This is a genomic window from Myxococcales bacterium (assembly GCA_016720545.1).
Classification (GTDB): Bacteria; Myxococcota_A; Polyangia; order Polyangiales; family Polyangiaceae; genus JAAFHV01.
This window is the reverse complement of record JADKKK010000003.1, coordinates 1-57,671: the sequence shown is the minus strand read 5'-3', so window position 1 is coordinate 57,671 and position 57,671 is coordinate 1. Positions and strand designations below refer to the sequence as shown.

General features: G+C 69.9%; 37 protein-coding genes, 1 tRNA gene and 2 pseudogenes (1 of these 40 running past the window's edge). 19 read left to right on the top strand and 21 right to left on the bottom strand.

Annotated elements, in window-relative coordinates:
* The 3 genes from IPQ09_07325 to IPQ09_07315 all read left to right on the top strand — a co-directional run.
* On the top strand, positions 1-894 hold the 3' portion of the coding sequence (locus IPQ09_07325) for a glutamate synthase subunit beta (protein MBL0194023.1). The gene continues 495 nt to the left of window position 1, outside the view; 894 of the gene's 1,389 nt are visible here — the last part of the coding sequence; the start codon falls outside the window, past its left edge; the stop codon is at positions 892-894.
* A 44-nt stretch (positions 895-938) separates the two neighbouring features.
* On the top strand, positions 939-1,499 hold the full coding sequence (gene lepB / locus IPQ09_07320; GenBank protein MBL0194022.1) for a signal peptidase I: 561 nt from the start codon (positions 939-941) through the stop codon (positions 1,497-1,499).
* A gap of 63 nt (positions 1,500-1,562) precedes the next feature.
* Positions 1,563-2,552: a ketopantoate reductase gene (locus tag IPQ09_07315; GenBank protein ID MBL0194021.1), complete on the top strand. Its 990-nt coding sequence runs from the start codon at positions 1,563-1,565 to the stop codon at positions 2,550-2,552.
* Positions 2,553-2,630: 78 nt separating this feature from the next.
* Here the strand turns inward: IPQ09_07315 and IPQ09_07310 are convergent, their stop codons facing one another.
* Entirely contained in the window at positions 2,631-14,666 is a 12,036-nt protein-coding gene (locus IPQ09_07310) for a hypothetical protein (protein MBL0194020.1), read from the bottom strand.
* Positions 14,667-14,872: 206 nt separating this feature from the next.
* Between IPQ09_07310 and cyoE the strand changes: the two genes are divergently transcribed.
* Positions 14,873-15,817 (top strand): protoheme IX farnesyltransferase, encoded by a 945-nt coding sequence (cyoE, locus tag IPQ09_07305; GenBank protein ID MBL0194019.1) that lies wholly within the window; start codon positions 14,873-14,875, stop codon positions 15,815-15,817.
* A gap of 211 nt (positions 15,818-16,028) precedes the next feature.
* On the opposite strand, the gene IPQ09_07300 is transcribed toward cyoE, so the two are convergent.
* From IPQ09_07300 to IPQ09_07280, 5 genes and pseudogenes are all read right to left on the bottom strand, one after another.
* Positions 16,029-16,373, bottom strand: a complete 345-nt coding sequence (locus IPQ09_07300) for a hypothetical protein (protein ID MBL0194018.1) — start codon at positions 16,371-16,373, stop codon at positions 16,029-16,031.
* Positions 16,374-16,503: 130 nt separating this feature from the next.
* A complete protein-coding gene (locus IPQ09_07295; GenBank protein ID MBL0194017.1) occupies positions 16,504-16,773 on the bottom strand; it encodes a hypothetical protein in 270 nt (89 codons plus the stop codon).
* A 326-nt stretch (positions 16,774-17,099) separates the two neighbouring features.
* Positions 17,100-17,186, bottom strand: a tRNA-Ser gene (locus tag IPQ09_07290).
* Positions 17,187-17,258: 72 nt separating this feature from the next.
* Positions 17,259-19,568, bottom strand: a complete 2,310-nt coding sequence (locus IPQ09_07285) for a sulfatase-like hydrolase/transferase (GenBank protein ID MBL0194016.1) — start codon at positions 19,566-19,568, stop codon at positions 17,259-17,261.
* Between the two features lie 1,696 nt (positions 19,569-21,264).
* Positions 21,265-21,918: pseudogene (locus IPQ09_07280) on the bottom strand (response regulator).
* 750 nt (positions 21,919-22,668) lie between these two features.
* Between IPQ09_07280 and IPQ09_07275 the strand changes: the two are divergent.
* The 3 genes from IPQ09_07275 to IPQ09_07265 all read left to right on the top strand — a co-directional run bounded on the left by IPQ09_07275 (position 22,669) and on the right by IPQ09_07265 (position 25,458).
* Positions 22,669-23,469, top strand: a complete 801-nt coding sequence (locus IPQ09_07275) for a hypothetical protein (protein ID MBL0194015.1) — start codon at positions 22,669-22,671, stop codon at positions 23,467-23,469.
* A 64-nt stretch (positions 23,470-23,533) separates the two neighbouring features.
* On the top strand, positions 23,534-24,343 hold the full coding sequence (locus IPQ09_07270; protein ID MBL0194014.1) for a hypothetical protein: 810 nt from the start codon (positions 23,534-23,536) through the stop codon (positions 24,341-24,343).
* Entirely contained in the window at positions 24,340-25,458 is a 1,119-nt protein-coding gene (locus tag IPQ09_07265; protein MBL0194013.1) for a hypothetical protein, read from the top strand. Before IPQ09_07270 ends, IPQ09_07265 begins: the two co-directional genes overlap by 4 nt.
* A 27-nt stretch (positions 25,459-25,485) precedes the next feature.
* On the opposite strand, the gene IPQ09_07260 is transcribed toward IPQ09_07265, so the two are convergent.
* The 5 genes from IPQ09_07260 to IPQ09_07240 form a co-directional block, all read right to left on the bottom strand.
* Entirely contained in the window at positions 25,486-25,632 is a 147-nt protein-coding gene (locus IPQ09_07260) for a hypothetical protein (GenBank protein ID MBL0194012.1), read from the bottom strand.
* Positions 25,622-26,521, bottom strand: a complete 900-nt coding sequence (locus IPQ09_07255; GenBank protein ID MBL0194011.1) for an Rpn family recombination-promoting nuclease/putative transposase — start codon at positions 26,519-26,521, stop codon at positions 25,622-25,624. The genes IPQ09_07260 and IPQ09_07255 overlap by 11 nt, the downstream gene beginning before the upstream one ends.
* A 329-nt stretch (positions 26,522-26,850) precedes the next feature.
* Positions 26,851-27,231 (bottom strand): hypothetical protein, encoded by a 381-nt coding sequence (locus tag IPQ09_07250; protein MBL0194010.1) that lies wholly within the window; start codon positions 27,229-27,231, stop codon positions 26,851-26,853.
* A 40-nt stretch (positions 27,232-27,271) separates the two neighbouring features.
* Positions 27,272-27,811 carry a hypothetical protein gene (locus IPQ09_07245; protein ID MBL0194009.1) on the bottom strand — a complete coding sequence of 180 codons (540 nt, stop codon included), beginning with the start codon at positions 27,809-27,811 and terminating at the stop codon, positions 27,272-27,274.
* A 453-nt stretch (positions 27,812-28,264) separates the two neighbouring features.
* Positions 28,265-29,092, bottom strand: coding sequence for an Rpn family recombination-promoting nuclease/putative transposase (locus IPQ09_07240; GenBank protein ID MBL0194008.1), 828 nt, complete (start codon positions 29,090-29,092; stop codon positions 28,265-28,267).
* A gap of 182 nt (positions 29,093-29,274) precedes the next feature.
* Here IPQ09_07240 and IPQ09_07235 point away from each other — a divergent pair, with 182 nt between their 5' ends.
* The gene (locus IPQ09_07235; GenBank protein ID MBL0194007.1) at positions 29,275-30,303 is read left to right on the top strand and encodes an Rpn family recombination-promoting nuclease/putative transposase; all 1,029 of its coding nucleotides are present in this window, start codon (positions 29,275-29,277) and stop codon (positions 30,301-30,303) included.
* Positions 30,304-30,588: 285 nt separating this feature from the next.
* On the opposite strand, the gene IPQ09_07230 is transcribed toward IPQ09_07235, so the two are convergent.
* A complete protein-coding gene (locus tag IPQ09_07230; protein MBL0194006.1) occupies positions 30,589-31,392 on the bottom strand; it encodes a hypothetical protein in 804 nt (267 codons plus the stop codon).
* A 674-nt stretch (positions 31,393-32,066) separates the two neighbouring features.
* Here IPQ09_07230 and IPQ09_07225 point away from each other — a divergent pair.
* Positions 32,067-33,044, top strand: coding sequence for a hypothetical protein (locus IPQ09_07225; GenBank protein MBL0194005.1), 978 nt, complete (start codon positions 32,067-32,069; stop codon positions 33,042-33,044).
* Positions 33,045-33,068: 24 nt separating this feature from the next.
* Here the strand turns inward: IPQ09_07225 and IPQ09_07220 are convergent, their stop codons facing one another.
* The 9 genes from IPQ09_07220 to IPQ09_07180 form a co-directional block, all read right to left on the bottom strand.
* The gene (locus IPQ09_07220) at positions 33,069-33,728 is read right to left on the bottom strand and encodes an ankyrin repeat domain-containing protein (protein MBL0194004.1); all 660 of its coding nucleotides are present in this window, start codon (positions 33,726-33,728) and stop codon (positions 33,069-33,071) included.
* A 37-nt stretch (positions 33,729-33,765) separates the two neighbouring features.
* On the bottom strand, positions 33,766-33,990 hold the full coding sequence (locus tag IPQ09_07215) for a hypothetical protein (GenBank protein MBL0194003.1): 225 nt from the start codon (positions 33,988-33,990) through the stop codon (positions 33,766-33,768).
* 84 nt (positions 33,991-34,074) lie between these two features.
* Positions 34,075-34,680, bottom strand: coding sequence for a hypothetical protein (locus IPQ09_07210; protein MBL0194002.1), 606 nt, complete (start codon positions 34,678-34,680; stop codon positions 34,075-34,077).
* A 23-nt stretch (positions 34,681-34,703) separates the two neighbouring features.
* Positions 34,704-35,159 (bottom strand): SIR2 family protein, encoded by a 456-nt coding sequence (locus IPQ09_07205; GenBank protein MBL0194001.1) that lies wholly within the window; start codon positions 35,157-35,159, stop codon positions 34,704-34,706.
* Positions 35,160-35,532: 373 nt separating this feature from the next.
* Positions 35,533-36,516, bottom strand: a complete 984-nt coding sequence (locus IPQ09_07200; protein ID MBL0194000.1) for a metallophosphoesterase — start codon at positions 36,514-36,516, stop codon at positions 35,533-35,535.
* Between the two features lie 196 nt (positions 36,517-36,712).
* A complete protein-coding gene (locus IPQ09_07195) occupies positions 36,713-36,880 on the bottom strand; it encodes a hypothetical protein (protein MBL0193999.1) in 168 nt (55 codons plus the stop codon).
* A 190-nt stretch (positions 36,881-37,070) separates the two neighbouring features.
* A complete protein-coding gene (locus tag IPQ09_07190) occupies positions 37,071-37,448 on the bottom strand; it encodes a hypothetical protein (GenBank protein MBL0193998.1) in 378 nt (125 codons plus the stop codon).
* A 45-nt stretch (positions 37,449-37,493) separates the two neighbouring features.
* Positions 37,494-37,754 (bottom strand): hypothetical protein, encoded by a 261-nt coding sequence (locus tag IPQ09_07185; protein MBL0193997.1) that lies wholly within the window; start codon positions 37,752-37,754, stop codon positions 37,494-37,496.
* A complete protein-coding gene (locus IPQ09_07180; protein MBL0193996.1) occupies positions 37,727-39,169 on the bottom strand; it encodes a hypothetical protein in 1,443 nt (480 codons plus the stop codon). The genes IPQ09_07185 and IPQ09_07180 overlap by 28 nt, the downstream gene beginning before the upstream one ends.
* Positions 39,170-39,295: 126 nt before the next feature.
* Between IPQ09_07180 and IPQ09_07175 the strand changes: the two are divergent.
* The 10 genes and pseudogenes from IPQ09_07175 to IPQ09_07130 all read left to right on the top strand — a co-directional run.
* Positions 39,296-40,815 (top strand): annotated as a pseudogene (locus IPQ09_07175) (sigma 54-interacting transcriptional regulator).
* Positions 40,816-40,867: 52 nt separating this feature from the next.
* The gene (locus IPQ09_07170) at positions 40,868-44,287 is read left to right on the top strand and encodes a DEAD/DEAH box helicase family protein (protein ID MBL0193995.1); all 3,420 of its coding nucleotides are present in this window, start codon (positions 40,868-40,870) and stop codon (positions 44,285-44,287) included.
* Positions 44,284-45,798: an SAM-dependent DNA methyltransferase gene (locus IPQ09_07165; protein ID MBL0193994.1), complete on the top strand. Its 1,515-nt coding sequence runs from the start codon at positions 44,284-44,286 to the stop codon at positions 45,796-45,798. The genes IPQ09_07170 and IPQ09_07165 overlap by 4 nt, the downstream gene beginning before the upstream one ends.
* On the top strand, positions 45,795-47,021 hold the full coding sequence (locus IPQ09_07160; GenBank protein MBL0193993.1) for a restriction endonuclease subunit S: 1,227 nt from the start codon (positions 45,795-45,797) through the stop codon (positions 47,019-47,021). The genes IPQ09_07165 and IPQ09_07160 overlap by 4 nt, the downstream gene beginning before the upstream one ends.
* Positions 47,018-50,689, top strand: coding sequence for a hypothetical protein (locus IPQ09_07155; GenBank protein ID MBL0193992.1), 3,672 nt, complete (start codon positions 47,018-47,020; stop codon positions 50,687-50,689). The genes IPQ09_07160 and IPQ09_07155 overlap by 4 nt, the downstream gene beginning before the upstream one ends.
* Positions 50,690-51,178: 489 nt before the next feature.
* Positions 51,179-51,505, top strand: coding sequence for a DUF4258 domain-containing protein (locus tag IPQ09_07150; protein ID MBL0193991.1), 327 nt, complete (start codon positions 51,179-51,181; stop codon positions 51,503-51,505).
* Between the two features lie 219 nt (positions 51,506-51,724).
* The gene (locus IPQ09_07145; GenBank protein ID MBL0193990.1) at positions 51,725-52,309 is read left to right on the top strand and encodes a VWA domain-containing protein; all 585 of its coding nucleotides are present in this window, start codon (positions 51,725-51,727) and stop codon (positions 52,307-52,309) included.
* A gap of 16 nt (positions 52,310-52,325) precedes the next feature.
* Positions 52,326-53,048 (top strand): protein phosphatase 2C domain-containing protein, encoded by a 723-nt coding sequence (locus IPQ09_07140; protein MBL0193989.1) that lies wholly within the window; start codon positions 52,326-52,328, stop codon positions 53,046-53,048.
* Complete coding sequence (locus tag IPQ09_07135) at positions 53,045-54,445, top strand: serine/threonine protein kinase (GenBank protein MBL0193988.1); 1,401 nt, start codon at positions 53,045-53,047, stop codon at positions 54,443-54,445. Before IPQ09_07140 ends, IPQ09_07135 begins: the two co-directional genes overlap by 4 nt.
* Positions 54,442-57,671: AAA family ATPase (locus IPQ09_07130; GenBank protein MBL0193987.1), on the top strand; the 3,230-nt coding region annotated here is incomplete at its 3' end. The genes IPQ09_07135 and IPQ09_07130, both read left to right, overlap by 4 nt.

Sequence of the window (57,671 nt, the reverse complement as noted above, 5' to 3'; positions counted from 1 at the left end):
CACGACGTGGTGGTCTTCGAGCGCGACGACCGGGTGGGCGGCCTGCTTCGCTACGGCATCCCCGATTTCAAGCTCGAGAAGGGCACGATCGATCTCCGCGTCGCGCAGCTCGTGGCCGAGGGCGTCGAGCTCCGGGTGAGCACGCCGGTGGACGCGCAGTCGGCCGGCACGCTGCTCGCGCCGTTCGACGCCACGGTCCTCGCCCTCGGCGCGCGCGCGCCGCGTGATCTTCCGATTCCGGGCCGCGAGCTCCGCGGGGTGCACTTCGCGATGGAGCTCCTCGAGCTCCAGAACCGCGTCGTGGCGGGCGATCCCTGCGCGCCGCTCGCGACCGCTGGCCTCGACGTGGTCGTGATCGGCGGCGGCGACACCGGGTCCGACTGCGTGGGCACCTCGAACCGCTGCGGCGCCAAGAGCGTCACGCAGCTCGAGCTCGAGCCGCCGCCGCCGCTCGCGCGCCGCCCGGAGAACCCGTGGCCGGAGTGGCCGCTCGTGATGCGCACCTCGTCGTCCCACGAAGAGGGCTGCGAGCGAGACTTCGGCGTGCTCACGAAGGCCTTCCTCGGCGACGAAGCGGGCGCCCTCCGCGCGCTCCTCTGCGAGCGCGTCGAGCGGCGCGGGGGCACGTTCGAGGCCAAGGGCGCGCCCTTCGAGCTCCCCGCCCAGCGCGTGTTCCTCGCGATGGGCTTCGTGGGGCCGGAGCCGGAGCTCCTCGAGGCCCTCGGGCTCGCGAGAGATCGCCGCGGCAACGCCGTGACCGACGTGGCCGGCCGCACGTCCCGCGCGGGGGTCTTCGCCGCGGGCGACGTCTCGCGCGGTCAGTCGCTCGTGGTGTGGGCCATCGCCGACGGCCGCCGCGTGGCGCGCGGCGTCGACGCGTTCCTCCGCGGGTGAGCCCACGTCGGGAATAAAGGCTGGCGCTTGTGTGTCGCCCGCGCATGGCCAAGACAGCGCGGGCTCGCGCACGCTCGTTCCTCACCCTCGGCGTGGCGATGACAGGGCTCTTCGTCGCGCGCGCGTCGCTCGCCGACCACTACCACGTGCCCTCGGGGTCGATGGAACCCACAGTCCAGGTGGCCGAGCACGTGGTGGTCTTGAAGGCGGCGTACGGCCTGCGCGTCCCGCTCACCGAGACGTACCTGCTCGGCCCCCGCACGCCCGCCCGCAGCGACGTTGTGGTGCTCACGTCGCCCGAGAGCGACACGGTGCTCCTGAAGCGCGTGGTGGCGGTCGGCGGCGACGTGGTGGAGGTGCGCGACGGGCGCGTGCGGCTCACGCGCGGTGGTCGCTCCGTCGCCGAGGAAGACGACGCGCGGTCGCTTCAGGCGGGGCCAGGGCCGAGCCTCGCTCCGACCTTGGTGCCCGACGGGAAGGTGCTCGTCCTCGGCGACAACCGCGGCAACAGCCACGACGGGCGCTCGTTCGGCTGGGTGAGCGAGCGCGCCCTCCTCGGGCGGGCGGTCGCGGTCGTGGGCGCGGGCGGCGCGCGCGGGCTGTAGTGAGCGGTCGGCCTGCGCTCGTCTGCCTTGTCCTCGACGCCGCGGTCTGCTGCCATGCACACCATGAAGCCTCGTCTCTCCGTGCTCGTCGTTGGTGCGGGCGCCGTGGGGCAGGTGTACGCGAAGCACCTCGCGCAAGGTGGGGCGGCGGTCACGCTCTACGTGCGCGAGCGCTACCGTGAAGAGGCGACGCGTGGGTTCGACCTCGTGCGCGTGCGAGGGCTCGGGCCCGCGCCGGGCCCCGACCGCCGCGAGGCGCTCCGCCTCGAGGGGTGCGACGTGGTGTGCTCGGCCGAGGAGGTCGCGGCGCGGCGCTTCGACCAAGTCTATCTCACAGTGTCGTCCGCGGGGCTGCAGGGCCCGTGGCTCGCCGCCCTCGTGGCCGCCGTCGGCGACGCGACCGTCGTGGGCCTCACCCCGAGCCCGGGCGATCGCGCGCTCCTCTTCGCCGCCGGCGTAGAGCCCGCGCGCCTCGTGGACGGGCTCATCTCGCTCGTGAGCTACCACAGCCCGCTCGAGGGCGAGCCCGAGGGCACGCCGGCAGGGATGACCTACTGGTTTCCCCCCGCCTCACCCTGCCTCCTCTCCGGCTCCGCGCGCGTCGACGCCGTGGTGGCCGCGCTGGAACGTGGCGGGATGCCCGCGCGTCGGCACCCCGACGTGCCCCGCATGTCGGCCTTCCCGAACGCCGCGTTCATGGTCTACCTCACGGCGCTCGAGGCCGCGGGGTGGTCGCTCGCGGCGCTGCTCCGGGGCGAGGCGCTCGCCCGCGCCGTGCGAGGGGCGCGCGAGGCGCTGGCGGTCGCGGCGGTGTCCGCCGGGAGGGCCCCGCTGGCCCTCTCGCTGCTCGTCACGCGGGGCTGGCTCCTTCGCGTCGGCCTGTGGTTCGCGCGGCGCCTCGCGCCCTTCCCGATCGAGACCTACCTCCGGGCGCACTTCACCAAGGTGGGCGCGCAGACCCGGCTCATCCTCGACTCGCTCATCGAGCGCGGCGCCGCCGCGGGGCTCCCGGTGGGCACGCTGCGCGCGCTCCGCGCCGACGTCCCACGCTGAGCCTGCGGTCGCGCGCGGCCCGCGGGCCGCGCAGCGATCGCATGCAGTGTGCACTAGTTCTGGGGAGCGCGCCCGCCGTCAGGAGAGCTGATCGAGCAGCTCGCGCGCGGTCTCCAGGCTCGGGTCCTCGTCGAGGGCGCGCTTCAGGAAGCCCACGGCGCGTCGCGCGTCGCCCTGGGCCTGAGCGATCTCGCCGAGGTGCTGGTACGCGAGCGAGCGCGGGAGCGGCGCCGCGGTCTTCAGCATGGTCACCGCGCGCAGCGCGCGGGACGCGGTGTCCCATTCGCCGAGCTCCATGGCGAGGTAGGCGAGCTCCGACGCCACGTGGCCGCTCTGCGGATCGATGTCGAGCGCCGTGGTGAGGTGCTGGAGCTCGGCGCCGCGATCGTCCGTCGCCTGCGCCACCCGCGCGAGGCGGTGGTAGAGCGTCGAGAGCTCGCGGCTCCGCCGCCCCTTGTGCGCCGTGACCGCCGCGCCTAGCACGTCGCTGGCCTCGGCGTAGCGACCGCCGGCCGTGTAAGCGTCGGCCAGCAAGGCCACGCAGTCGAGATCGTTCGGCCGGAGCGAGCGCGCCTCCTCGAGGGGCTCGATCGCGACCTCGGGGTCTTGGCCGTGCTGGATGAGGAGCGAGCCTGCGCGGATGAGGTGCGAGAAGCGACCCGCCACGTCCATCGCGGCGCGCGCGTCCTCGAGGTAGAGCTCGGCCAGCTCGCGGAGCGCGAGCGTCTCGTTGTAAATGCGCTCGAGCACGTCGCGGAGCGCCTGGTTCTGAGGCTCGGCTACGCGCGCGCGCTCGACGCCGCCGCGCGCGTCCGAGAGGCGCCCCGCGCGCTCGCACGCGTTCGCGAGGCGCAGCGCCACGTCGACGATGCCGTCCTTCTCCTCGAGGGCGACGAGGCGGCGGTACGAGGCGCTGGCGGCGTCCCACCGCTCGAGCTGCTCCTCGAGGCGCGCGAGGGCCCGGATGGTCTCGCGGTCGCGTCCGTCGGCCTTCAAGAGCTCGGTGAGGATGGCGCGGGACTCGTCGGTCTGCCCCGCCTCGTGGCGCAGCTCCGCGAGGCGCAGGCGGCACTTGCGGAACGCCTTCGTGTCGCCCGCGTGGCTCGCCTTCGTCGCGACGCGCCCGAGGTGTGCGCAGAGCGGCTCGAGCACCATCCGGTCGCCGGCGAGGAGGGCGTCCTCCCAGTCGTCCGTGGCTTCTTCGTCGCGCCCGAGCTGCGCGCTCAGGACCGCCCGCTCCGAGAGCAGGCTGGCGCGCTCGGGGTTGTCCGCGGGGAGCTCCGCGAGCGCGTGGCCCAGCTCCTCGGCGGCTGCCTCCAGCTCGCCCGAGGCCATGAGGAGGAACGTGAGCTCCCGCAGCACGTTGAGGTCGTCCGGCACCGTCGCGCGGGCGATCCGCATGACGCGGGCGCCCTCGCCGTTCTGGCGGAGCTCGTCGCGGTAGACCGCGGCGGCGAGCCGAAGAGTGGCGACCTTGCGCGCGGCGTTCGTGAGCGCGCCGGCCTCGAGCTCGTACATGGCCGCGAGCTCCGCCCAGGCGCCGTCCTCGCGGTAGCAGCCCTCGAGCTCGGCCCGGAGGCGGGCGCTCTGCGGGTAGGCCGCGAACCCTCGCTCGAACGCCGCACGGGCCCGCGCCGGCTCCTCGTGCGACCGGAACAGCGCGCCGAGCTCGAGCGCCAGCCCTTCGGCGCCTTCGCCGGTAGTGATCGCGAGCAGGCGCTCGAGGGCGTCTGCTCGCTCGCGAGGGTCGCCGCACTCGCCCGAGAGTCGGGCGAGGCGCGCGAGGGCGTCGGCGTCCTCGCCCTTCACGTCGAGCATCCGCCGGTAGACGTCGCGCGCTTGGTCTGGCGCGCGGGTCTCGAGCAAGGCGCCGAGCCGTCGAGAGAGCGAGACGATCGAGGGCGTGTCGCTGCGGTCGAGGGCGGCGTAGAGCTGGTTCGTGAGCAGCTCGACGAGCTCTTCCTCGCGGCCGTTGCGCTCGAGGATGCCGCCGAGCAGGATCGCCGCGTCGGCCTGGCTCGGGTCCTCGTCGAGGATCTCCTTGAGCTGCGAGGCGGCTTCGTCACCAAGGCCAAGCTTGTCGATGCCGAGCTCGACGCGCCGGAGCCGGAGCCGCGAGCGCTCGGCTGGATCGTCAACGACATCGGCTACTTGGCCGAGCAACTGCGCGACCTTCTCGTGCTCGTTCATGCGCTCGTAGACCGCGAACAGCGGCTCCCAGGCGGCGCGGTCCTCCGGGTTGTCGAGCCTCAGGTCTTCGTAGGTCTGCGCGGCCAAGTGCAGATCTCCGAGAGCGTTGGCGGCGAGATCGGCGACCTCGAAGTAGAGCGCGCGCGCGTCTTCTCCCTCGGCGGTCTCCGCGGCCTCGCGCTTCAGCAAGATGGCCTCGGCGAAGTCCTGCTTCTCCACGCGCAGGGTGGCGAGCTCGACGAGCGCCCAGAGGCGATCTTCGGTCGCGTGGCCGTCGCGCTCCAGGAATCGACGGAGCCAGAACTCCGCGAGATCGGCGTCGGGCAGGCCTCGCGCGGTCTCGACGGCCTCGCGCAGCACGTAGGCCTCGGCGAGCCCCGCCGCCCAGCGTCGAGTGAGCGCGTCGACGAGCGCGCGCGGGTACCCTTGCCGCCCCACGCGCTCATACAGCGCGAGCACGCGCTCCTCGCCCGGGTGGGCCTCGGCCGCGTGGCGGAGGATGGGCTCGGCACGCTCGAGGAGCGGCTCGCTCTCGAGGGCGTCCTCGAGGGCGTCGCATGCGTCGTCGACCGTCACCTTCGACTTGAACTGGAGCTGCGCGAGGCGGTAGAGCGCGTCGCTGGACTCCTTCCCGAGGGCGATGCGCGCGGCGAGAGTGCGGGCCTGACCGGCCTCGTCGCCCAACGCCTCGTACATGCGATCGAGCGCCTCGAGCGTCGCGTGCGAGCTCGGATCCAGCTCGTGGGCTCGCTCGTACGCGGCGACCGCGGCCTGCGGGTCGTGCACGCCGGTCTCGTAGACGCGCCCGAGGCGCTGGTGCAGCTCCGCGGCCATCGACGCGGGCTTCTCGGTGACCCGCGCGAGCTCTCGCAGCTCTCCGGCGTAGCGTGCCACGAGCCCGAGCCGCTCGGCGAGCTCGAGGGACTGCTCGTGCGCGAGCTGCGACCCTGGGCGGATCGTGATCGCTTCGAGCCACGCGTCCAGCGAGGCCTCGGGGCTCTGCAGGTGTTCGTCGAGTACGCGGGCGAGCTCGGCCGTGCCGTCGAAATCGCGAGCGTCGCGCGCCTCGGCGCGGCCCTTCGCGAGGCGCTGCGCGAGGGCGCGCACGAGGCCGTGGAAGTTCTCGCGCTCTCGCAGCGAGCGCTCCAGGCGTCGACCCTCGGCGTCGTTGTTTACGGCGACCTCCAGCGCGGACTCGAAGAGCTCGGCCGCGCGATCGTGCTGCTCTTGGCGCTGGGCGATCTCGGCGAGCTCCACGAGCACTTCGCTGCGGGAGATCCCCGCGGCGCCCTGGAGCCCGTCGTGGCGCCGCAGCACCGTGAGGAGGGCCCGGTACGAGCGCTCGGCGCGATCGAGCTGCCCGTCGTCGCGTGAGAGCTCGGCCAGCGTGCGCAGGATCTCGGGGTTCGCGGGGTCGATGCGGGTCGCCGCGTCGAGCTCCACGAGCGCGCGGGGGCGATCGCCGACGACCAGATCGAGTCGCGCGAGGTGGTAGTGCACCGGCGCGCGCTCCTTCGGACGTCGCCCCGCGAAGTCGTCGATGATGGCGCGGAGCATCACGCGGGCCTCGTCGATGCGGCCGCTGAGGCCGAGCGCGTCGGACAGCGCGAGCCGCACTGCGCGCTCCTCGGGCGCCAGATCGCGGGCCATCTCGAGCAGCGGGATCGCCCTCTCTGGCTCACGCACTTCGGTGCAGTAGAGCTCGGCGGCCTCGCGCAGCCGCGAGAGCCGGGTCGCCTTGTCCGGCGCGTACTGCGCGCCCGCCGTGAGGGTGCGAGCGAGGTTGGCGAAGTCGTCGCGCTCTCGGTAGGTAGCGAGTAGGCGCGCGCGGAGGGGCTCGGCCTCGGGTGTGCGCGCGAGCTCCTCCTCGAGCCGCTCGATCGCCAAGACCAGCCTATCGGCCTTGAGGAGCGCGGAGATCATGCGGAGCACGACGTCGACGCGCTCCTTGCCGCGGCTCACCTGGCGGAGCTGATCGAGGTACTCGGCTGCGTCGCCATGCTCCGCGGCGTCGGTTGCCAGCTTCGCGAGGGCCGCGAGCGCCGTGGGGCGGGGCTCGAGGGCGATGACTCGCCGGTAGTGTTGGGCGGCTAGCGAGGGCTGGGCGAGCCGCGCTGACGCGACCTCTGCGGCGCGCTCGAACCACTCGGCGGCTTCGGCGGGCTCCACGTCCGCCTCGGCGCGCTCCGCCTGCGTGGCGTAGAGCGCGGCGAGCTCCGTGAAGCTGCGCTCTCGCTCGAGGAGCGTCACGAGCTCGGTGACGGTCTCGCCGTGTCGAGGGCTCTCGTCGAGGTTGGCGCGGAGGGTGGCCATGGCCTGCGCGGAGTCCCCGAGCTGCGCCTCGATGCGGGCCGTCTCGATGCGGAGCACGAGCCGCGCGCTGCGGCCCTCGCACACCTCCACGCGGCGCCGCGCGAGCGCGAGCAGCTCACGCGGTCGGCCCTCGCGCGTGAGGATGGCCCCGAGCGCGCGGACGGCCTGCTCGTCGCTCGGATCTTCCTCGAACAGACGCTCGTAGAGAGTGATCGCGCGGTCCGACGCGTCGAGCTCGCTGGCGAAGAGCCCAGCCGCCTCGAACCGCAGGGCGCGAGACTCACCGCGCGGGAAGGGCAGAAGTGAGGTCTCGAGCAAGAGGCCGGTGACGCGCTCGAGGTCCCCTTCGGCTTTTTGGATGTCCACGAGCTCCCGCACGCCCTGTCGGATGTACCCCGCGGGCTCTGCGGGCATGCCGGACGACACCGCGGTGTCGGCGTCTTCGCCGACCCAGCGATCGGTCGCGAGCTTCACCAGCCGCGTGAGGATCGACTTGGCGAGGGCGCGATCGGCGACGTGGTCGCGCGCCGTGTCGGCCGCCTCGCGGAGCAGGTCGAGGTCGCCGCCCGTGGTGTTGGAGAGGCGGAGGAGGCTGTCGATCAGGGGGCGCCCACGCGAGCGCCGCTGGAGCTGCGCGAGCTCGGCGAGGAGCTCTGGCACGTCGCGCCCGTGCGCGAGCGCGCGGGAGAACGCGGCCTCCGCGCTGTCGGGGTCACTCCTTCGATCGCGGTGCCACCGCGCGAGCTGGGTCTCGAGCTCCCTCGCGAGGTCGGACGACTCGGCACGATCGGACACGACGGCGGCCAGCGCGAAGGTCGCGGCGTCCCACGCGGTCGCCGCGGTCGCGGCCTCCTCGAAGGTCGCGACCAGCGCCGGCGGGAGGGAGCTCGCCGCGAACGCCGACTCGACGAGGGCACGCGACGCCGCGTCCCAGCGCATGACTCGCCCCGCGTTGCGGATGGTGGCGCGCGCGGCCTCGAGGTTGTTCGCGTCGTCGGCCGCGACACGCGCGAAGGCGACCAGCGCCGCGCGAGGATCGTCGAGGCGGGTCTCGAGGACCTCGCCCATGCGCGTGCGCAGTCCGGGCAGCCACGGGGGCTCGGCCTCGATGCTCTCCTTCGCCTCGATGGCCTCGCGTTGGGCGTCGGCCACCGAGCGCCACTGCCGGGTGGCCTCTGCGAGGCGGAAGAGCTCGGTCGCCGTGTCGGCGCGGCCCGGGTCGAGGAGGAACGCGCGGCGGATCAGCGAGAACGCGGTCTCGCGATCGTCGCCGCGTCGCTCCGAGAGCTGCGCGGCTTCGTGGAACACGGCGATGCGCGCTGGGCCGTCCTTGGCCGTGGCGATCCGGTGCTCTGTGAGCTCGAGCGTGCTCCGCCACTCGTCGGTCGCGGAGAACGCGAAGAGCAGCACGCGCACGGCCTCGGCGCGCACCTCGGGGCGACGGAGAAGGGCCCGGAGCCCGGCGCGCGCGCCCTCGTTTCGAGGGTCTTTCTGGAGCGCGGACTCGTAGCTCGCGACGGCGGTGGGGCCCGTCTCCAGATACTCGCGCGCTACGTCGCCGAGCTCGCACAAGAACGACGCTTGCACGTCCGGGGAGGCCTGGCGGTGCGCTGCGCGCTCGAGGAGCGCCGCGAGCTTCTCCCACTGGCGCGACGCGCGATACAGCGAGAGGCGCGCGCGAATGTTCTCGTCGGACTCGCCGAACTCCTGCTCCTCCGCGTCCCAGGCGCGGATGGCCTCCTCGACCTCGCCGAGGGTCTCGCCGAGCAGGTTCGCGATGCGCACGTAGTCGGCCCGCCGCGCGGCGGTAGAGCGTGCGGGGAGGCGGCACCTCACGCCGAGCACCGCCGCGAGCTCCTTGCTCTGCCCGGTGCGGTCGAAGAGTCCCACGAGGCCGTCGAGCGAGGCCGCGTCGCCGGGCACGAGCTCGAGGCACGCCTCCCACGCCCAGGTCGCGCGCTCGAGCTCCTGGGCGTCGGTGGCGAGCCGAGCGGCCTTCGCGAACACCGCGTACCGCACCTCGGGCTCGGGCTCGAGGGCCCCCTGCCGCTCGAGCACGTCGAGGTGCTCGAGGCTCCGATGCGCCGCGGCGAGCAGCGGCTCGGTCGCCCGACACGCGGCGAGGAGCGCCTCATCGGACGCCTGCGGGCTCGCGAGCACTCGCCCGAACAGCTCGATCGCCTGATCGGCGTCGCCCAGGCGCTCGGTGACCACCAAGCCCGCGTGCAGGGTCAGCTCGACGCGGAGGGTCTCGTCGTCGCAGCGGTCGGCGACCTCCACGAGGACCTCGACGAGCCGAGGGAAGTCGTTGACGCGGCTCGCCAGCTGCTCCAGGTGATCGCGGTGGCTCTTGACGGTCGGCTCGAGCAGGACGAGCTGCACCACGTGGTCCAGCGCGTCGCGCGGATCGCCCAGCGTCTCGTGGAGCACGGCGATCTGCTCGTGGCGTCGCGCGCGCTCTTTGGCGCCCTTCACGGCCTCGAGCTCGACCTCCAGGATGCGCACGAGGTCGCCCTCTTGCTGGCTGGCGGCGTAACGCTCCTTCAGGATCGCCGCCGCGCGCTGCCGGGCTCCGGCGCGCTTTCCGGACGGGCGCGTCGACTTCGCGTCGTCACGGCCCGCGTCGGCGCTCGGGCTCGTGGACGCGAGGATCCGCTCGAGGATCGCCTCGACGTCTCTTCGTGGCCCGAGGTCCTGCTCCCGCGCGACGAGGTCCTCGACGATCGCGAGCGCCGCGGCGACGTCCTTCAGCTCGTCCACCCAGATCTGCGCGATGCGCGCGCGGATGTCCTGACCTTCGCGCTCCGCGAGGTTCGGGATTTGGCTCGTGTAGAGCGCGATGAGCTCGCGGAATCGCCCGGTGCGCTCGTAGAGGCGCTCGAGCGCGGCGTCGACCCTCGCCACGTTCGGCGTGAGCGCGCGGAGCTGCTCGAGGTAGTCAATGGCCTTTATCGGATCGCTCGCGAAGTCCTTCGCGACTTGCGCCGCCTCTTCCAGCAGCTCCGTACGCGTGTCGGTGGGCGCCGCCACGATCGCCCGGTCGAAGAGCCCGAACAAATCCGTCCAGCGCTCCTCGGCGTCGAACAAAAGCTTGAGACGATCGAAGGCCCACGGCTCGTTGGGGTCGGTCTCGAGGATACGCTCGAGCACGCGGGCGCTCCGGTTCGAGTCGTCGAACCACTCCTCGAAGAACGACACCGCCCGCTTGCCGAGCTCCACCGCGTCTTCGCGCGACAGCGATCCGTCGAGCGTGGACTCGTAGAGCTCGGCGACCGGCGACGGCGTCTCGAGCTCGCGGCACAGCGCCTCGGCGCGGTCCCACAGCGCGGCGCTGGTCGGGATCCGTGCCGCCGCGTGGAGCACGGCCTCGAGCGCCTCGGACCTGTGGCCTCGGCTGGTCTGGAGGTCGACCACCTCTTCGTACCAGCGGAAGAGCGCGTCGGGGGTCTCGCCCGCCTCCTCCGCGCTCGCGATGAGGTCGCGCAGAATGGCCACCTTCGCGTCGAGGTCTTCGGCGAGCTCGAGCGCGCGATCGAACGTCTCGACCGCGCGAGTGCGCACGGCGGGGGCCCGCAACAGCCGCGATCCGAGCGCCAGCGCGCGCGGATCGTGCGGCGTCGACTCGAGCACCGCCGCGACGCTGGCGAGGGCCTCGGAGAGGCGCGTCGTGCGCGACAGCAGGATCTCCGCGATGTCGAGGTCGAGCAGGTTGCGCGCCTCGCCGTTCATCCTCTCGCGGCGCGCTTGGAGCGCCGCGACGGTGCCCTCGACGTCGCCCGCGGCGAGCGACAGGCGGGCTACTCCGTCGAGCGCGTCGGTCTGCTCGGGGTCGAGCTCGACGACGCGCCGGTAGAGGAGCAGCGCGCGCTCGGCGTCGCCCAGCACGCGCTCCTCCGCCTCGGCCCAGCGGGAGAGCAGCGTCGCGCGCTCGGCGTCGTCGGCCCTCTCGACGCGAAAGTTCCACACCCAGCGCAGGTCCCCGTGCCGCGAGCCGCCGCCGTCGATCGAGCCGTCCGCCAGCGTGAGCGGGGCCGCGTCCGACAGCGCGAGCTCCTCGAGCTCGACGAGCGCGCTCGCCGTGCGCGCGTGGTCGAGCACGTTCCCACGGAGCACGCTGCGGTAAGCGAGCGCCGCCTCCTCGTAGCGCTCCGGATCGCGGCCGAGCAGGCGCGCCTTCGCGAGCACGAGATCCGCGTGGAGGGCCTTGTCGCGGCCGTCAGCGTTGGCCGTGAGCTTCGCGTCGAGCGCGTCACAGAACAGATCCGTGTCGCCCGTGCGCACCGCGAGATCTCCGAACATCGACAGGACCGCGCGGTCCTCGGGCGACACGTCGAACGCTGCAGCGGCCGTCGCGAGGGCGGCCCGGTGGTCGCCGAGGGACTGCGACAACACCTTGATCTTCTTCAGCATCAGGGCGACCCGCGCCCGCGGTTCGTCCTCCGAGGCCAGCAGGATGTCGAGCAGCGCCGGCAGCCGGTCGAACGCGCCGCGCTCCTCGGAGAGGCTCACGAGCTCGGTCGCCGCTCCCACGTCGAAGGGCGCCACCCGCAGGAGGGTCTCGTAGAGCCTCACCGCCGCGTCCTGCTCTCCGAGCGCGAGCGCGAGGTCTGCGGCGGCGCGGAACCGCTCCTTCGCGCGGTCCGGGTCGTCCTTGCCTTCGAGGGCGAGGGTGCCGAGCCGCTCGAGCAGGTCCACGTGCTCGCGCACGTCTGGGGTCTCGCGCAGGCGCCGCTCGAGGACGGCTTCCGCGAGGTCGGCGTCCTTCAATGTCGTCGCGACGCGCTCGACGACGGTGAGCTCGACCCCCGCGAGGGCCGCGTCGGCGAGCAGCACGGCGAGGTGGTGCCGTGCGCGATCGGGCTGCCCGTGCGCCGCGGCGACGTCCGCGAGCTGCGCGCGCAGCCGGCGCGACTCCTCCGGCGACACGGTCTCGAGGCTGCCCTCGAGCACGTCGCACAGCTCCGCGTACCGCTCGGTCTCGGCGAAGAGGGCCGCGAGCGCGGCAAACGCCTCGCGATCGTTCGGGTCGTCTGCCAGCGCGCGCTGGTAGGCATCGATCGCCGCGTGAGGGCTCAAGAGCTCATAGCGCTCGATCGACCCGATGCCGTGGAGGAGCTGCCGGCGCCGCTCGCGCTCGGGGCCCTGCTCCAGGGCGGACCGGTAGAGGGCGACGCGCTCCTCCGCGTTGCCCTGCTCCTTCAGCAGCTCGTCGACCCGCGACATGAGCTCCTCGGACGACGGCTCGAACGCGAGCGCGCGCCGGTACACACCGAGGGCGCTGGCCACGTCGCCGGCGAGCGACAGCGCGTCGCCCGCGCGCCGCGCGAGCGCGAGGAGCCCCGGGGAGTCGACTTCGAGCTCGCCGAGGGCCGCAGAGAACAGCGCCGACCGCCGCTTCGCGTCGAGCCCCAGCGAGAGGCGCTCCGCGCGCTCGAGCCATGGCAGCACATGATCGCGGCCGTGAGCGGCGTCGCGGAGACCGAGCGCGGCGAGCTCGACGGCGCGCTCCGGCATGGTCTCCTCGGCCACGCGTGACGCTTCGAGCAGCGCCCCGAGGCGCGCGGGCAGGCCGTCGGCCTCCTCGACGCACACCTCCAGCACTCGCAAGAGGCCGGCGGTGTTGCGCTCGGTGCGGTACACGGGCTCGAGCACCTCCGCGGCGCGAGCGCGGAGCGGCTTATTCGAGAGGAGCTTCTCGAGCGTGCCGCGGGTCGTGGGCTCTTGCGGATCGAACTCGAGCACCCGCGAGAAGATCTCGAAGGCCTCGGCCTCGTCGGCGAGCCGCGTGAGGTGCACGTGGCCGAGGCGGGCCAGGATCGCGGCGCGCTCGGCCTCGGGCGCGATGTCCGCGTCGGCCGCGAGCACCTCCGCAAGCGCGGGCCAATCGCGCTGCGCCTCGAGCAGCGGTATCCATGCAAGATGCACGTTGCGCGTGGCGCCGTAGCGTTCGGCGATCCCGCGCCACGCCGCCGCAGCCTTCTCGACGTCGTCCCCCTGCTGCGTGAGGATCTCGGCGGCGCGGAACGCCAGCTGGCGCGCCTCCGCGCGCGAGCCCGCCTCCTTCTCGCGCTCGAGGAGCACCTGGGCCAGCTCGGCGTAGTTCTGGCACCGCTCGTGCAAGACCTCGAGCTCGGCGAGCGCGTGCGCGCGGCTCGGGCTCTCGATGAGCCGGGTGAAGGCGACGATGGCCCGCGCGTCGTCGCCCCGGGACGCGGCGAGCTCGGCGAGCTGCTCGTTCGCCGATCGCCGCAGCTCGGGGTCGGGCTCGAGCTCCCCGACTTTGTCGAGCACGTCGGCGAGGGCGCGCGTGTCGCCCTCGGTCGTGTACACGTCGACCAGCTCGTGGGCGGCGCGCAGAATCGCCGTGGGATCGGCCTCGGGCATGCCCAGAATGCTGACGAACGTCGCGCGCGCCCGGCGCAGGTCTCCCCCGATGCGGAGCAGCACGCCGGCCTCCGCGGCGATCCGCGAGCGCACGGGGAGCTCCTTCGCGGCGGTCGCCACGCGCGTGAGGCTGCGGGCCGCGTCGAGCGCGGTGCCGAGCGCGACGGCGAGCTCGACGTAGCGCGCGCGCAGGTCGTCGTCCGTGGGGTCGATGGCGAGCGCCGCGTCGAAAGCTTCGAACGCCGCGGCGTTCTGCTGGAGGGAGTCCTGCCGGAGCGTGCCGAGGCGCTTCAGCACGCCGAAGCGCTTCGCGCCCCGAGTGTGCTCGAGCTCGATGACGAGGAAGCGTTCCATCTCGACCACGCTGCCGGTGACGAACGCTGCGCGGGAGAGCGCCGCGGCCGCCCGCCCTGCGTTGGCCTTGTTGACGAGGAGGCGCTCCGCGACGCGACGCGCCTCTTCGTGAGACGCGTCGGCCGCGAGCACGAGCTCGGCGTGCGGGAGCGCGCGTTCGGGCTCTTGAAGGTGGTTCGAGTAGAGGTCGATGAGGCGCTGCCGGATCGTGGAGGCCTCCTCCTCCGTCGGCTCGGGCGTCGTCGTGAGAGCGCCCTCGAGCAGCTTCGCCACGTCGCGGTGGCGGTTCTGCTTGATGTAACGGCCCTCGAGCGCGACGCGCGCCTCGACGTCGTCCGGCACCAGCTTGAGGAGCATCTGGAGAACGTCGACCCCGCGGTCCTCCTGGGCGCTGAGCGGCTCGTAGAGCGCCGCGGCCCGGCGGAGCAGGGCGATCTTCTCGCCCACGTCGTGACGGTGGGTGACCGTGGAGAAGCAGAGGTCCGCGAGCTTCTTGTGCTCGCCGGCCTGCGTGAGCGCGCGGTCGAGGCCCTCGAAGGCCGGGAGGTAGCTGGGCGAGAGGGCGATCGCGCGCTCGAGGTAACTGATGGCGCCGAAGTCGTCTCCGAGCGCCTGGAGGAAGAACGCCGACGCGTTCACCAGGAACTCGGCGCCGGTCTGGCTGGACACGCTCTTCAGGCGCTTGCCCTGCATCACCAGCTCGAAGGCGAAGGCGAGCTCCGAAACGCGATCGTCGCGGAGCGCGGCCGCCGTGAGCGCCTCCCAGGAGCCGGGGGGCAGCTCGCCGCGCGTGAGCGCGAGCAGCATGTGGTCGAGCAGCGCCTCCTCGTTGTCGAGGGGGGCCTCGAGGGCCGCCAGGATGTCGGTCGCCATGCGGTGGGTGTGCTCCCTCCCGGGGCTCGCCGTGAGCCCGCGGGCCCCCAAGGTTACCCGCTCCGGCCCCTCCTGGCGGAAAACGGACATGGGCTGCCGTCGCGGCGCGAGCCACCCCCGTTTTCCTTGACCTTAGGCACCACGCTACCTATACGGCCCCTGGCCTCGCGCCTCCGGCACCGCGCCGCTCGCCGAGCCTCCCCGCCATGCCCGCACCCGTCGAACCCTCGCTCGAATCCGAAAAAAGCGAGTCTCGTCGTGCGGTTGCGTCCACAGCGCTGGCCGACTACGTGGCCCTCGCGAAGCCGCGGATCACCACGATGGTCGTCGTCACCACGGCAGGCGGCCTGTGGCTCGCGCACCGCGCCTCGCTCACCGCCACGGGGGCCAGCGCGCTCACCTGGCCCGTCGTGCTGAGCACCCTCCTCGGCACGGCCCTCATCGTGGCGGGCGCCAACGCGCTCAACATGTACATCGAGCGCGATTTCGACCGGAAGATGGAGCGCACGAAGAACCGGCCGCTCCCCACCGGGCGAATGGCCCCGCGCGCCGCGCTCTGGTTCGGGGTCGTGGCGTCCTCGCTCTCGGTGCCGCTCCTCGCCATCGGCGTGAACGCGCTCACGGCGCTCCTCGCGGTGCTCGCGAACCTGAGCTACGTGCTCGCGTACACCCCGCTGAAGCAGCGCTCGCACCACGCGCTCCTGGTCGGGGCCATCCCCGGCGCCATCCCGCCGCTCCTCGGGTGGACGGCCGTCACCGGGCGCGTCGATCTCGCCGGGTTCGTGCTGTTCGCCTTCATGTTCACCTGGCAGGTCCCGCACTCCCTCGCCATCGCGCTGTTCCGCAAGGGCGAGTACGCGCGCGCGGGCCTCGTGGTCATGCCAAACGTGACGGGCGACGACGCGGTCAAGCACGCGATCGCGCGCTGGCTCGTGCCGGTCGTGGCCTCGTCGCTGCTCGTCGTCCCCCTCGGCCTCGTGGGTGGGCCTGTGTACATCGTCACGGCGTCGCTGCTCGGCGCGCTCTTCTTCGGCGTCGGCGTGCTCGGCCTCGCCCGTCCCGGCGCCGACCGCAAGTGGGCCCGGAGCCTCTTCGGCGTGTCGCTCGTGTACCTGGTCGGCGTGTTCGCCGCGATGGTGTTCTGCGCGTAAGCCGGTCAGCCCGGAACGGGAGGCGCGACCGAGCGCGAGCGGAGCGCGGGGTTGCCCCCACCCGCGGGTGCTCGGCCTCCGGCCTGCGCGCCCGCGACCTCCCCCAAACTTCGTTCTCGGCTTCGCTCACGCGGCGCGTCGCTCCCACCCGCGCGCGAAGCCTGCGAGCGAAGAGGGGGAGGTGACCTCGCCGCGGCCCGAGCGTCGCGCGTCAGTCGCGGCCAGCGTCGCCCGCGTCACCCGCGTCGGACGAACCCGCGTCGGCGTCCGTCGAAGCGTCGAGCCGCGCAGCGTCGGCCGCGTCGGCCGCGTCGTTCGCGTCGGCCGCGTCGGCCGCGTCCACCGCGACCGCGGCGTCGGCGGGGCCCGGGGGAGAGGCACACCCTTCGTTGATGGGGCACGCCAGGCACGGCTCGGAGCTGCACGCGACCGAGAGCAGCGCCCCGCCCGCGGCGGCCATCGCCGCGGTCACGAACGCGCGCCGTCGACGCAGGATGGCCTCACGGTCGTCGTCGTCGTCGTCGCGGTGGCCTGGCGGGTCTCGACCTTCCGTCATGCCCCAACGTGGCACGGAGTCCGCGCGGTGCCCAGGGGGTTCGCCAACGCCGTTCGGCTGGCCACGTCGCGAGCGCCGACGCCGACGTGCTGCTCTCCGGCGGCGCAGCGCTTGCGCGTGGGGAGTCGGGTCACCGAGTGATCTTGAGGCGGTAGAGTCGGTTCTTTCGGTTCCCCGCGGCCCTGTCGAACGGCGACACCATGAAGAAGGCGTTCTCGCCCTCGATGGCTCCGCTCTCGACCGGCCCTTCGAGCTCGCAGGCCACCTTGCGGGCGGTGCCCCCGGCGACCGGCACCGCGAGCATCGGGGTCTTCTCCGCGCGGAACGCGACGAGCACTTCGGAGCCGAAGACACCCGGCGCCCAGGGCGCTTGCGCGTTCGGGTAGTCGAGGGCGCTCACGACCTTCAGCGGGTTGGCGAAGGTCTTGTCGTACTTGGTCAGCGACAGCGACTCGCCACAGTAGAACGCGTCGCCGGTGATCGTGAGGCCGCCGCCGAAGCACGACTTGTCCGACGCCGAAGCTCGTCCGCCCGTCTCGCCCGTCTCGCCCGTCTCGCGGTTCGCGAGCCGCTACGCGACGAACGCCAGGCGGGCTGAAGCGGGCTGGGCTCGCCCTGCCGCGGCGCGCAGATGTGCACCGGAAATCGCGTGGCCGCCTTCTAAGCAACCCCGCCGGACGTGGGCCCGGGACGAGCGGAACTCATCAAAGATCTCGTCTAACTCAGCGGAGAGAAAGGGATTCGAACCCTTGGTGAGCTTGCACCCACACATGATTTCCAATCATGCACCTTCGGCCACTCGGTCATCTCTCCCACAGACGCCCTCCCCATAGCACATCGCGGGCCGCGTGCCCGAAAATGTCCGCTCGGGGGCGCGGCGAGGTCCTACCGACCCCAGACCTTGAGCGCCGCCGCCGCGGGCGGGTCGAGGCGGGCGTCCTCGCGGGGCACCTGCTTGCCGGTGGCGAGCTCGTCGAAGAGGCGCCGGTGCAGGGTCTCGGTCGCGAGCGGGTGGGTCGCGCGCACGTCCGTGGTGCACGCGGGCTCGAGCGCGAGGTCGCAGAGGCGGGTCGCGCGCTCCCCCGCGCCCGACAGCACGAAATCGCCGAAGCGCGCCGAGAACCGCTGCGAAGCGACCGCGACCCGGGGCGTCGAGTCGGCGCGGTCGCGGGACTCGGCGAGCTCGAAGAGGCTCGGCCAGCGGTAGTTGCGCGGCGCGCGCAGGCCGAAGGCGTCGAGCACGGTCGAGGCGACGTGCATCGACTCGCTTGGCGCCGTCACGCGGCCCGCCTTCAGGGGGAGCGCCGCGTGCGGCCGCACGACGAGGAACGTCGCGAGCGTGCCCTCGTCGAGCGCGTCGGACTCTGCGAACGGCACGTGCGCGCCCTCGTCGGCGGCGACGTCGCCCGTCACGATCACGGTCGTCGACTCGTCTTGACCGTTCAGCCGTAGCGCAGAGAGGAGGCGGCCGAGCGCGGCGTCGTGCGCCTGGACGGCGAGCGTGTGGAGCGCGGCGGCGCGCTCGCGGTCTCCGTCGGTGTAGCGAATGACCGGCGGCACCCGCTTCGCCTTCGCCAAGAGCTCGCCGGCGTGCTTCGGGTCGAGGCCGCCGGTGTAGTTCTGGGGCGGCAGGTCCTTCATCTGCTCGTCGCTCGCGTCCCACGGCGGGTGCCCGCCGCGGGCGTGGATCGTGAGGAAGAACCGGCCGGTCTTGTGGGCCTCGAGGAAGCGAATGGCCTCGTCGAACACCGCGGTCGCCTGTCCGTCGCCGAGCGGGGCCTTGGCCTGGAAGACCTCCCAGCCGCGGTCGAACCCGAACGCCGCCGAAGTGGTTGGATTTGCAGTGAAAAACGCCGTCGCGATGCCCGCCTGCCGCGCCGCCTCGGACACGAGCGTCGGCCCCTTCACGAGGCGCGCGTCGCCGTCGACGAGCCCGTGCTCGGTCGGGCTCGCGCCCGAGAGCATCGACGCCACCACGGCGTTCGAGAGGGCGCTCGTCGCGCGGTTCTGCTCGAAGACGAGGCCGCGCTCCGCGAGGCGCGCGAGCTCCGGCGTGGCCCGCTCGCCGCCGAAGGCCGAGAGCGAGCGAGGCGCGACCGTGCCGAGCACGACGAGCACGACCCCACGCGCCGGCGCGAAGGGCGCGCGCGGCGCCGCGGGGCTCGTGCGCACGACGCGGGCCTCGCCGAAGAGCACGCGGGTGCCCTTCGGCGCCCGCACGACGCGGAGCTCGACCGCCCCCGTGGTGTCGACCTCGCCGAGGGGGATCGCGACAGGCCGCCACGCGGCCGCGTCCGCGGCGCCGAGGTGGAGCTGCGCGACGACCCGCGGGTCTTTGCGGTCGCGCAGCACGCGCAGCTCGACGTCGGCCTCGCCGGGCCCGGTGAGCGCCAGATCGGCCTGGAAGACGGCGTCCGAGGGGATGAACGCGGTGCACCGCGCGAACGCGTCGCCCCGGAGCGAGAGCGCCCGCTCGCTGCGGCCTCCGATGGGGGTGCTCACGAGCGCGTCGCGCCGCGTCGGCGCGGCGTAGGCGGCGTCGCCGTCGTACGCGCCGAGCCGCACCCAGTCGAGCTCTCCGAGCGCGTCGGGGCTGGTCTTCCCGCCGCCGACGAAGCGGAGATCCAGCTGGTGGGCGCCGGCCTCGAGCGCGGCCTGCGGCGAGCGCAGCTCGCTCACCTTCGCCTCGTTGTGTGTGAGCGCGAGGTGGCCCATGGGCCGGCCGTCGAGCGACACCGAGAGGGTGCGCGAGGCGCCCCCGCGAACGCGCGCGGAGATCGCGAGGCCCGACTCGGCGAGGAGCGGCTCGGCCGTCACGAGCGAGAGGCTGAGCGCGCGCGATCGAGGGCGCACCCACGTGCTCCCGTCACGCTCGAAGGCGTCGACCGCCGGCGTCGCGAGCCGCGGCCCGTAGCGTGAGCGCATCGTGGGATCGCCGAGGTCGAGGAGCGCGCCGCGGTGCCCGAGCGCGCAGTCGTCGAAGCGCCGGATCCAGTCGAGGACGACCTTGGGCTCTCCCCCGCGCGCGGTCGACGCGGCGGTCGATGGCGCCGGGGCGGTCGCGTCTGCGCCGTTCGGTGCGCCGCTGCAGCCTCGGCACCCGAGGCCGGCGCCGCTCGCCGCGAGGGCGACCGCGAGGGCGACCGCGCGAAGCTGCGCGCGGGCGGGTCGACGCGAAGACTCGGCCGGGCTCACGCTGCACCCTCTAGCACGGGCGCCGCGCCGGTGGACCTCAGGCGGGCCCGCCCCGGCCGCGAGATCACGAGCGGGGTCAGAAGGTGACGGTCGCGACCGTGCTCTCGCGCACGTCCACCGACACCCGGGCGTCGCCCAGGCGGACCTCGTGTGGGCCGACGGGCAACGTGAGGGGACCGCTCTCGCCCGCGCGGGGCGCGTCGTCGACGAAGAGCGCGCCGGCCCCAACCCCGCGGATTTCCAGGCCCCCGACCCCTGGCGCGGACGCCTGCTCGCGGTACACCGGCAGAGGCGCGGTCACCGCGACGGGCTGGGCGGCCGCGGCGGAGCGCTCGGGCGCGGGCGCGCGCTCGCTGCGGAACGCCAGCAGCGCGATGACGCTTCCGATCCCGAAGAGCAGCGCCAGCATCTGCCACGGCGTGCGCGTCTTCTTCTTCGGCGCGCCCTCCGGGGCGATCTCGGCGATCTGCGGCTCTGGGGTGCCCTCGGGCTCGGGCAGCGGGATGGAGAGGGAGGCCTCGTCGGCGCCGTAGATGGTCTCGAGGACGGTCGACTCGGCGTCGGCGCGCGGGATTTCAACCTCCTCGTCGGCCGCCTCGAGCAGGCGCGGCGACGAGCGCGGCTTCAGCGGCGCGAGCTCGACCAGCGGCGCGTCCGGCGACGGCGTGGTCGGCCTCGCGGCGCGCGTGTCGAGCTCCTGGATCACCGCGCCGAGGAGGGAGGACGGGCTCTGATCGGGCATGAGCGGGAGGCCCGCGCGCTCGCGCTCGCGATCGACGGCGAGGTCGAAGCTCTCGCTGTCACCGCAGGCGGTCAGCGACGCCTCGTAGGGCGCGTCGCTCGGAGTGGGCGGCTCGGGGGCCTTCGGCGCGACCTCAGCGAGCCGAGCCGCGATCGCCGGCTCGAGCAGCTCGCTGCGCGACGTCCCGTAAATCGCGCGCACCGCGCCGCGCGCGCACAGGTCGACCATGAGCTCGTCGAGCCACGCGGCGTCGACGAGGCCGCCGATGACGAGGTCCTTCGCGGTCGCGCCGCACGTCAGCTGGTCGACGACGCGCCGCGCCTCCGGGGTCGCGACGCGCATCGCGTCTGCGAGGGCGTCGTCGTCGAACACGAGCTCTTCCACCGCCATGGCGCGCACGCCCGTGCAGAGGTGCGTCGCGGCTCGCGCGAGCGCGATGGGCCGCGCGAGCTGCGCGTGCAAGCTGCCGGCGAGGTCCCCGTCGACCGCCCCTTCGCTGTCCTCGAGGACGAACCGCCCCACGCCCACGCCCACGAGACCGGCCAGCGCGCGCGGCCCGCGGACCACCGCGCCGTCGAAGCTCGTGCGGATGGCGGCGACCGGCGCGCCGTCGCGGATCTCGACCTCGTAGAGGAAGCTCGCGTCGCGCACCGACACGCGGGCGCTCGGGCGCGTCGCGCACACGATCTCGAGCAGCGAGCGCACCGAGAGGTCGTCGAGGCGGCCTCGCACCTCGCCCTCACCCGTGAGGCGCGCCTCGATGCGCGCGCGCGGCCGCAGCACTTCGCGCACGCGCCCGACGATCGCGCGCGCGTCGCTCTCCTTGCGCAGGTAGCCCGCCGCGCCGGCGCCGAGCTCCCGTACGCGCTGGAGGAGGTCTTCTTTCCAGCTGAGGAGGAGGAACGGCGTGTCACGGAGCGCGACGTCGCGCCGGAGGGCCCGGCAGAGCGCGAAGCCGTCGAGGCCCGGCATGAGCACGTCGCTGATGACGAGATCCGGGCTCGTGCGGTGCGCGAGGGCCAGGGCCTGCTCGCCGTCGACGGCCTCGGTCACCACGCAGCCGGCCGCGCGGAGGAGATCCGCCACGAACCAGGTCACGCCAGGATCGTCGTCGGCAACGAGCACGCGCCGGCCCGTGAGGCGGACCTCGGTGTTCGCGCCGCGCGCGCGCGGACCTCGGTCGTACCGGGGCGCGTCGAGCTGCAGCGGGGGCGCGAACGCGATCGCCCCCTCGGGCGCCGCGAGGGAGAAGCGGACCTCACCCCCGGTGCGCGCGGTGACGATCTCGCGGACGCGGGCGATCGCGCCCCATACGGCGCCGAGCACCTCGGTGCCCTCGCCCAGCGCGACGCGGGTCGCGCGTCCGCGCTCGTCGACGCTGTCGACCAGCGCGCGTCGGAGCTCCTCCGCGAGCCGCTCGCCGAGCTCGGCCACGCTCGGCTCGCCCAGCGTCACCCGCTGCGTGCGGTTCTCGGAGGTGAGCACCGCGCCCTCGCACACGTGGCGAAGCTCGGCGCGCCCGAGCGGCTTCGAGAGCGTGCGAGATACACCCATCGCCACGTAGCGCCCCGCCTCGCTCGGGTCGGCGAAGCTGCCGAGCACGATCATGGGGACAGGCTCTGTCAGCGGATCGTCCATGAGGGCTTCGATGAGCTCGGCCACGTCGTCGAGGTCGGCGTCGAGCACGATGAGGTCCGGCGCCACCGAGTGCGCCAGCTCGATCGCGGCCTGCGCGTCCTCGGTGCGGTGGCACTCGAACGAGGTCCGCGCGCGCTCGCTTCGCGTCGAGAGCGCGTCGGCGACGACCTCCGGCCCGATCACCAGCGCGGTGTGGGTCGTGAGCGGCTCGCCGCGCTCCTCCCGGCGGCTCCTCCGCCCTCGGGTCTCGCCCCACGCGACCGCAGGCAGGTCGAAGAGCAGCTCGCGCAACCCCGCGATCGCGAAGGGGGTGATCGGCTCTCCGTCTGCGGTCTCGAGGAGGCGGAGCCCCTCTTCGAGCGAACGCTCGAGCTCCGAGAGCCGGCACGCCCCCGCGCTCCGCGCGAGCGCGGAGAGGCGGCGTCCCAGCTCGTCGGACAGGGCCGCGCTGCCTGGGTCGGCCTCGAGCGCGCCGAGGCTCGCCCGCGCCTCGGCCGATCGCTGGGCGAGCGAGGCCACGAACTCGGAGCCGGCCGCTCCGAGTCGCAAAGGCTGGTCTTCTCCGAACCGTGAGGAGGTGCGATCGCTGGTCAACATGGCTCCGAGGGGCGTAGCAGCGGCGGCGTCGAACGGCCCACTTTGTTGCGAGCGGTTGTCGCGAGCGGCTGTCGCGAGCCGCTCGCGCGCCGACTCCTCGCGGGCCCGTGGTAAGGTGCACCCGTGAGCGAAGCGCACGAGCAGCCGAGCGATCCGCGTGACGAGGACCCCGCCGCCGGCGGAGAGCCGCTCCTCCGCGTCGGCACCACGGTCGGCGTGGCGTTCGTGGTGGCGCTGCTCGGCTCGGCGCCCGCCGCGCTGCGCCTCGCGCGGGCGCTGCCCGAGGTCGGGCTCGTCTCGTCGTGGAGCATGGTCGGCGCGGCGGCGCTCGTGCCCGCCGTGGTGCTCGTCTCCATCTTCCGAGGCGCGCGGCGTGGAGCGCGCTCCTTCATGGTCGAGCGCGCGCGCGAGCACGGCACGACCCTCTTCTTCTTCTGCGCGCTCACCCTGCCGAGCCTCGTCCTCTTCGGCACCGTGCTCCGCGCGAAGACCCACCACCACGCGCTCGCGGGCGTCACGTACGCCATCGGCGCGCTGCTCGCGATGGCCGCGATCGCGTCGGTCGCGGCGCGCCTCGCGAGGGTCGTCGCGGCGCGCAGCCCGACCGTCTCGCGCGCGGCGTTCGGCGTCGCGTTCTTCACCACCCTCGCGTCCCTCGCGTGGGCGGGCGCGCGCGCGTCTCACGTGGCCGGGCCGGTGGCGGGCGCGCTGCTCGACGTCGCCGCCCTGCTCCTCGCGAGCGGGGTGGGGTCTCGGCCGGGCTTCCTCGACACCCGCGCTCTCGCCGTGCTTGGCCCGCCGCTCGCCGCGGCGATGCTGGCCTTCGGGGTGACGACCGCCAGCGGCCTCGGCGCGCCGCTCGCCGAGGCGAGCGCTCAAGTCTCCGTGTTCGCGCCAATGCTCGAGCGCTTCGCCGGCCGTTGACGTCGGCCGATGCGGCATTAGATTCGCGCCGTAGCCCGAGCCGACGCCCGAGCAGAACGACCCCATGCTCCCTCCCGCTCGCGCTCACTCGTCCGGTTCCACGCTCGCGCGCCTTCGCGGCAGCGCACTCGCCGTGGCGCCCTGGGCGCTCGCGCTGTCGACGGCGGGAGCCGCGCTCGGCTGCGGTGGCTCCCCGGGGGCTGGCGCCGACACCGCGCCCACGTCGCCTCTGGCGAAGCCCCCGCACGGCTACGCCGTGCTCGCGCGGGCGGCCTCCCTCGACGCCGCGTGGCCCCTCGCGCAGGAGGTCTACGCCTCTCCGCGCCTCCGCCCCACCTTGAGCGAGGCCCAGGCCCGCGTCTTCGCCGGCGCGCCCACCCCCGCGAAGCCTCCTGCCCTGGTGGACCTCGCCGACACGCGCGAGGCCATCACCGACGACGGCCCTACCGCCCGGCGCCTGCTCGCGTCGCTCGCGAAGGAGTACGGGCTCGAGGGCGTCTTCGTGGTCGCCCCCGGCGCCGAAGGCGAGCGCCCGGTCGTGAAGGTCTTCGTCGCGGGCGAGGGCTCGGCGCCTGCGGGGCGCTTCGCCCCCATCGAGCTGCGCGCGGAGCCGGGCGAGCGCCCCTGGGCCTCCGCCCGCGCCTCGCTCGAGCGCCTCGTGCCCGCGCCCGCGCCTGGCACCGCGCCCGCGGCCGCCCGGCCCGCGGCCGCGCGCGCGGCGACCCCGAAGACGGAGGGGTCCTCCGCGTTCTACCAGTCGCCCTGGTTCTGGGGCGCCGCGGGGGCGGCGGTCGTGCTCGGTGGGGCCTTCTTCTTGGCGACGCGCGACAGCTCGTCCGATTCGATCCACCTTGAGATGCAGGTGCCCCGATGACCCGTGCGCTCGCCCGACTCCTCGCCACCGTCCTCCTGCTCGCGTCGTTCGTCTGGCCGTCTGTCGGCCACGCCGGCGTCGTCGTGGCCCCGGAAGACGCGCCGTACCTCCAGGCCCCTCAGGAAATCGTCGTGCCCCCCGTGCCCGCCGACTTCCTCGCGCGCCGGTCGGAGTGGCTCACCGTCACGTTCCCGCGCGCGTACGAGTCGCGGGTCGACGCGATCCTCCCCGACCTCGATGCCACCCGGCAGCTCCTCACGATCGAGCTCGGCCGGCCCGTGCTCGGGCGCGTCGAGGTCCGCATCGTGCGCGATTTCGACGAGATGTCTCGCCTCGCGCCCATCGGCGCGCCCCCGCCCGCGTACGCGAGCGGCGTGGCCTACGGCCCGCTCAAGCTCGTCCTCGTCTCCCTCGTGGGGCCCCGCGGCGGCGAGCCCACGAAGCTCGAGGAGACCCTCCGCCACGAGCTCGTCCACATCGCCGTGTGCGACGCCCTCGGCCAGGGCTCGGTGCCCCGCTGGTTCAACGAGGGCCTCGCGGTCAAGCTCTCGGGCGAGCTCGCGCTCGACCGCGTGGAGACCCTGAAGGCCGCCAGCCTGTCCAACACGCTCGTCCCCGTGGCCGAGCTCGATCGCAAGTTCCACGGCAACGGCCAAGAGGTGAGCCTCGCCTACGCGCAATCGGCGGATTTTGTTCGCTTTCTGAGTCGCCGCGACGATCACGCCCGCTTCGTCCGCCTGCTCGACCGCGTGGCCGCCGGTCAGCCGTTCGAGCCCGCGGTGAGCAACGCCTACGGCGCCGATCTGCGCCGCCTCGAGTACCAGTGGAAGCAGGACCTGGCCCGGCGCATGCCGCTCTGGTCCATCGTCGGCTCCCTCGTGTCGGTGCTCATGGTCGCGCTCTTCGCCGCCGCCTGGTGGAAGCGCCGCCGCAGCTCGAAGTTGGTGCTCGCGCGGTGGGAGCGCGAGGAGGCGCAGATGGACGAGGTGCTCCGCCAGATCGAGCTCGCCACCCGCGCCAACGCAAACGCCGCCACCGCGGCCCCGCCCAGCGTGCCGCCGGCGGCGCGGCTCCCCAAGGTGGAGCACGCGGGGGCGTGGCACACGCTGCACTGAGGGGGCGCGCTCTCGCGCCGAGCGCACTCAGCCCGCGAGGACATCCTCCAGCGTCGCCGCGGTGAGCACCCGCTCCGCCCAGGTGTCGAGCGTGACCACGTCCGCCGCGTCGAGGCGGGTGACCGCGGCGTCGGGGAGCGCACCGAACCGGAGGGTGAGGAGCCTACGTAACATGACCCGTCTGCCCTGGACCTCTCCGCGGGCCTCGCCGACGACGATTCCGCGGGCCTCTCCCCGAGCCTCTCCCTTCTGCATCAACTCTTCGCCAGCGGTCATGAGCGTCTCCTTCAAGCGTTCGTCCGGGAGAGCTGCGCGAAGCTGCTCCAGTACGATCCGCGACTCCGCGGGGTGCCAGTACGATCCGCGACTCCGCGGGGTGAACCATCATCACATAGCGCAACACCGCCTCCAGCGCCGCCCTCCCGTGCGGAGCCGTCATGACCTCGAGCGCGAGGTCCGCCCACGCTCCCAGGCGGCGCACCAGCTCCTCGGGGGCGCGCGAGTGGCGGAAGCAGACCAGCACGAGCCGGCCGAGCGCCGTCATCCCCCGACCGCGTAGCGCTTCGTCGCTCTCGGCGACGAGCTCGTCGAGCACGAAGCGATGGCGCAGCACGTGCTCGCCCGCGGCGAGGAGGGTCGCCTCGTCGAGCTCGTACAGCTCCTCGAGCGAACGCGCGGCCGTCCAGCCGGCGTCGCCGTGGTGAAGGACGACCGGGAGGATCGCGGGGAGCGCCGTCGCGCCGGGGTTCTCCTTCAGCCAGGCCTCCCAGATGCGAACGGAGTAGGCGACGAGCCGAAAGGGCATGAGCGGGTGCGGGGTGCTCTGATGCTCATAGAGCAGATAGAGACGGGCCTCTCGCCCCGAGAGCGCCACGCGGAAGAGCAGATCGGTGTGGCGGCTCTTGAGCTCGGCGTCCACGAAGGAGCCAGGGACGGCCTCGAGCGTGGTCCAGTCGAAGCGCGCGGCGAGCCCCTTCGGGAGCGCGGTTCGCAGGGCACCCTCGGCGTGCCGCGGGTCCGCGAACGTGGACTTGAAGAGGGCGTCGTGGGGGTTCGGGGGCACGAGCCCCATATGGCAAGTTCGAGGCCAGCGCGAGCCGGCACGAATCCTCGTTGCGTCGTGAGGCGCGGAGTGTCCTGGACGGCCCACGGGGTGTCCTGGGACACCGCCCGGCGCGCTCCACCGGGATAGCCAGCAGGACCCAGCCTGCGCGGACGGACAAGGGGGCTCTCCTCGGGGCGGAAGGCCACCTGCCTCACGGCCATCTCCCGCTCGGGAGCCTAAACAAAAGAAAGAAGCGCCCCCGAGCCACGGCTCGAGGGCGCATCCCTCACCCATCACGGGCATCACGGGCATCACGTCCTCTCAGCCCACGCGCGACCGGCGCGCCGTCAGGCGCCACGACCACGTCTGCCTTCGCACGTCGCGAGCGCTTCGCGTGAATCGACCGGAACGAGCGCGCCTCCCCTGGGGTCGTTGCGGAACGCGAAGAGCCCGGCCTCACGCACCTCGGTCATCGCCTCGAGCAGATAGGCCACCGCGCGATCGCGCGCGTTCGTGTGCCGCGTCACGGTGAGCGTACGGAGGCGCCTATCGCGCACCGTGGTCGAGAGCGTGGCGTGCATCGCGCGCGCCTCGGGGGCGAGCGTGGCGGCGTTCACCTGGACGCCGGCGAGCTGCGTGGGGTACGCGTCGCAGAGTTCGGCGCAGGCGCCCAGATCCGCGACGAGATCGTCGAGGCCCGGAATGAAGCGAGAAGGTTCAACCGGCAAGACGCCGAGGACGCCAAGTCCTGTGGGGCTCGCGCTCCCGTCAGGCCTGCGCGCCGGGCCGGAAGTGGTCCATGACCTCACCCCACGCGTAAAGCGCAGCGCGAACGCGCTCGAACATCGCACGGAGCTGGGCGTGGGGCGCCTCGTCGGGCTCCCGCGCCGGATCGTCCCAGGTGCGCGGTAGGTCAATGCTCTGAAAGGCGCGCACCGTCAGCGACTCGAGGCGCAGCTCGCCGAGGGGGTTGCACGTGATCTTCGCTTCGGGATCGCCCTGCCACGCGAGGATCGCGAGCCGACCCTCGGGCGTCTCCCGGACGGCGTCTTCGGCGATGAGGGGCTCGACCTTCTCAAGGCGGGCCAGGGCCTCTCGGCTCCACTTGGCCCACACGGTGGCCGCGGGCATCGGGATCCGCTTGCCCGATGGAAGTCCGGCGTGGAGCTTGATGTCCACGCGAAGGGAGGGGCGCTCGGTCTCGACGCCGCCGTCGTCGCCGAGGAGCTCCGCGATCAGATCTTCCTCGCACGTCGCGGCTCTCGCCGCCTGAAGGGCGCTCCACTCGAACGAGATCGAAGCGGCCACGTGGAAAGGCTTCCCTACCTCCTCGTCGAGCGGTTCGACGCCGATCGAAACGTCCGATCGCCGAAGCGAAGACCGAGGCGCTCTTCGGGGCGGAGCGGGCGAAGCCCGGAGTCCCGAAGGGTGACCAGGAATGCCCTCGTGAACTCGTCGTAGTTCATCCCCGTGATGTCGGCGAGGCGGACCGGCGTGTCAAGCGCGGTGGGACGGAGAGCGGGACTCCAACTGGACATGACTGGATGACGTCGCGGGGGATGACTCGTGGGGCTCCAGGGGCGCTCGATCGGGCGCCCCGCCGGCTTGGCCCTCGAGATCCCTTCGACCGAAGCGTGCGAAGGACCCGCCCAATCGCTCCTTCGGGAAGCTGGACGTGACCCACGCGGTGGTCGCGAGTCCCTGGGTCCGCCGCGCCGAGGCCATCGCGCCCGCGTTGACCGTGGGCAGTCGTCGCCGCACTCAGCCCGCGAGGACATCCTCCAGCGTCGCCGCGGTGAGCACGCGCTCCGCCCACGTGTCGAGCGTGATCACGTCCGCGGCGTCGAGGCGAGTGCGTGCGGCGTCGGGGAGCGCACCGAAGCGCAGAGTGAGCAGCCTGCGCAAGATGACGCGTCTGCCTTCGAGCTCTCCCCGTGCCTCGCCCTTTTGCATCAACTCTTCGCCAGCGGTCATGAGCGTCTCCTTCAAGCGTTCGTCGGGGAGAGCTCCACGCAGCTGCTCCAGTACGATCCGCGACTCCGCGGGGTGAACCATCATCACATAGCGCAACACCGCCTCCAGCGCCGCTCGCCCGTCCGGAGCCGTCATGACCTCGAGCGCGAGGTCCGCCCACGCGCCCAGATGGCGCACGAGCTCCTCGGGATCGCGCGAGTGGCGGAAGCAATAGAGCACCAGCCGGCCGAGCGCGGACATCGCGCGCGCGCGCAGCGCTTCGTCGCTCTCGGTGACGAGCTCGTCGAGCACGAAGCGATGGCACAGCACGTGCTCGCCCGCGGCGAGGAGGGTATCTTCGTCGAGATCGTACAGCTCCTCGAGCGAACGCGCCGCCGTCCAGCCAGCGTCGCCGTGGTGAAGGACGACCGGGAGGATCGCGGGGAGCGCCGTCGCGCCGGGGTGCTCCTTCAGCCACGCCTCCCAGATGCGAACCGCATACGCGACGAGCCGAAAGGGCATGAGCGGGTGCGGGGTGCTCTGATGCTCATAGAGCAGATAGAGACGGGCCTCTCGCCCCGAGAGCGCCACGCGGAAGAGCAGATCGGTGTGGCGGCTCTTGAGCTCGGCGTCCACGAAGGAGCCAGGGACGGCCTCGAGCGTGTCCCAGAGTGCGGCACGCCGACCGTCCCCGGACGTCCGCGGCGTGTCCGGTGACAGGACCTGCGAGCGTGGCGACCGAGAATTCGTGTGACTTGGCCATGGCCCCGTCCTTGCGAAGGGTCCGCAGCGCCGTCCTCGCGGCGCCACGGAGCACCATGTCCCGGAGCCCCCACGATGCGCTGTTCAAGAACACGTTCTCGGACCCGCGCCACGCGGAGGGGGCGCTGCGATCCGTGTTGCCGCAGGGGCTCGCGCGTCGCTTCGCGTGGGCCACGCTGGAGCGGGTGCCGGGGAGCTTCGTCGACGCGAAGCTGAAGGACCGCCACACCGATCTGCTTTTTCGCGTCGAGCGCGTCGAGCAGGTGGCACCGGCTGCGGGCGCGAGCGCCAACGAGCACGCACTGGTCTACCTCCTGTTCGAGCACCAGAGCGCGCCGCACTCGCTGATGGCCTTCCGGCTGGTCGCGTACAGCGTGCGCATCTGGGAAGAGTGGCTGAAGGAGCACGCGGACGCGCGAAAGCTGCCGGCGATCGTGCCGGTGGTGCTCCACCACGGAGCGGGCGGATGGACAGGCGCGCGCACGCTCGAGGACCTCTACGATCTCGACGCGGAGGCGCTCGAAGCCGCCGGACCCCACGTGCTCCGGATGCGGTTCTTGCTGGACGACCTCGGAATGGAGACCGACGAGGCGCTGCGCGAGCGCGCGATGACGGCGCTGGGACGGCTCGTGATGTATTGCCTGCGGCACGCGCGAGAGCCGACGGAGCTCGTGGCGGGGCTGCGCGAGTGGGGCGCGCTGGTGGAGGAGGTCATGGCCGCGCCGGACGGGGCGGCGGCGCTGCGGACGGTGTTGCGGTATGTGTTGATGGTGCACCCCGAGGAGCCCGAGATTGTGCTGGAGCAACTCGACGCCGCAATGGGGGACGAGAAGGTGAAGGAGGCGCTCATGACCGCGGGTGAAAGGCTGATTCAGCGAGGGGAAGCGCGAGGGGAAGCGCGGGGGGAAGCGCGGGGGGAACGCCAAGGCGAGCTGCGGATGCTGCGCAAGCTGCTCACGCTGCGCTTCGGGCCGCTGCCCGACGCTGCAAACGCGCGACTCGAGGCGGCGGACGTGGCCACGCTGGAGACCTGGGGCGAGCGTGTGCTCACCGCGGCGAGCCTCGACGAAGTGCTCGGGGGTTGAGGCCGGCGAGCCCGGCGAGCCTCCCCACTGCGGCGGGTCGAGCCCCACTCTCGAGCCTCTCCACGAGGGGAAGCGTCCCTGATCGCCGGTGACCGGCGCCCCGTCGGGCGGCTCTTGAGCTCGGCGCCCGCGATCCTTCAAGGTCCCCGACGCTCCTCGGGGCGGAAGCCCACCTGCCTCAGGGCCATCTCCCGCTCGGGAGCCTGAACAAAAAAGAAGAAGCGCCGCCGAGCCACGGCTCGAGGGCGCATCCCTCACCCATCCATCACGGGCATCACGGTCCTCTCAGCCCACGCGCGACTCCGGCGCGCCGTCAGGCGCCACGACCACGTCTGCCTTCGCACGTCGCGAGCGCTTCACGTGAATCGACCGGAACGAGCGCGCCTCCTTGGGGTCGTTGCGGAACGCGAAGAGCCCCGCCTCACGCACCTCGGTCATCGCCTCGAGCAGATAGGCCACCGCGCGATCGCGCGCGTTCGTGTGCTGCGTCACGGTGAGCGTACGGAGGCGCCTATCGCGCACCGTGGTCGAGAGCGTGGCGTGCATCGCGCGCGCTTCGGCGGCGAGCTTGGCGGCGTTCACCTGGACGCCGGCCAGCTGCGCTGGGTACGCGTCGCAGAGCTCGGCGCAGGCGCCCAGATCCGCGACGAGATCGTCGAGGCCCGTGCCGTCTTGGATCGCGTCGACGCGCCGCTGCACCTCGGGATCCCGTCGCATCGCGAAGCCAACGCTGCGCAGGATTTCGGCCCGCACCGCGCTGGCCCGCTCGGTGATGGCGAGCTCGTCGGCGTCCTTCCCTCGCGCGGCTTGTCGCTGCGCGAGCTGCGCGCCCTCGACCATCGTCGCGCGCTCGTCGAGCGAGTCGACCAGCGCCGACGAGACGCCCACCGCGACGAGCTTGGCCCGGTGGCGCCGCGCCACCTCCGCGAGGAGGCGACCCTCTGCCACCAGCGAGTCCACGCGCGTGGGCGAGTTGCGGGGCCCCACGGCCTCGAGCTGCTTCTGGTTGTTGGCAAAGACCTCGATCGACGTGGGCGAGGTGGGCGCGGACTTGCCGCTCGGGGACTTCTTGTTCGACTGGGTCTTCATCTGTCCTCTCCTTGGGTGTCTATCCTCCAGCGCCCGCCTTCGGGGATCCGCCTCGTGTGCGCTGATGCCCTCCTCTCGGCGGGGTCGAACTCGGCGTTGCGTGAGAAATGAAGAACAGTGAAGAAATCGAAACTGCCGGGCAAATGCAGCCGTCGGCGCGCTCCGGAGCGTCGCTTGGCCCGCGATCGGTCACGCCTGGCGCGCGATCGGTCACGCCTGGCGCGCTTTCGGCCGCGCCGGGTCGGCGATCAGCCGCGCCGGGTCGGCGATCAGCCGCGCCGGGTCGGCGATCAGCCCTCGGCGCGCGCGCTCGGGGCGCTCCTGGCGCGGTCAGGGTGCCGCTGGGTCGGCGATCAGGGGTTCCGGGGCCCGCCGCGGTCACCCCTGGCGCGATTTTGGGCGCTCCGGGTCGTCGATCATGGCTTTGCGCACTCGAAATCGGGCTCCGGGCAACCCGAACGGGGGGGCTGGGGTCGATCATGGGGGTTCCGGCGCGCGGATCAGGGCTCGTGGCCGGGCTGTGGGAGTGGCGCGCGAGAACGATGGTCAACGCTCCTCTCCGCCACCTCCGCCACCGGTCGCCTTCGCCCGCGTCCATGAGACCACATGGTGCTCGCGATGCGCGCTATCGTCGTCGCGGCGGCGTTCTCGCCGCGCGGAAAGCCGGAGACCCAATGACCGAACCACAGCAGGAGCCCCTCCCAGCTCCGGTCCACTGCACCTTCGCGGTCGACCGCGTTTCACGTGATCCTGCAACGACCGCGTGGAAGCAGCGCGCCCGCTCGGGACAAGCCCGGTGGCGCGAAGCACACGGCCACCCGATCGGAGCCCACCCCTATCGTGGTGGTTCGAAGGCGACCCCGGTCGGGAGTCGACTCGAGCTCGGCTTTGCGCGCTCCTCCGGCGCGAACTTCCTCACGCCCGGCGCCCTTGCTGCCGTGCGCGCCCGGCTCGCAGCGCCCGAGAAGTACCAGATGATCAGCGAAGAGCGCCTCTGGGCGGATCTGCTCTCGTCGATGCCGCTCTGCTTCAATCTGTTCGGCGACCTCGCGAGCTCTCACGAGGCCGCGACGCGCGCCGTGCGAGCGTGGTGGCCTGACGCCCCTGACGCTCCGGAAAGCGACCGCACCGAGGTGCGCTTCGAGTACTCGCCGGGGCGACGTGACCCGTCCTTCCTCGGCAACCAGAGTGCCTTCGACGCAGCGTTCGAGATCGCCATGGGAAGCGACAAGCGCGCGATCGTGGGCATCGAGACGAAGTACCACGAGCACGCGATCGCGGAGCCCGCCCCGAAGGCCGCGGCGCTCGCCCGGTACGCCGAGGTCACGGAGCGATCGGGGGTGTTCGTCGAGGGCTGGCGCGAGCGGATCGTCGGCACCGATCTTCAGCAAATATGGCTCGATCACCTGCTCGTGCTCGCGATGCTCCAGCACCCGTCGAGGAAGTGGGCGTGGGGGCGATTCGTGCTGACGTACCCCGAGGGCAACCCGAGCTTCGCCGGAGCGGCGGCGCGCTATCGTGAAGTCCTGCGGGATGAAGGCACGTTCGAGGCGAGGACGCTGGAGGGCCTCGTGGGGACGCCAGGGGTGCTCCCGGACGAGACCGCGAGTGCGCTGAGGGAACGCTACTTCCCGTGGGGCCGGGCTCCTTAAGAGATGGGGGGCGCCACCGAAGTGCTACACGAAGCCCTCCGCGACGCACCGGCTCCCCGCTGGAGTAACCTCGTGCCGCTGGCCGGACCCGTCGACCACCCGGCACCAGCTCTCGGAGACCAGTTTGGCCTCGACCCCGACCACTTCCAGCCGGTAGCTGAACCCGCCGTACATGCCGGGGACCGGGAACCACATCTGCGGTTGTTCCAGCTCGAGCAGCGGTTCCAGCTCCGGTAGACGCAGCCGGTGCTCGTTCACGAGCTCCTCGGCCCGGCTGCGGATGACGGCGTGGAAATGGGCTTGGAGCTTCAGCAATACCCCGAGCGGGACCCGGTGCTTGTGCTCCGGGGCCAGCACGCCGAGCAGGTGACCGTGGCCCTCTCGCTCGGCGACATCGACGGGCCGCTCGCCGCGCGCGTTCTGGAGCGTACGCCAGGCGAGCATGCCAATCAGACGCTGGACGACCTCGACCGGGGCACCACCGTGGGCGGCTTGGTGCAACGGCGCATAGAGCGACGAGCCGCCAGGTCGCGTCGTATTGACCAGCTCGTCGTGCCTCGAGAGGAGCTCGAACACGCGTGGCCACTCGTACCGCTTGGCAGCGTCGGCGAGGGCGTGGCGGGTCCGGGCCGCATCTTCGTGCAGTGTCTCGGCTTGCGTGATGCCATCCCACACGATGTCCATCCGAGCGATCTCCCCAACGTGGTTGCACTCCCAGAACCTATTCAGGCAAGGGCCCCATCCCGCACTTCCGCCTCTCCTCGTTGATCACAGGCAGGAACGCTTCGACGATGGCGTCTGCGACCTGCTCAGCGGTCTCGTCGGCATCGAGGTTCTTGAAGAACAGCGGCTTCTTCTTGGGATTCGCCTTGGCCACCTTGGCGCCAGCCTTTGCTCTTGGCTTCGCCGCTGCCTTTGGCTTGGCCGCTGCCTTCGTTTTGCTCATGTCGTTCTCCCCGTTGGTTGACTGCAGATCCGCAGCCCGTAAGCTCGGCCGCGAGTCCGCTCGGACTGGTCGGCGCCCCCGTCCTCACTTGGCGTCGTGCTTTGCGGCGACGCGGCGGGGCGAGAGGTCGCCGTCGGTGAGGAGACGATCGATCGTCCTGAAGAGCTCGCTCCAGGTGTCGGTGTAGGCGAGGGCGCCATGCCAGAGCGCGAGCCTTCGGTTCTCTCCGCGTTGCTGCCCCGACGCGAAGACGATGACGGGCGGGCGAGGACCGGACGCGAGCCGTTCGAGCAGCTCGAGCGCGTCCGACTCGCCCGGCGCACGGTGTCCCCAGCGCGTCACCAGGAGATCGTAGGGGGTCTCCTTCGAGCGCCGAAGCGCGGCGAGGGCCTCCTCCACCGTCTTGACCTCCTCGACAAAGACCCCGTCGGAGTGGCCGGCCCCCAGGACCTGCCTCCCGAGCGCGTTATTCTCGCGCGCGGGATCGCACCAGAGAATGCGGGGGCTCTTCTTGAGCCGCGCGAGCCCCGCCCGAAACGACTCGCGCGGAGCGGTGGCGTCGTGGATGGCCTTTAGCCATCGGTCGAACCCCGTGAAGTCGCGCTTGGGCGTGCCGTCGCGCACGGTCGAGAAGTTGAGGGGCACGAGGCTCTCCCGCGTCTCGAGATGCTTCGCGAGCGCGGGAGGCACGTCCTCGAGGACCGCGTAGTCGGTCAGCTGTCGCGACGCGCTCGATCCCGATCGGCGGCGAGGATCTCGGAGCGCAGCTCGTTGATGTACGCGTCGGTGAACGAGAAACCCAGGAAGAGCACGTTGCGGGTGGCGAAAAGAGTTCGCAGAAAGGCGCGATACGCGGGCTTCTCGTGAAGCAAGCGCCTGTAGCTCTGCGTGGTGAACACGACCTCTCCGCGGTCGGAAGAGGCCTGTCCGTGGAGGGCGATGAGTCGCTTTCCGGCCCAGTGGGCGTCTCGATCTGCGTCGTCCCAGAGCTCGTGGTGCCACCAGTCACGGGTCTCGGCGGTGAGCACATTGGCGAAGGCGGTTGGGTCAGGGATCGACGCGGTGCCGAGGAGACTGTCGAAGTTCGTCGTGAGGACACTGTGAAACGGGATGGCGCGGAGCAGCTTGAGCCGCTCCTGGGTCTCCGCCTTGGGCGTCTTGGCGAGCACCTGACGAAGTTGCTACGGAACTCGGAGCCCAGCGCGGCATGCAGCTCCTCACCGAGGCCTTCGTAGTCGCGCGGGGTCAGCCCGCCCGCTCTTGGCCCGAGCCACGCCTGGATACGGGCCTTGTCGTCTGGGTCCTTCACCTTCGTGGCGAGCTCGGTGAGGAGCCCGAACCAGCCGGGAATCGTTGGTGCGGAGAAGCCCGCGCCTACGAAGGCCACGCAACGGCCGGACCGGATGGAGTCGACGAGCGGGGCAGGGGGAACGAAGGTGGAGAGGTCGGTCGACATGGGGGGAGCCTATCGGAGGTGTCCAGGGATGCGCCAGCGTCGGATGCCCGCACACCGCGCTCAGCGCACCTGCTACGCGGCGCGGCTCACATCTTCAGATCGGCGGCGCGCCAGACGACCTCGGCCTCAGGATAACGGTACGCGCCCACGCACGCTCGAGCGCCCTCCTTCGTGACACCGTTGTGGTCAATGCAGACCGCGATCTCGTTCGCCCCCACCGATCGCGTCCCCGCACTCGCGACGTGCGCGTGATGCTCGCCAGCCCATCGCCGCAGATTCGGATGGCCGCTCGGGTGCGGTGGAACGAAAGCCTCGTGACGCGATTCGATCGGCGGCATGTTCCAGTAGTGCCCGAAGATGGTGCGACGATCGCGCGGGACCTCGCCATACTCAGGCTTCCACCACTCCGTTCTGACCTTATCCCGCGTCACGCCGTCGTTGTCGACGAAGTCCACGGGCGCCTTCGATTCGTAGCCCTTCAAGAAGACTTGAAGCGCGTTCTCCCATTGTCCCGGGAAGCGTACGGTGGGGAGACCGTGGCGCATCTTGCCCCCCTCGAACGGCGCGTGGAGACGAATCGCGTCCCTCCAGAAGCTCGACAGCGTGTGTCCAGCAACCGGGCGTTGCAGCGCGGGCAGGAGCTGGTCGAAGCAGCCCTGATGCCACACCGCATGTGTGACTCGGAGATCAGGCAGTTCGACCGCGAGTGGGAGCGTCTCGAAGAAGTCGAGGATCGCCGCCCAGCGCCCCGGATCCGCTTCGATCGCAGCGATCGTCTGCAGATTGGAGTGCTTCGACCCCGTTCGACCGCGGTGCCAGTCGACGAGGTTCAGCTCGTGATTCCCGAGCAGGCAGAGATTCTCGCCGCTCTCGCAAAGCGAGCGCACGAGCTCAGCCACTTCGAAGCTCGCCGGTCCGCGATCGATGAGATCGCCGACGAAGAGCAACCGTCGCCGGTCGGGATGCCTCCAGTGGTCGCGCTCGTCGTAGCCGAGCGCCGCGAGAAGCTGCGTTAGCGGTCTCAGGTTGCCATGAATGTCGCCAATGATGTCGATCTCAACGCGAGGCATGAATGCACCGTCCTTCCGCCCCAGAATCTCGGCTCGCGCGCTCGAACCCAGGTTACCACGCAGGATCTGCTCGAGCGTAGCGCGAGCGAGCCCCCCTCTCGATCACCAGCACACGGCGTGGTCGTCAGAGGAGTGGTGCCAGCGCGCGCTCCCTCGCGTGGATAGTTGTCATTCTGTGTCTATCTCAGAACCCTCGTCACTCCAGAGGAGGAAGCCCCTCGCGTCTCCTCTCCTCGTTCACGATCGGTAGGAGCGCGTCGCAGATCGCGTCAGCGAGCTGCTCGTCGGTCTCGTCTTCCGTCGGCTTCTTGAAGAAGACCGGCTTCTTGTTCTTCGGTGCCTTGACCTTGCTCTTCCCGCTCATCTTCCGCTCCTCCGCGTTGCCCCGCCCGACGGACCGCACCTGCTCCGTCAATCGTCGCTCGCCGAGCTTCCGCCCTCCCGCCGGTCCTTCCGGAAACACGCGGTCTTGCAGTCCTCGATCGACCATGCGGTCGGGGCCGGCTCGAAGGCCGGAGCGCTCGCGAGCCATGTCGGGGGCCGCGAGCTCCAGCTCAGAACCCGTACTGCGTCAGCGCCTCCTTGAACTCTGCCATCTCGCGTGCGCGAATCGGCGACGAGTCCGCCTCGTCCTCTCCCGACCGCTCCCGGGCCCACGCACGGATCTCGCGCTCGAACTTCCCGTCGCCCTTGGCGAGGTCTTTGAACTGTCCCCACCACCGAAACTGCGAGAAGCGGCGGAGAGCTACGTTCAGGCTGGCCATTCCCGCGTCCATGGAGAGGTTCCCCTTCACGACCTGGTTGTAGGCGAAGAAGCCCCAGGTTGCCGGTCCAGGCGTGCGCGAGGCGGCGGCCTCGGCCGCTTGTTGCGCGTCATCGTAGCGGGTGTCGTAGGTGTCCTCCGCGGGGACTTGCGAGACTTGCTTCTTCATGGTTCCTCCCTCCGGTTAGTTAGGTTTCATGGATGAGCGAGACGATCAAGCCGCACTGAGCGCAGCCCGAGCGTCCCCCAGCTCCCCCGCCGGGAGCTCGAGCGGCTCCGCTCGCTCTTCCTCGACGTTCGCCAGCTCCACATTCAGCGCCTTCAGCGTTGCCTTCGCGTCCCGCACGAGCCCATTCAGACCCTTCGTGCCGATGCGCAGCTCGTCGGCCAGCTCGTCGGCCTTCTTCTGAATCGTCTCGACGAGCCCCCGCATCTTCTCGTGGCGCTTCAGCTCGCGCTCGATCTTGTGCTCCACGTCGGCGAGCGCCTTGATGTTGCCCTCGTCGTCCCCCCGCTTGTGCCGTGAGGCGAGACCCGAGCGCCAGAAAGAGCGCGGCCTGCAGGTACGCGTCGGTGCCCTCGTCGTTCTCGTCCCAGACCACCACCACGTCGTTTCCGCAGCGGGAGAACCGGGCGAACCCCGAGGGCGCCGCGCTCTTCGCCAACACGAACACGCCGGCCTGCGCGTTGCGGTTGCTCCTTGCGAGCTCGAGCTCCGCGAGGGCCTTCGCCATCGTGTAGTTGTCGGCGCGCTTCGCCTCGATGACGACGCTCGAGCCGGCGTAGACACTTTCCGGGTGAAACCGCACCACCTGGTCGCCGACCTTGCAGCCCGAGCGATCGCCGGTCGTGTTGCCCGTGTCCTCCACGAACACCGGGACTCCTCCGAGCACGCTGCGCGTGAAGAGGCACACCTGGTCCTCGAAACGCCGGCCCCCGCGGGGTGAGCTGGCGTCGCCGCGCTTGCGCTCGTCCAGACGCGTGACCACGTCGCGCATGTCTTGCTCGAACTTCCTTTTGGCGTTCGTTGATCCCGTCCATCACCTCGGCCTGCGACTTCGCGTGGGTCTCGAGCATGACCGTGAGCGACGTCTTGAGCATCGCCAACGGCGACCCCGGAGACTCGGGGTTCATCGTCTCCAGCACCGTGGCCCGCGCCTTCTGGGTCTCGCGCACGAGTCGGCTGAGGAGAGAGGTCTCGTCGTTGGCGTCGAGGGCCTTCGTGGCCAACGCGAGCTGCTTTGTGCGCTCCCCGTCCGCCTTCTCGAGGTCCTGCTTGAGCGAGCCGAGGAAGCGCGCCACGGCGCCGTTCGGGACGAGGGGATCGAGCGCCTTGGCCACCGCCGTCCGGTTCATCTCCAGCGCCTCGCGGACTCTGGCCTCGATGAGAGAAACCACGCCCTCGCTGTCCGTGGGGCTCAGCCTGCGGAGGAGCGGGCTCTGGTCGCCGAGCGCCCTGGCGAGGGTGGTCGCGAGGACACCGTGCTCGGGGCCCAAGAACTTCTCCATGGACCTCGAGAGCTCGCCGCCGTCCTTCAGGAACCCGTCGATGCGGGTGACCACCTGGCCGTCCTTCGGGTCGAAGTAGCGCTGGAGCTCGCGGACCATGGCCTCCTGCTGGACGCGCACGTGCTCGCGAAGCTCCACGTCGACGTCGTCGAGGAGCGCCTTGCCGATGTCCTGGAGGCGCGACTCCTCCGCGGCGCGGTGCGCGTTCATTACAGCACGAAGCCCGACCACCCACGCGTCCTCCGCGAGCGAGGCTCGCTGCGCGTCCGGAAGCGGCGCGAAGATCGCCAGCGCGTCGGGGCGGCGATCGTCGATCGTCGTCGAGAGGGTGTCGTTGGAGAGGCTGACCAGCAGGGCGAGGGACGGGGTGCTGTTGTTCATGGAGGCCTCTTTCCACAAGGTGTGCCATGCGCGATCTGCCGGGAAATCGGCTCGGCCTGCGGGCACACGCCGCCGCCTGAAGTAAGCGCACTTGTGCCGGTGCAAATCTTGTTACCTTCGCTCGACATGGGGAAGACGGGACAAGGGGCAAGGGTGCTCATGGCGTGGATCGGCAAGACCGATCTCGACGCCGCGGACGGCGATCCGAAGGCGGGGATGGGTCCTATCGCGCAAGCATTCAAGGCCCGAGCATTCGATCACGTGGTCCTCTTGTGCGACTGGAAGAGGGAACAGAGCGAGAGCTTTGCGGCGTGGCTCGCTCCCCAGACGCAAGCTTCGATCGTCGTGCGCACAGTGAAGCTCCGGGCCCCGACCGACTACGAGGACATCTACGAGAAGGCACGCGACGCCGTCGCGTGGACGAAATCCGAGTACGGCGCTGACGCTGCGCTCGCATTTCACCTCAGCCCTGGCACGCCGGCGATGGCGGTGATCTGGATCTTGCTAGGCACGACCGACCAGGCGGAGCTTCTCCAGTCCTCCGTCCAGCAAGGGCTCCAGACCGTGAAGGTCCCGTTCCAAATCGCTGCCGAGTTCATCCCCGGCATCGTGCGGAGGACGGACGCGGACCTGGAGAAGCTCGCGGGTGGCCTTCGACACGACGACGCAAGCTTCGCCGATCTCCACCACGTCAGCCTCCCCATGAAGGCGCTCGTCACGAAGGCCAAGATGGCCGCGGTGCACGCGGCACCGCTGCTCATCGAGGGCGAGTCCGGAACAGGCAAGGAGCTCCTGGCTTCTGCCATTCATAAGGCCAGCGGGCGTCAAGGAAAGTTCGTCGCGGTCAACTGCGGCGCCATTCCTAAAGAGCTCGTCGAATCCGAGTTCTTCGGCCACAAGCGAGGGTCGTTTACCGGCGCGAGCGACGATCGCCGAGGGCACTTCGAGCAGGCGAAGGGGGGCACGCTCTTCCTCGACGAGATCGGAGAGCTGCCGCTCTCGATGCAGGTGAAGCTCCTTCGCGCACTTCAGGAGAAGAAGGTCGTTCGCGTAGGCGAGTCGCAGGAAATCCCCGTCGACGTGCGCATCGTGTCCGCCACGAACCGCGATCTCGCCGGGGCGGTCGTCGAGGGCCATTTTCGCGAGGACCTCTACTACCGCCTCGCCATCCTCACGGTGAAGATGCCCCGCTCCGCGAGCGCAAGGGAGACATCCTCCTGCTCGCCGAGCACTTCTTCGCGCGACAACAGGCCGAGCTAGGGAAGACGGCGGTCGGGAAGAAACTTTCCGCCGGCGCAAAGAACGTTCTCCTCCGCCACACGTGGCCCGGGAACGTCCGCGAGCTCGACGGAACGTTGCTACGCGCGCTCGTCTGGTCGACGGGCGACACGATCACCGAGGCCGAAATGAAGGAGGCCGTGTCGAAGCTCCGGGGTGGAACGAGTGACACCGTCCTCGATCGCCCCCTCGGGGACAGCCTGAAGCTCGAGACCATCGAGAGCGAGGTCGCGCGACACTACCTCGAGCGCGCGCTCGCCGAGACACATGGGAACAAGACGAAGGCGGCCAAGCTGGTGGGGCTGAAGAGCCAGCAGACCTTCACCAACTGGATGGAGCGCCACGGGGTCAAGGAGTGGAAGTCGTGATGGCACGAAGCCTGCTGTGTGGCTCCGTATGGTCCACGAAGAGGTTCCCTTCATGAAGTCGCAGAACTTCGAGTTCCTGCGTGCGAAGCGCCCCCTCCTCGCGGACCTTGGCGGGTTCGCCGAGAAGTACGCCCACCCCGACCCGCAGAGCTCCCTGGTCAAGCAGCGAGCCTTCGTGGAGAACGCGGTGCTCGCGATCTACGACGCGTACCGACTGCAGCTTCCGTACAGCGAGAACCTCAACGACCGCCTGCTCGCCGACGAGTTTCGTCAGGCCGTTCCGACCATCGTTCAGGACAAGCTCCATACGGTAAGAAAAGTGGGGAACCACGCGGCGCACTTGAAGACCGCCCTCCCCGCGCGCACGGCGCTGGATTGCCTTCTCGTGCTCTTCGAGATCGCGGAGTGGTTCCACATCCAGGTCGACGGTGGGGCCCGCGCCAACTGTCCCAGGTACGTGGGACCCACGCCCGAGCCAGCCGATGACACCAGAGCCAAGGCGGCGCTCGAAAAGGTGCGTCTCGCCGAGGCGAAACACAACGAGCTCCTCGCGGCGCTCGAAGAAGAACGAAAGAAGCGCGCCGAGGCAGAGCAAACGGCGGCGCAGACCGAGGCCCAGCTCGAGGCGCTGCGGTCGGCGGGCCAGAAAGTGGCGGCCACCCTCCAGTTCGACGAACGGACGACGCGTCGGCGTCTCATCGACCAGATGCTCGTCGAGACCGGCTGGGACGTCGGTGTCGGTGGCACGAACACCGAACAGGTGAAGCAAGAGGTCCGCGTCTCCGAGCACCCGACCCCGTCCGGCGAGGGCTATGCGGACTACGTGCTTTATGGCGATGACGGAAAGCCGCTCGCGGTCGTCGAAGCCAAGAAGACCGCCAAAGACCCCAAGCTCGGGGCGGAGCAGGCGCGCATCTACGCGATGTGCCTGGAGAAGGAGACGGGGCGGCGCCCGGTGATCTTCTTCACCAACGGCATCGACGTGTTCCTCTGGGACGACGCGCAGGGGTACCCGTGGCGCAAGGTCTACGGGCTCTACTCGAAGGACAGCCTCGAGTACCTGATTCACCAGCGCACGAACAAGAAGGCGCTCGCCCACGTCGAGCCGAACCTCGCGATCGCGGAGCGCCTCTACCAGCTCGAGGCTGTGAAGCGCATCGCGGAGCGCTTCGAGGGCAAGTCACGCAAGGCGCTGGTGGTTCAGGCGACGGGCACCGGAAAGACCCGGGTAGCGGTCTCGCTCTGCGATCTTCTCATGCGAGCGGGTTGGGTGAAGCGGATCCTCTTCCTCTGCGATCGTCGCGAGCTGCGCCGGCAGGCCGACCGCGTCTTCAAGGAGTTCATGCCCGGTGAGCCGCGCGTGGTCGTCGGATCTTCGACGTCGTCTGACCGCGACAAGCGCATCTACCTCGCCACGTACCCGGCGATGATGGAGTGCTTCGATGCGTTCGATGTCGGCTTCTTCGACCTCATCGTCGCCGACGAGTCGCATCGGAGCATCTACAAGACGTTCCGCTCGCTCTTTCAGTACTTCGACGCGCTCGAGGTGGGGATCACCGCCACGCCAGTGAAGTTCATCGAGCGAAACACGTACAAGCTCTTCGGGTGTGAAGAGAAAGATCCGACCGCGCACTACAGCTACGAAGAGGCCATCCGCGCGAGGCCACCCCACCTCGTGCCGTTCCGCGTGCGCACGTTCTCGAGCCAGCTCCGTGAACGCGGCGTCAAGTACGCCCAGATGAGCGCGGAGCAGCGCGAGGCGCTGGAGGAGCAGGAGGAAGCTCCAGAGCTCGTCGACTACGAGGCCAGCGAGCTCGACAAGAACGTGTTCAACAAGGGCACGACCCGATCGGTGCTGCGAGCCCTGATGGAAGAGGGCATCAAGGACGCGACCGGCACACGTCTCGGGAAGACCATCGTCTTCGCGCGCAGCCACCTTCACGCCGTACATCTCGCCGAGGTCTTCCAGGAGATGTACCCGCAGTACGGCTCGACGTTCTGTCGCGTCATCGACAATCAGGAGACACGCGCCGAGCAGCTCATCGACGACTTCAAGAACGCCGCGAACGAGCTCACCATCGCCGTCTCGGTGGACATGCTCGACACTGGAATTGACGTCCCGGAGGTCGTGAACCTCGTGTTCGCCAAGCCGGTGAAGTCGTACGTGAAGTTCTGGCAGATGATCGGACGTGGCACCCGTCTCTGCCGCGATCTCCTCGGTCCAGGGGACCACAAGACCGAGTTCCTGATCTTCGATCACTGGTCGAACTTCTGGTTCTTCGAGGAGAAGTACAAGGAAGCCGAGCCCACCAAGAAGGCCTCTCTCCTCCAGCAGCTCTTCGAGACCCGCCTGGCGCTCGCCGAGTGTGCGCTCGACAAGATGAACGAGCCTGTGTTCCAGGCGACGGTCGATCTGCTGGTGCACGACGTTCGCGCCACGAAAGACGCCGGAAACCTCGAGGTGCGCGACCACTGGAAGGAGCTCGAGACGCTCTCGGAACGGCCGCGCATCGAGCAGCTCGCCGCAGCGACGAAGCACGATCTGCTCTCAATCGCGGCGCCGCTCATGCAGTGGCGAAACATACGGGGCGAGGAAGAGGCCTATCGCTTCGATCTGCTCATGGCCCGCCTCGAGCTTGCCTTGGTCAAGGGCGGCCCGATGGCGTCCGAGGTCGCCGATCTCCGTGGCCGCGTCGCCGAGCAGGTCGAGCTTCTCACCAAGAACCTCGGGCCTGTGAAGGCGAAGGCCGACGCCATTCTCTCCGTCCGCTCGAAAGACTTCTGGAGGGACGCCACGGTGGCGAAGCTCGAGGTCCTGCGGTCCGAGCTGCGCGGGATCATGAAGTACCAGCAGCACGTCCCGACGTCTCGCATCGCGCCCGCCACCTACGATCTTCCCGACGCCGACTTCGCCGGCAAGGACCACATCCCGAAGCTCGAGGGGCTCGAGCTCGTCGAGTACCGTAGCCGGGTCGAGTCGGTGCTCAGGGCGCAATTCGCGGAGAACCCCACGCTCAAGCGGGTGAAGGCCGGCAAAGCGGTGCGCGACGAAGAGCTCGACGAGCTCGCGCGTCTGGTCCTCCAGATCGACGACAAGGCGAACGTCCGCCACCTGGCCGGCCACCATCCCGCCGCGCGTCTCAGTCTGCTCACAGTGTTCCGCGGCTTGGTCGGGCTCGATCACGAGGCCGTCGATCACGCCTTTTCGGACTTCGTGCGCACGCACACTCGGCTCACGTCGCAGCAGCTCCGCTTCCTCGGCGTGCTGAAGAACTACATCGCGCAGAACGGCGGCATCGAGATCGACCGCCTCTACGAGCAGCCTTTCACCGCGATCCACTCGGACAGCATCGACGGCGTGTTCGCGCGCAAATCCGAGGTCGACGCCCTCATTCACATCCTCACCCAGTTTCAACCGAAGAAGGCCGCGACCTCCGAGGCGCCGCCACCCGCGAGCAAGACAGCTTCATGAGCACCCTGACCACGCAGCAGAAGAGCGACATCGACAAGCTCTGGACCGAGTTCTGGACCGGGGGCATCACCAACCCGCTCACGGTCATCGAGCAAATTTCGTTCTTGATGTTCTCGCGGCTCTTGGACGTCACCGAGACGCGAAACGAGAAGAAGGCCGAGCGCACCAAGAAGCCGTGGAAGCGCATCTTCCCCGACACCGAAGAGGGCCAGAAGCTCCGGTGGTCGCAGTTCAAACACCTGAAGGCCGAGGCCATGCTGGCGCGGGTGCGCGACGGGGTGTTCAAGCACTTCCGCGGCATGATCGACGGCGGCACCTTCGGCGACTACATGCAAGACGCCCAGCTCATGATCCAGAAGCCGAACCTGCTCGTGCAGGCGGTGAACATGATCGACGCGCTGCCCATCGTCGAGGGAGACGCGAAGGGCGATCTCTACGAGTACCTGCTCTCGAAGCTGACGACTGCGGGCATCAACGGGCAGTTCCGCACGCCCCGCCACATCATCCGCTTCATGGTCGAGCTGCTCGAGCCGAAGCCCACCGAGAGCATCGGCGATCCCGCGTGCGGCACGGCGGGCTTCTTGGTGGGGGCGATGCAGTACTTGCTCGAGAAGTACACCTCGCCCAAAGGAATCATGCTGGGCGAGAACGGCGAGAAGATCTACACGGGCGACAAGCTCGAGCCCTACCGCACCCACGTGCAGAACGACATGTTCCACGGGTTCGACTTCGACTCGACCATGCTCCGGATCGCCTCGATGAACCTGATGCTCCACGGCGTGGAGAACCCGGACATTCACTACCAGGACACGCTCTCTACGTCGTTCCCGGACAAGTTCCCGAAGAAGGCGAGCAACGGCTTCGACGTCATTCTGGCCAACCCGCCGTTCAAGGGCAGCCTGGACGCAGAGGACGTGCACCCTTCGCTGACGCAGAAGGTGAAGACCAAAAAGACCGAGCTGCTGTTCCTCGCGCTCATCCTGCGCATGCTGAAGAAGGGCGGCCGAAGCGCGACCATCGTGCCGGACGGCGTGCTCTTCGGCTCGTCGAAGGCGCACGTGGAGCTACGCAAGCTGCTCGTGGAAGAGAACCAGCTCGAGGGCGTGTTCTCGCTGCCCTCGGGGGTGTTCAAGCCGTACGCGGGGGTGTCCACGGCGATCGTGGTGTTCGCCAAGGGCGGCACGACGGAGCACGTGTTCTTCTACGACGTGGGCGCGGACGGGTTCTCGCTGGACGACAAGCGGGACGCGGTGAAGGAGAACGATCTGCCGGATGCGCTCGTGCGGTGGCGGGGGAAGAGCGCCAAGAAGGACACGGAGCGGACCGCGAAGCATTTCATGGTGCCGGTGGGGGAGATCCGGGAGAAGGGGTGGGATCTTTCGATCAATCGGTACAAGGAGGCGGTGCACGAGGTGGTGGTGCATGAGTCGCCGAAGAAGATTCTTGGGAGGTTGAGGAAGCTCGAGGCGGAGATTGCGAAGGATCTGAGCGAGCTGGAGGGCATGCTGTGAGCAAGTGGCCTGTCGTCGCCCTCGGTGAAGTTTTTTCGATTGCCCGTGGTGGCTCTCCGCGACCCATCGATGACTTCATCACTGACGACCCGAAAGGGGTGAATTGGATCATGATCGGCGACGCCGTAGAAGGGTCCAAGCACATAGCCGCGACGAAGAAGCGGATCCGGAGGGAGGGCGTCTCACGGTCACGCGAGGTGAAGCCTGGTGATTTTCTGCTCACGAATTCGATGAGTTTCGGCCATCCCTACATCCTCGCGACGGCGGGATGTATCCACGACGGATGGCTGGTGCTGTCGCCTCGCAACAAGAACGTCCACCAAGACTACTTTTACCATTTGCTCGGATCGCCAATTGTCTACGCGGCGTTCAAGCGCCTTGCTGCAGGCGCCGTCGTGAAGAACCTGAACTCTGAACTCGTTCGCGGTGTGGAAGTCCCTCTGCCGCCCGTCGAAGAGCAGCGCCGCATCGCCGACATCCTCGACAAGGCCGACGCGGTCCGGCGGAAGCGGCGGGAGGCGATCGCGCTGACCGAGGAGCTGCTGCGGTCGGCGTTCTTGGAGATGTTCGGGGACCCCGTGACGAACCCGAGGGGGTGGGAGCTCGAGCCGTTGACGTCCTTCGGAAAGGTCACCACCGGCAACACGCCGCCTCGCGAACGACTTGAGTACTACGGCGACTACCTCGAGTGGATCAAGTCGGACAACATCAACACGCCGTCGCACGCTCTAACTACCGCCACCGAAGGCCTTTCCGAACTCGGCGCACGTGTCGCGCGGACCGCGCCTCGGGGCAGCACACTCATGACCTGCATCGCAGGCAGTCCATCCTGCATCGGGAACGTTGGACTTGCGGATCGAACGGTGGCGTTCAACCAGCAAATCAACGCGGTGGTGCCGAACGAGGAGACCGACCATCGCTTTCTCTACGCGTTGCTGCTTGTCGGCAAGGGCTTGGTGCGGGCCGCCTCCACGAACTCGATGAAGGGCATGGTGAGCAAGGGTAAACTTGAATCCGTGATGTTTCCGAGGCCGCCCCACCCGGCGCAGCTCCGCTTCGGCGAGATGTTCGATAGGATCCTTGCCTTGTCTAGACGACTGAACTTGGCGACGGATGAGCAGGAAGTGCTCTTCAACTCCCTCGTGCACCGCGCCTTCCGCGGGGATCTGTCGGGATCCAGGAGCCGCCCGGACGGCTCAAAAGCGGAGGACTCGGCCCCGTGACGAGGTTTCCTTGGCACGTAGCTCCCGAGGAGCTCTTCGCCCTTCGAGGCGACGGTGGGCAGAGGTTTGCAGACTTCCTGAGCGCGGTGATCCGCGCAGAGGGAGCCGCGTCTGGCGTCCGGTCGGATGACATACAAACCAACACGCGAGTCAACCTTCCGGACGGCGGCGTCGATGCAGAGGTTCGGTTGGCGCTGGGCGGTCCCTTGGACCTCCGGATTCCAACGTGCTGGCAGTTCAAGGCGACTCTGTTTTCAGCCGTGAACGAGTCAAGCCTTCGTGAGGAAGCCAACAAGCCTGAATCAAGGCGCCTCATAGAGACGGGCTATGGCTATTACCTGTGCGTGTGCGACGACGCACCGCCGAACAAGATGAAGCAACTCGACGAGTCGCTCCTCCGGATCATCCGCGAGATCAGCCCCGATGCCCCCGCGCCTCGTGTGCTCAACGTCGGTCACCTGGCAGACTGGGCGAGTCGACATCCGGGGATCGTCCTTCAGTTTTTTCGTCAGCACCTCGGCCAAGCGCTGAACTACGACGCCTGGCTGCGACGAGAGCGGGCGGACACGTCGGACTTCGTTGAACTATCGACACGGGCTGAGGCCGCGGACAAATTGCGTCATCACGTGGCAGCGGAGGCGCCTGCGCGACCCTTGCTGGCAATATCTGCGCCTTCCGGTGCAGGTGTGTCCCGCCTTGTCGCTGAGACACTTGCTCCCGTCGCGCCGCGGGTCATCTACGTACCGGACTCAGCCGAGGCGCTCGGCATAGTGACCTCCCTTGTCAACCAGCCAACCGCGACGGGCATTTTGGTGCTCGACCGGTGCAGCACACGCGTGCGCATGGGCGTCGGCGACTTGCTCAAGGCGGGAGCGGGGCGCCTGCGGGCCGTCGCCCTACAGGACGCGACGGAGGGGGCCTCGGACATCACGATCAAGCTGAATGCGATCGACGGTGCCGACGTTCAGAGAGTGATTGACGCCAATTTCCAGACCATCCCATGGAGTTACCGCCGTGCGTTCGTTGAATTTGCGGACGGGAGCCTGAACATCGCCGTCAGGCTCGCAACATCGTACGGAACGCGCTCGCCTCAATTCCTACCAGACGCCGCGGCATGGGCACATGATGAACTGCGGCGCCTCGTTCGCGACGGAAGGGACATCGATGTCCTCCGGGCCCTCTCGCTTTTCCATCGCGTGGGCTTCAAGGGGGAGGTCGCGTCACAGCTTGACGCGGTATGCGACGTCTTTGCTCTGAGCTCGAGAGATGCTCTTCAACGCTGCCGACGGCTCTCAACAAGCCCCGGCGTGGTTGCCGTGGGCTCCCGATACATCTCGGTGCGCCCACGACTCTTTGCGCGACCGCTTTTTGAGACGGCCTGGGAGGACGTGATCGGCGACGAGGTCGGGGCCTTCATGGATGCGCTCTCAGCGCCTCTCGAAGCCTCGTTCCTCAAGCAGGCGGGGCTCCACGCCCCAAGGGCGGCCCGCGATGCGCTTGCTGAGTGGGCTGCTCCGTGGGTCCGTACGCTCGCGCCCACCGATCTCGGAGCGTCGAGCGTACTACCTCGGCTCCTTTTGCTGGTCGAAGTGTGCCCCAATCGGCTAGCTCCCATTTTCTCTGATCTCGTCGAACGCGCGAGTGACGACGAAGCTCGAGCGGCGGGAGAGCGTGTGGAGCACTGGCCTGCCAGGACTCACGTCATCTGGGCGTGTCGGAGGCTACTGGCCCGACGCGAGCTCCACGGACTTAGCGAGCGGGCCCTCTTTCGTCTTGCCCGAGTCGAGGGCGATCCCGAAGGCTCAGCGCGCAATTCCTCAGATGCAACCGGGACGTGGGCTGCCTCGTTCCGCATATTTCTTTCGGGAACGGAGGTGTCCTTCGATGAGAGGCTCTCGTTGCTCGCCTCGAAGGTGGATCAGTACGGAGGGGACGCGATTCCCCTCGTTGTGGCGGCACTCGATCTAGCCCTCGACAGCCACGCCTCGAAGACGGAAGGGGCATCGATCGCGTCTGGCGAGATAGGGCCAGCCGACTGGCGTCCGCGGACGTATCGCGAGATCTGGGCGAGTTTGGACGGTGCCATTTCGTTGCTGGCGCGCTGCATGTCGCATGACGCGCACCGGGCATTGTGCCTGAGGACGCTCATTCGCCACGCACGCGGCCTCCTCCAGAGCGGCCGCCTTGACGCACTCCGGTCAGCTCTTGAGACTGTATCGTTGGATGACCGGGAGCGAATGCTAGTTCTGCGCGCCACAGACTACTTTCTAGGATTCGACGGAAAGGGAGGTGGCGAGACTACCTCATACCCCTCCGAGTACGTCGCATCGATTGAAGTGTGGCATAATAGTCTAAGGCGAGACGATCTCTGCAGTCGCTTGCTTGAGGCGCTCTCCTCGGGTTGTCGACGCCAGGTCGATGATGGGGACGAGTGGGCACGAGAAATCGACGAACTGGGCCGCGAACTCTCCCGTGCTGCAGGCGAGTTGGTCGCCACTCTTCCGTCTTTGGTCGGCGGGGAGCATGTTGGGGCCGGCCTCTTCGAACTTGGCCGCGCAGTTGGAAAGGAGGATTCAGGCGGAGAACACCTCGCGATGGTCCTGGGGCACGCTGCCGCCGCGAAGGACCCCCTGTTCATTCGCGGGTACATCGTGGGCCTCGTGGAGGACAGCGAGGCCCACGACTCTGCATTGAAGAGCGCTCTCGATCGTCTGGAGGAGCACAACCCAGACATGGCGGTCGACCTCAACGGCATGATTCACAGAATCGGAAGCGCAGGATCTCGAGCGATTCGCCTCGTTCGAGCGGGAAGGCTGCCGGCCGAGCGACTTTCCGGGGTGTGGTCCCTCCAGTTGGACCGCGATCTCCTCGGCGAGGCGCTGGAGACCGTCCTCGATGCCATGGTCGACCGCCCGGAGGACGCTGCGGCGACCGGTCTCAAGCTGCTCGGGCCCATCGCCTGGGATGCGGCGAGGGGCGTGCCGAAGGACGCGCGGACTCTCGCCGTGATGTGGCGGGTTCTTGAGACCGCAATGGGCGGTGCGGGAGCCCAGGCCCTTGCATGGGGACGCGTATTGCGGCGTTTATCGGTTGTTGACTTCGCGCGGGCGGTTCGGCTGGCCAGTCTTGCTGTGGTGAACGCCGAGTATTCTGTTCAAGAAGCCGCTTCTTGCGAGCTGTCGGTCCACATTGGTACGGACGCAGCCTTCGTGCTCGAGGTGCTCGGCCCGATGTTGCTTGATCGCGAGAATCCTTGGAACCTTCTCGTCGGCCGTGGAGGTGCGGTCCTAAATAGCTTCCCCGTCGAACTCGTCAAGAAGTGGACTCTAGACAACGGAGTCGACGCAGCGCGCGTGGTCGCCCGTCACATGCCGGCGCCTTACGTCGACGCGCAAGGGAGCCCTGTTGTGCCTCCCCTTACGGCGTTCGTGCTGGGTGCCTTTGAGGACGATGACAAGGTATTTTCTAGCTTCTGCACGGGTGGGCACAACGGTCGAATGTACTGCGGAGACATTGCCGGGGCGCACGACAAGGAAGCTGACGTCGCGGAGAGGTTCCGCACTCATCCGCTTCGGCGGGTTCGCGAGTGGGCCGACCTGGAAACTCAGTGGGCGCGGGACAATGCCCAACGTTGGCGGGAGCACGACGAAGAGGCTTTTGATGAATAATCAGAGTGCGCGTCGTGATGGCGAGACATGCCACGTGGTTACGCTCGGGCTCCCACTTGGCCCATCGCGCTTTCGCCGGACTGCGACGACCGACGGGCGCTATTTCGAGTGCGATCGAGACCTCGGGGCGCACGACCACCACGTGCTGCCTCTCAGACTGGCGCGATCCGACCACTCGCTACTGGTGCCGGCACGGTCGAGCTGGGCCGCCCATGGTCCGCGAGCGGGCGAATCGCGAATCCGCGAGCGGCCCTCGCTTCAAGAACAAGAATCTTTCTGCTGGAGCAAGGATCCTTCCGCCGGCTTACCGGTGGCCGCTGCGGAGCTCGTCGGCCTTCCGCGCCACAGACCCCCACAAATTGGCTGCGCCGCCACGGGGTGAAGCGATGAACCCGCCCCCGCCGACGCAGAGTTTCTCGCTGGCACGGCGTTCGCTCTACGGCCTCTCGGTCGCCGCATCCCGCGGCGTCCACCGAAAGGAGCCGTTCGATGTCGACCGCCCTCGCTGCGCTGCCTTCGACCCTGGGGAGCTTCTCGCTGACGAACCACGCGCTGGCGCGGATGACGACGCGGGCGATCTCGCGAACCGCCATCGAGGCGGCGCTCGAGTTCGGGCGCTGCGTCGACATCCGTGGCGCCCAGATCTTCGCGATCGGGCGCAGAGAGGTGGAGGCCTTCCGTCGCGAAGGCATCGAGCTCGCGGACTTCGAGGGCACCCAGGTCGTGGTGACCGACGGAGGAGCCGTCCTCACCGTGTACCGAAACAGCGACTTCAGGGGCCTGCGCGAGCGACGTCGCCGCAGCGCCGGGAGGTGAGGTGACCGATGGGCTGGGCCAAGTACCTCGAAGACATCGTCAGTCGACACAACGGCACGTCGCGCGTCCAGGCAGAGATCAAGAAGACCGCCGATCACCGAGAGCTGCCGAAGCCCTCGCCGAAGAACCTTGGAGAGAGAGTCATGAGCAAACTGAAAGACTTCAGCTTCCACTGCAAGACCGCTGCCCGTGCTTCTGCTCGCCGACGTCAGCGGAAGCATGAGCGCCAACGGAAAGATCGACGCGCTCAACGACGCCGTGCAGGAGATGCTGGAGAGCTTCGGCGGTGAGGACGACAGCCGCGCGGAGATCCACGTCTCCGTGGTCACGTTCGGCAAGGACGGCGCGAAGGTTCACCAGCCGCTCGCCCCAGCCGCGAAGGTCCAGTGGTCTCGAATGACGGCTGCCGGCGGCACGCCGATGGGCGCCGCGTTCGACGCGGCGACAGGGATGATCGAGGACCGAGCGCAGATCCCGAGCCGCGCCTACCGCCCCACGATCATTCTCGTCTCCGATGGCCAGCCGACCGACGATTGGCAGGCTCCGCTGAAGCGCCTGCTCGGCGCCGAGCGTGCCTCGAAGGCGGCTCGTTTCGCGATGGCGATCGGGGACGACGCCGACGAGGGCATGCTCGCCGCGTTCCTCGCGACGGCCGAGGCCCGCGTCTACCGCGCCCACGAGGCGCGCCAGATCAAGCAGTTCTTCCGTTGGGTGACGATGAGCGTCACGCAACGCTCGCGTAGCGCGAATCCTGACAGCGTGATCGCTGCGGAGCCGACCAACCTCGATGACTTCAATTTCTGACCGCGCCGAGGACTTCGTGTCGAGACGCTCACCCGACCATTACTTCGGCGCCAGCGCGGTCGGACCGCGTCACCGTGCCCAGGGCGAGCCCAACGAGGACAGTTGGCTTGGAGCTCGTGGCGCGTTCGGGACGTTGGTCGTCGTCAGTGACGGAATGGGCTCTCGGCGCGAAGCCCGAAGAGGTGCGCAGATGGCCTGCCGGGCGGTGCTCGATGCCGTGCGTGCGTGGCACAAGGCGGGCGCGTGCGCCCTGGACGAGCTCCTTGGCGGTATCGAGCCGCGCTGGTGTTCGCTCATCGCTCCGTCGACGGCTCGAGACTGCGCAGCGACGTGTCTGTTTGCGCTCGCGCCCGTCCGCGGGCTGGTCCATGTCGCGGCGATCGGCGATGGCCTCGCGCTGCTCCGAACGCAGCGGGGGCTGGAGTGGGTCGTGGGCCCGCGCGTAGCCGGCTTCGCCAACGAGACGCACGCTCTCGGCCATTCCGCATCGTGGACGAGCCGAACCTTCCCGCGCGAGGGAGGAGCGGTCGTCCTGCTCGCGACGGACGGCGTCGCGGACGATCTCCTTCCTGAGCGCATCGACGGGTTCGTGCAGTGGTTGATGGATGACTTCGCGGGGATGGCGCCAGCCCAGCGGTGGCGGGCGCTGCAGCGAGAGCTGAAGGACTGGCCGACCCCCCACCATACCGATGACAAGACCCTCGTCGTGCTCGCGCAGCGAGAGGCGGCGCTCGCATGACCTCGGCTCCTCGACAGGTCACGGACATCAACGGCGTTCGTTACTCCCTGCTTCGGCAGTTGGGTCGCGGTGGCCAGGGGGCGGTCTACGAGGTCGACGGCGGGCGGCTCGCCGCAAAGGTTGTCTTCGACTCGTCGCCGTCACGACGCGAGCGCCTGCGCAACCAACTCACGCAGGTGAAGCGCCTCTCGCTCGCCGACCTCGAGATCGCGCGGCCGCTCGAGATGCTCCGCGAACCAGTCCTCGGCTACGTGATGGAGCTGCTGACGGGGATGCAGCCGCTGAGGGCGCTGGGCGCGGTCCCCAAGGACGTGGCCTCCCCGGCTGCCTGGTACCTCGCGGGCGGCGGCCTTCGGCGCCGTCTTCAGCTCCTTGCGCGCAGCGCCGACGTGCTCGCCGCCCTTCACGGCAAGGGGCTCGTCTACTCCGACCCGTCACCCCACAACATCTTCGTCTCTGAAAGCCCCGACGCGACCGAGGTGCGCTTCATCGACGCGGACAACCTCCACTACGCGTCAGTCGCAGGCGTCGCCGCCGTCTTCACGCCGGGCTACGGCGCGCCGGAGCTCGTGCGCTGCGCCAGCGGCGTCAACTCGCTCACGGACGCGCACGCCTTCAGCGTCCTCGCCTTTCAGACGCTCTCGCTCGCCCACCCGCTCATCGGCGACGGGGTCAGTGATGGGCCTCCCGATCGCGAGGAGGAGGCGCTCGACGGACGCCTGCCATGGATCGACCACCCGACCGACGATACCAACCGCGCGTCTTACGGCATTCCCCGGCCGTCCGTGTTGTCGCGAAAGCTCGTCGACCTCGCCGAGAGAGCCTTCGGCGCGGGGCTGCGCGAGGCGACCAAGCGCCCTGGCGTGTCCGAGTGGGCCGAGTGTCTTCACGGCGCCGCCGACGCGACGCTGTCGTGCCCGTCGTGCAAGGGGACCTACTACTTCACCGCGAAGCTCTGCCCTTGGTGTGACGAGCCCCGACCCGCTTTCGCGACTGCGGCCTTCAACCTGTGGGACCCTTCGCTCGGTCCGGGGGGTGAGCTTCTCCAGAAGCCCGCGGGTGAGCGGCGACGCGTGGTGGTCGCCGCCGTGCTCGGGCTGACCGACGGCGAGACCGTGTCGGTCACACAGCGCCTCGCGCGTGGCCGCGACGGCGTCGCGAGCGCGCGCCCCGTGATCGAGCTTCAGCTCACCGGCTCGAGGCTCTCGATTCGTAGCGTCGACGGCGCCCGCTACCGGCTTTCGTCGCCGAGCGGCGGCCGCGACGCCGAAGTGACCGACCGCGTGAAGGAGATCCGTCTCGAGCCCGGCGCGGCCTCGTGGCGCCTCCACCTCGGCCCTTCCGACAGCCTGCACCGCGTCGTGAACTTTGAGCTTCGCCCGGGAGGAGCGCGATGAACATCAACGACCTGGCCTCTGGAGATGTCTCGACCGTCGAGGTCGTGCCGAGCGCGGCGGCCGACTTCGGCCTTGCCGCCGAGCCTCGCGCGGAGGCGGTGCTGCAGTTCTCCGATGTCACTGGCGAGTCGTTGCTGTGCATCGGTTCCAGCGCGTGGAGCGTCGTTGGCGCTGACCGGCGCGCGTCCGAGGCGCTCCGACGCGTCCGCGATCGGAACCTCCCTCGCCTCGCGTGGGTCGCTTCCGTTCGTCCGAATGGGAAGAACAGCGAAGCGGTCCTGCTTCAAGTCCACGAGTTCCCCACTCGGTACGACTGGCCCGATCAGGTGGACATCGGCGTCGACGACAAACTGGTCGAGCACGTGCGGCAGAAGCTCGGTCGCAGCGTCTCGGCTGGCGAGGCTACGCAGTGGCTGAACGATCGCTTCCTCTTGCAAGCGGCGGACGGCGGCTCCAGGGTGTTCCTCTCGGGCAGCCCGACACCGGCGACCGACCAGCGCGGCGCGTTTCGTCTTCATGGCCGTGGGTACGCGGTCGACGTGGCGAGCGGGCGCGACGACAAGCTGCTGGCAACTCGGGTCGTGGAGGCGAAGCGCGGCACAGCGCCAGACGAGCGCCGTCCGGTCGTCCTCGTGCTCGGGCGTGTTCGGTTCTGCGATGCGACCATCGCTGGCGCGTTTCGCGGCACCGCGCGAACCGAGCTCGACCAGCTCGTCGAGCAGGCGGGCAGCTACCTCAACGTGTGGAAGGAATACAACAAGCTCGAGCGCGAGAGCGTCCTGCGCCGCGCGCGAACCCTGGGTTGGCTCCGCTACAGCAAGCGGCAGCTTCAGGGAGACGGGCGGTGGCGCTTCTTCGTCGAGGACACGAAGCAGCTCGATGCCGCCCTCGATGTGTTGCGCAACGCGGAGGAAGTCGATCTCGAAGCTGCCCTGCACCCGCCGGACGAGCTGCAGCAGGCGACCGACAACGCCGCGGCGCCGACGGATGGGGCGGCCGCTCGTTCGCAGCGGTCGCGGATCTTTGTCGGTGCGTTCGCGGGTGCCGAGCCGCAGCGTCGCGCGATCGACCTGCAGCCTCCCATCGACAGCGACGACCGCGAGCCGCCCGAAAGCGGCGTGCTGTTCCTGAGCGTGAGCGGCGACCGCAAGCGCCTCGAACGCCGCGAGCAGGCGCAGGCGCTCATCGCGTCGGCCGAGTGCCCTATGCCTCAGCTCGGCCTCCTCCTCGAGGGCAGCTCTGTTCCGGAGCGGCGCAGAAAGACCGAGGACGCGCTCTCGGTCGCTGCGCGCGAAGTGTTCGGCGGGGAGCCCACGGCGAGGCAGGTCGAGGCGCTGCGCGTGGCGCTCAACACGCCCGACATCGCCTTGATTCAGGGCCCGCCGGGCACCGGCAAGACGAAGACGATCGCTGCGCTCGAGGCCCGCCTCGCTGAGCTGTCGGAGGACGACCTCGCCGGCCAAACGTTGCTCACGAGCTACCAACACGACGCGGTCGAGAACGCCGCGTCGAAGACCCTCGTCTTCGGTCTCCCGGCGATCAAGGTTGGGCGCAAGCGCGGGACCACCGAAGAGAGCGACGGCTTCGATCGATGGCGACGGGATCGAGCTGACGCTGTGCGCGCGGACCTGTCGACGCTCCCCGAACGCCCGGTGACCGAGGTGCTCCGCAAGGTCCGCTCGCTTGCCGCCGCCTACGTCGCGTCGCCGCTTACCGCCGACGAGTCGCTGCGAGTCGTGTGTGACGTTCAGGAGCTTTGCCGCAGCTACGTACCGCCCACGATCCACGATCGACTCGACGTGCTTCGCCAGCAGCTCACGCGCTCCCCCACGCAGCTCGGTGACCCCGACGATGACGATCGCGCACTTGCCCTCAAGGCAGTTCGGGGGCTTCGCACAGACGCCGTTGCGTTCGGCGATGACGGCTCTCGGAACGCTGCGCGCGCGCTCCTTCGCCTTCAGCGCATGGGGGTTTACGAAGAGACCAAGCACCGTGTCCTGAGCGACGCAGCGGAATGGGCCAGCGATGACCCGCCCCCGTTCTTCGCCGAGCTGAAGGCGCTGCAGGGCAACCTGATCGATTTGCTGGCGGCCGAGAAGCCGGTGGGGGCCCCGATGGTCCACGGTGAGCTCGAGAGCCTCCTTCCGGAGATCGTGGACGCGCTGTACTGCAAGGCGCGCGAGTCGGCGGGTGGCGAGGACGCGGTGCTCTACGAGTACCTCAACGACCTCGAGAACGACATCGACGCCGTTCGCGACGCGGTTCGAAGCTACACCGTCGTGCTCGCCGCCACCTGCCAGCAGGCGGTTGGCTTCCAGATGAGCTTGGCGAAGGGCGAGGACACCGTCTTCGCCAACGTGATCGTCGACGAGGCAGCACGCGCGAACCCGCTCGATCTGTTCATCCCGATGTCGCGGGCCGAGCGGCGCATCATCCTGGTCGGAGACCACCGACAGCTACCGCACATCCTCGAGCCCGACATCGAGAGCCAGCTTGAACAGTCCGTCTCCGAGGCGACGACGACTGCGCTACGCCGGAGTCTCTTCGAGCGCTTGTTCGAGGCGATGAAGGAGCGCGAGGCGAAGGACGGCATCAAGCGGACCGTCACGCTCGACAAGCAGTACCGGATGCACCCTGTGCTGGGCTCGTTCGTCAGTGACACGTTCTACGCGCCCTACGGCGAAGGCTTCGAGTCGCCGCGGCGATCCGAGGAATTCGTGCACGACCTGCCGGGCTACGCCGGGCGCGTCGCCGCGTGGGTCGACATCCCCCTGTCGCGTGGACGTGAGCAAGGTGGCCAAAGCAAGCGCCGGGCTGTCGAGGCCGAGTGGGTCGCGAAGGAGGTCGAGCGCCTGGCGACAGCGCGCCGTGATCTCAGCTTCGGCGTCATCTCGTTCTACTCCGCGCAGGTCGACGAGGTCCTGCGCGCGATGGAGAAGCGCGGGTTGTCCGAGCGGCTCGACGACGGCTCCTACCGCGTCAAGGACGCTTGGCGCGAGACGCGCAGCGAGGACGGGCGACTCATTGAGCGCTTGCGGGTGGGCACTGTCGACGCCTTCCAGGGCAAGGAGTTCGACGTCGTGTTCTTGTCGATGACGAGGTCGAACGACCTGCCCGCGTCGGACGAGCGATCCCTTCGACGCAAGCTGGGACACCTGATGCTCGAGAATCGCCTGTGCGTCGCCATGAGCCGGCAGCAACGCCTGCTCATCGTGGTCGGCGACGC

Bases quoted from the DNA above. Each gene is read 5' to 3' on its own strand.
- IPQ09_07310 (MBL0194020.1), bottom strand. From the start codon at position 14,666: ATGGCGACCGACATCCTGGCGGCCCTCGAGGCCCCCCTCGACAACGAG.
- IPQ09_07150 (MBL0193991.1), top strand. From the start codon at position 51,179: ATGTCGACCGCCCTCGCTGCGCTGCCTTCGACCCTGGGGAGCTTCTCG.
- IPQ09_07170 (MBL0193995.1), top strand. From the start codon at position 40,868: ATGAAGTCGCAGAACTTCGAGTTCCTGCGTGCGAAGCGCCCCCTCCTC.
- IPQ09_07225 (MBL0194005.1), top strand. From the start codon at position 32,067: ATGACCGAACCACAGCAGGAGCCCCTCCCAGCTCCGGTCCACTGCACC.
- IPQ09_07195 (MBL0193999.1), bottom strand. From the start codon at position 36,880: ATGAGCGGGAAGAGCAAGGTCAAGGCACCGAAGAACAAGAAGCCGGTC.
- IPQ09_07190 (MBL0193998.1), bottom strand. From the start codon at position 37,448: ATGAAGAAGCAAGTCTCGCAAGTCCCCGCGGAGGACACCTACGACACC.
- IPQ09_07215 (MBL0194003.1), bottom strand. From the start codon at position 33,990: ATGAGCAAAACGAAGGCAGCGGCCAAGCCAAAGGCAGCGGCGAAGCCA.
- IPQ09_07220 (MBL0194004.1), bottom strand. From the start codon at position 33,728: ATGGACATCGTGTGGGATGGCATCACGCAAGCCGAGACACTGCACGAA.
- IPQ09_07270 (MBL0194014.1), top strand. From the start codon at position 23,534: ATGCTCCCTCCCGCTCGCGCTCACTCGTCCGGTTCCACGCTCGCGCGC.
- cyoE (MBL0194019.1), top strand. From the start codon at position 14,873: ATGCCCGCACCCGTCGAACCCTCGCTCGAATCCGAAAAAAGCGAGTCT.
- IPQ09_07230 (MBL0194006.1), bottom strand. From the start codon at position 31,392: ATGAAGACCCAGTCGAACAAGAAGTCCCCGAGCGGCAAGTCCGCGCCC.
- IPQ09_07165 (MBL0193994.1), top strand. From the start codon at position 44,284: ATGAGCACCCTGACCACGCAGCAGAAGAGCGACATCGACAAGCTCTGG.
- IPQ09_07265 (MBL0194013.1), top strand. From the start codon at position 24,340: ATGACCCGTGCGCTCGCCCGACTCCTCGCCACCGTCCTCCTGCTCGCG.
- IPQ09_07135 (MBL0193988.1), top strand. From the start codon at position 53,045: ATGACCTCGGCTCCTCGACAGGTCACGGACATCAACGGCGTTCGTTAC.
- IPQ09_07145 (MBL0193990.1), top strand. From the start codon at position 51,725: ATGAGCGCCAACGGAAAGATCGACGCGCTCAACGACGCCGTGCAGGAG.
- IPQ09_07300 (MBL0194018.1), bottom strand. From the start codon at position 16,373: ATGACGGAAGGTCGAGACCCGCCAGGCCACCGCGACGACGACGACGAC.
- lepB (MBL0194022.1), top strand. From the start codon at position 939: ATGGCCAAGACAGCGCGGGCTCGCGCACGCTCGTTCCTCACCCTCGGC.
- IPQ09_07200 (MBL0194000.1), bottom strand. From the start codon at position 36,516: ATGCCTCGCGTTGAGATCGACATCATTGGCGACATTCATGGCAACCTG.
- IPQ09_07260 (MBL0194012.1), bottom strand. From the start codon at position 25,632: ATGTTACGTAGGCTCCTCACCCTCCGGTTCGGTGCGCTCCCCGACGCC.
- IPQ09_07180 (MBL0193996.1), bottom strand. From the start codon at position 39,169: ATGAACAACAGCACCCCGTCCCTCGCCCTGCTGGTCAGCCTCTCCAAC.
- IPQ09_07235 (MBL0194007.1), top strand. From the start codon at position 29,275: ATGTCCCGGAGCCCCCACGATGCGCTGTTCAAGAACACGTTCTCGGAC.
- IPQ09_07315 (MBL0194021.1), top strand. From the start codon at position 1,563: ATGAAGCCTCGTCTCTCCGTGCTCGTCGTTGGTGCGGGCGCCGTGGGG.